49 protein-coding genes, 2 tRNA genes and 1 pseudogene (2 of these 52 running past the window's edge) are annotated in these 56,768 nt (G+C 59.9%); 25 read left to right on the top strand and 27 right to left on the bottom strand.

The genetic code is table 11. From position 1 onward, the window contains the following. Nucleotides 1-781 carry the 3' portion of an NAD-dependent epimerase/dehydratase family protein gene (locus BN1118_RS14610; RefSeq protein WP_043556823.1) on the top strand. The gene continues 212 nt to the left of window position 1, outside the view, so 781 of the gene's 993 nt are visible here — the last part of the coding sequence; its start codon lies off the left edge, out of view; its stop codon occupies nt 779-781. Between the two features lie 89 nt (nt 782-870). Here BN1118_RS14610 and BN1118_RS14605 read toward each other — a convergent pair whose 3' ends face one another. The 4 genes from BN1118_RS14605 to cydD form a co-directional block, all read right to left on the bottom strand. Next, complete coding sequence (locus tag BN1118_RS14605) at nt 871-1,257, bottom strand: DUF488 domain-containing protein (RefSeq protein WP_043137973.1); 387 nt, start codon at nt 1,255-1,257, stop codon at nt 871-873. 7 nt (nt 1,258-1,264) lie between these two features. Beyond that, on the bottom strand, nt 1,265-1,636 hold the full coding sequence (rcsF, locus tag BN1118_RS14600) for an Rcs stress response system protein RcsF (protein ID WP_042871028.1): 372 nt from the start codon (nt 1,634-1,636) through the stop codon (nt 1,265-1,267). Nucleotides 1,637-2,334: 698 nt separating this feature from the next. Beyond that, on the bottom strand, nt 2,335-4,080 hold the full coding sequence (gene cydC, locus BN1118_RS14595; protein WP_043556822.1) for a heme ABC transporter ATP-binding protein/permease CydC: 1,746 nt from the start codon (nt 4,078-4,080) through the stop codon (nt 2,335-2,337). Next, nucleotides 4,073-5,842, bottom strand: coding sequence for a heme ABC transporter permease/ATP-binding protein CydD (gene cydD / locus BN1118_RS14590; RefSeq protein WP_043556821.1), 1,770 nt, complete (start codon nt 5,840-5,842; stop codon nt 4,073-4,075). The genes cydC and cydD overlap by 8 nt, the downstream gene beginning before the upstream one ends. A 201-nt stretch (nt 5,843-6,043) precedes the next feature. Between cydD and BN1118_RS14585 the strand changes: the two genes are divergently transcribed. Together BN1118_RS14585 and BN1118_RS14580 are read left to right on the top strand one after the other, a co-directional pair. Beyond that, nucleotides 6,044-6,117 (top strand) — tRNA-Gly (locus BN1118_RS14585). A 95-nt stretch (nt 6,118-6,212) separates the two neighbouring features. Continuing rightward, nucleotides 6,213-6,287 (top strand) — tRNA-Gly (locus BN1118_RS14580). 147 nt (nt 6,288-6,434) lie between these two features. On the opposite strand, the gene arcA is transcribed toward BN1118_RS14580, so the two are convergent. Further along, nucleotides 6,435-7,154: a two-component system response regulator ArcA gene (gene arcA / locus BN1118_RS14575; protein WP_010633329.1), complete on the bottom strand. Its 720-nt coding sequence runs from the start codon at nt 7,152-7,154 to the stop codon at nt 6,435-6,437. 376 nt (nt 7,155-7,530) lie between these two features. On the opposite strand from arcA, the gene BN1118_RS14570 reads away from it, so the two are divergent. After that, complete coding sequence (locus BN1118_RS14570) at nt 7,531-7,947, top strand: DUF3293 domain-containing protein (protein WP_043556820.1); 417 nt, start codon at nt 7,531-7,533, stop codon at nt 7,945-7,947. A gap of 42 nt (nt 7,948-7,989) precedes the next feature. Beyond that, nucleotides 7,990-8,469, top strand: a complete 480-nt coding sequence (locus tag BN1118_RS14565) for a putative 4-hydroxy-4-methyl-2-oxoglutarate aldolase (protein WP_043556840.1) — start codon at nt 7,990-7,992, stop codon at nt 8,467-8,469. A gap of 4 nt (nt 8,470-8,473) precedes the next feature. Here BN1118_RS14565 and BN1118_RS14560 read toward each other — a convergent pair whose 3' ends face one another. Continuing rightward, on the bottom strand, nt 8,474-8,950 hold the full coding sequence (locus BN1118_RS14560) for a hypothetical protein (RefSeq protein WP_042871036.1): 477 nt from the start codon (nt 8,948-8,950) through the stop codon (nt 8,474-8,476). A 172-nt stretch (nt 8,951-9,122) separates the two neighbouring features. Here BN1118_RS14560 and BN1118_RS14555 point away from each other — a divergent pair, with 172 nt between their 5' ends. After that, nucleotides 9,123-9,521, top strand: a complete 399-nt coding sequence (locus tag BN1118_RS14555; RefSeq protein ID WP_042871037.1) for an META domain-containing protein — start codon at nt 9,123-9,125, stop codon at nt 9,519-9,521. A 160-nt stretch (nt 9,522-9,681) separates the two neighbouring features. On the opposite strand, the gene aceK is transcribed toward BN1118_RS14555, so the two are convergent. Then, the gene (aceK, locus tag BN1118_RS14550; RefSeq protein ID WP_043556819.1) at nt 9,682-11,409 is read right to left on the bottom strand and encodes a bifunctional isocitrate dehydrogenase kinase/phosphatase; all 1,728 of its coding nucleotides are present in this window, start codon (nt 11,407-11,409) and stop codon (nt 9,682-9,684) included. A 265-nt stretch (nt 11,410-11,674) separates the two neighbouring features. Between aceK and BN1118_RS14545 the strand changes: the two genes are divergently transcribed. From BN1118_RS14545 to BN1118_RS14515, 8 genes and pseudogenes are all read left to right on the top strand, one after another. Next, nucleotides 11,675-12,370 (top strand): tRNA/rRNA methyltransferase, encoded by a 696-nt coding sequence (locus tag BN1118_RS14545; RefSeq protein ID WP_043556818.1) that lies wholly within the window; start codon nt 11,675-11,677, stop codon nt 12,368-12,370. Between the two features lie 265 nt (nt 12,371-12,635). Then, nucleotides 12,636-15,107 carry a bifunctional aspartate kinase/homoserine dehydrogenase I gene (thrA, locus tag BN1118_RS14540; RefSeq protein ID WP_043556817.1) on the top strand — a complete coding sequence of 824 codons (2,472 nt, stop codon included), beginning with the start codon at nt 12,636-12,638 and terminating at the stop codon, nt 15,105-15,107. Between the two features lie 2 nt (nt 15,108-15,109). Further along, on the top strand, nt 15,110-16,090 hold the full coding sequence (gene thrB, locus BN1118_RS14535) for a homoserine kinase (RefSeq protein ID WP_043556816.1): 981 nt from the start codon (nt 15,110-15,112) through the stop codon (nt 16,088-16,090). Next, on the top strand, nt 16,087-17,361 hold the full coding sequence (gene thrC, locus BN1118_RS14530; protein ID WP_043556815.1) for a threonine synthase: 1,275 nt from the start codon (nt 16,087-16,089) through the stop codon (nt 17,359-17,361). The genes thrB and thrC overlap by 4 nt, the downstream gene beginning before the upstream one ends. 92 nt (nt 17,362-17,453) lie before the next feature. After that, a pseudogene (locus BN1118_RS14525) lies at nt 17,454-17,798 on the top strand (YybH family protein); the annotation flags it as partial. 74 nt (nt 17,799-17,872) lie between these two features. Then, complete coding sequence (locus BN1118_RS22150) at nt 17,873-18,079, top strand: P-loop NTPase family protein (RefSeq protein ID WP_043556814.1); 207 nt, start codon at nt 17,873-17,875, stop codon at nt 18,077-18,079. Between the two features lie 106 nt (nt 18,080-18,185). Beyond that, a complete protein-coding gene (locus BN1118_RS21820; RefSeq protein ID WP_156995007.1) occupies nt 18,186-19,052 on the top strand; it encodes a hypothetical protein in 867 nt (288 codons plus the stop codon). 336 nt (nt 19,053-19,388) lie between these two features. Then, nucleotides 19,389-20,339: a transposase gene (locus BN1118_RS14515; protein WP_043556813.1), complete on the top strand. Its 951-nt coding sequence runs from the start codon at nt 19,389-19,391 to the stop codon at nt 20,337-20,339. A 305-nt stretch (nt 20,340-20,644) separates the two neighbouring features. On the opposite strand, the gene BN1118_RS21815 is transcribed toward BN1118_RS14515, so the two are convergent. Further along, a complete protein-coding gene (locus BN1118_RS21815) occupies nt 20,645-22,897 on the bottom strand; it encodes an NACHT domain-containing protein (RefSeq protein ID WP_156995005.1) in 2,253 nt (750 codons plus the stop codon). A gap of 499 nt (nt 22,898-23,396) precedes the next feature. Between BN1118_RS21815 and BN1118_RS14510 the strand changes: the two genes are divergently transcribed. The 4 genes from BN1118_RS14510 to tsgA all read left to right on the top strand — a co-directional run bounded on the left by BN1118_RS14510 (nt 23,397) and on the right by tsgA (nt 26,833). Next, on the top strand, nt 23,397-23,777 hold the full coding sequence (locus tag BN1118_RS14510; protein ID WP_043556812.1) for a hypothetical protein: 381 nt from the start codon (nt 23,397-23,399) through the stop codon (nt 23,775-23,777). 225 nt (nt 23,778-24,002) lie between these two features. Further along, nucleotides 24,003-24,584 (top strand): DUF1349 domain-containing protein, encoded by a 582-nt coding sequence (locus tag BN1118_RS14505; RefSeq protein ID WP_043556811.1) that lies wholly within the window; start codon nt 24,003-24,005, stop codon nt 24,582-24,584. 328 nt (nt 24,585-24,912) lie between these two features. Continuing rightward, on the top strand, nt 24,913-25,614 hold the full coding sequence (gene deoD, locus BN1118_RS14500; RefSeq protein ID WP_005303072.1) for a purine-nucleoside phosphorylase: 702 nt from the start codon (nt 24,913-24,915) through the stop codon (nt 25,612-25,614). A 55-nt stretch (nt 25,615-25,669) separates the two neighbouring features. Beyond that, the gene (tsgA, locus tag BN1118_RS14495) at nt 25,670-26,833 is read left to right on the top strand and encodes an MFS transporter TsgA (protein WP_043556810.1); all 1,164 of its coding nucleotides are present in this window, start codon (nt 25,670-25,672) and stop codon (nt 26,831-26,833) included. A gap of 90 nt (nt 26,834-26,923) precedes the next feature. Here tsgA and BN1118_RS14490 read toward each other — a convergent pair whose 3' ends face one another. The 5 genes from BN1118_RS14490 to BN1118_RS14470 form a co-directional block, all read right to left on the bottom strand. Further along, on the bottom strand, nt 26,924-27,601 hold the full coding sequence (locus tag BN1118_RS14490; RefSeq protein WP_043556809.1) for a Crp/Fnr family transcriptional regulator: 678 nt from the start codon (nt 27,599-27,601) through the stop codon (nt 26,924-26,926). Nucleotides 27,602-27,666: 65 nt separating this feature from the next. Then, nucleotides 27,667-30,918 carry a response regulator gene (locus tag BN1118_RS14485; RefSeq protein WP_043556808.1) on the bottom strand — a complete coding sequence of 1,084 codons (3,252 nt, stop codon included), beginning with the start codon at nt 30,916-30,918 and terminating at the stop codon, nt 27,667-27,669. 167 nt (nt 30,919-31,085) lie between these two features. Continuing rightward, nucleotides 31,086-31,853: a DODA-type extradiol aromatic ring-opening family dioxygenase gene (locus BN1118_RS14480; protein WP_043556807.1), complete on the bottom strand. Its 768-nt coding sequence runs from the start codon at nt 31,851-31,853 to the stop codon at nt 31,086-31,088. A gap of 412 nt (nt 31,854-32,265) precedes the next feature. After that, the gene (gene bamJ / locus BN1118_RS14475) at nt 32,266-32,736 is read right to left on the bottom strand and encodes a BamJ family beta-barrel-assembly machinery protein (protein ID WP_043134355.1); all 471 of its coding nucleotides are present in this window, start codon (nt 32,734-32,736) and stop codon (nt 32,266-32,268) included. A 139-nt stretch (nt 32,737-32,875) separates the two neighbouring features. After that, entirely contained in the window at nt 32,876-34,030 is a 1,155-nt protein-coding gene (locus BN1118_RS14470) for a sodium:phosphate symporter (protein WP_043556806.1), read from the bottom strand. 284 nt (nt 34,031-34,314) lie between these two features. Between BN1118_RS14470 and BN1118_RS14465 the strand changes: the two genes are divergently transcribed. Beyond that, entirely contained in the window at nt 34,315-34,695 is a 381-nt protein-coding gene (locus tag BN1118_RS14465) for a hypothetical protein (protein ID WP_043134353.1), read from the top strand. A gap of 104 nt (nt 34,696-34,799) precedes the next feature. Here the strand turns inward: BN1118_RS14465 and BN1118_RS14460 are convergent, their stop codons facing one another. From BN1118_RS14460 to BN1118_RS14440, 4 genes are all read right to left on the bottom strand, one after another. Next, nucleotides 34,800-36,152, bottom strand: a complete 1,353-nt coding sequence (locus BN1118_RS14460) for an APC family permease (RefSeq protein WP_043134350.1) — start codon at nt 36,150-36,152, stop codon at nt 34,800-34,802. Nucleotides 36,153-36,600: 448 nt separating this feature from the next. Continuing rightward, nucleotides 36,601-37,926 carry an APC family permease gene (locus tag BN1118_RS14450; RefSeq protein ID WP_043134347.1) on the bottom strand — a complete coding sequence of 442 codons (1,326 nt, stop codon included), beginning with the start codon at nt 37,924-37,926 and terminating at the stop codon, nt 36,601-36,603. Between the two features lie 210 nt (nt 37,927-38,136). Further along, nucleotides 38,137-39,429 (bottom strand): 4-aminobutyrate--2-oxoglutarate transaminase, encoded by a 1,293-nt coding sequence (gene gabT / locus BN1118_RS14445; protein WP_043556804.1) that lies wholly within the window; start codon nt 39,427-39,429, stop codon nt 38,137-38,139. A gap of 185 nt (nt 39,430-39,614) precedes the next feature. After that, nucleotides 39,615-41,078: an NAD-dependent succinate-semialdehyde dehydrogenase gene (locus BN1118_RS14440; RefSeq protein ID WP_043556803.1), complete on the bottom strand. Its 1,464-nt coding sequence runs from the start codon at nt 41,076-41,078 to the stop codon at nt 39,615-39,617. A 324-nt stretch (nt 41,079-41,402) separates the two neighbouring features. Between BN1118_RS14440 and puuR the strand changes: the two genes are divergently transcribed. Beyond that, nucleotides 41,403-42,005, top strand: a complete 603-nt coding sequence (puuR, locus tag BN1118_RS14435) for an HTH-type transcriptional regulator PuuR (protein ID WP_043556802.1) — start codon at nt 41,403-41,405, stop codon at nt 42,003-42,005. Between the two features lie 50 nt (nt 42,006-42,055). Continuing rightward, the gene (locus tag BN1118_RS14430; RefSeq protein ID WP_043556801.1) at nt 42,056-43,333 is read left to right on the top strand and encodes an NAD(P)/FAD-dependent oxidoreductase; all 1,278 of its coding nucleotides are present in this window, start codon (nt 42,056-42,058) and stop codon (nt 43,331-43,333) included. A 111-nt stretch (nt 43,334-43,444) separates the two neighbouring features. On the opposite strand, the gene BN1118_RS14425 is transcribed toward BN1118_RS14430, so the two are convergent. Together BN1118_RS14425 and BN1118_RS14420 are read right to left on the bottom strand one after the other, a co-directional pair. Further along, nucleotides 43,445-43,693: a DUF3297 family protein gene (locus BN1118_RS14425; protein ID WP_042034019.1), complete on the bottom strand. Its 249-nt coding sequence runs from the start codon at nt 43,691-43,693 to the stop codon at nt 43,445-43,447. A 221-nt stretch (nt 43,694-43,914) separates the two neighbouring features. Continuing rightward, nucleotides 43,915-44,958, bottom strand: coding sequence for a helix-turn-helix domain-containing protein (locus BN1118_RS14420; protein ID WP_043556800.1), 1,044 nt, complete (start codon nt 44,956-44,958; stop codon nt 43,915-43,917). Nucleotides 44,959-45,145: 187 nt separating this feature from the next. Between BN1118_RS14420 and BN1118_RS14415 the strand changes: the two genes are divergently transcribed. Continuing rightward, complete coding sequence (locus BN1118_RS14415; protein WP_043556799.1) at nt 45,146-45,487, top strand: DUF805 domain-containing protein; 342 nt, start codon at nt 45,146-45,148, stop codon at nt 45,485-45,487. After that, nucleotides 45,484-45,966: a hypothetical protein gene (locus BN1118_RS14410; RefSeq protein WP_043556798.1), complete on the top strand. Its 483-nt coding sequence runs from the start codon at nt 45,484-45,486 to the stop codon at nt 45,964-45,966. The genes BN1118_RS14415 and BN1118_RS14410 overlap by 4 nt, the downstream gene beginning before the upstream one ends. 45 nt (nt 45,967-46,011) lie before the next feature. On the opposite strand, the gene BN1118_RS14405 is transcribed toward BN1118_RS14410, so the two are convergent. Then, a complete protein-coding gene (locus BN1118_RS14405) occupies nt 46,012-46,512 on the bottom strand; it encodes an SRPBCC family protein (protein ID WP_011706794.1) in 501 nt (166 codons plus the stop codon). 186 nt (nt 46,513-46,698) lie between these two features. Between BN1118_RS14405 and BN1118_RS14400 the strand changes: the two genes are divergently transcribed. Next, nucleotides 46,699-47,121: a GNAT family N-acetyltransferase gene (locus tag BN1118_RS14400; RefSeq protein ID WP_043556796.1), complete on the top strand. Its 423-nt coding sequence runs from the start codon at nt 46,699-46,701 to the stop codon at nt 47,119-47,121. 403 nt (nt 47,122-47,524) lie between these two features. Continuing rightward, a complete protein-coding gene (locus BN1118_RS14395) occupies nt 47,525-47,935 on the top strand; it encodes an H-NS family histone-like protein (RefSeq protein ID WP_043134332.1) in 411 nt (136 codons plus the stop codon). Between the two features lie 592 nt (nt 47,936-48,527). Here the strand turns inward: BN1118_RS14395 and BN1118_RS14390 are convergent. From BN1118_RS14390 to BN1118_RS14360, 7 genes are all read right to left on the bottom strand, one after another. Further along, nucleotides 48,528-49,634, bottom strand: a complete 1,107-nt coding sequence (locus BN1118_RS14390) for a 3-deoxy-7-phosphoheptulonate synthase (RefSeq protein ID WP_043556839.1) — start codon at nt 49,632-49,634, stop codon at nt 48,528-48,530. A 268-nt stretch (nt 49,635-49,902) separates the two neighbouring features. Further along, entirely contained in the window at nt 49,903-50,709 is an 807-nt protein-coding gene (locus BN1118_RS14385) for a siderophore-interacting protein (protein WP_043134329.1), read from the bottom strand. 153 nt (nt 50,710-50,862) lie between these two features. Further along, entirely contained in the window at nt 50,863-52,236 is a 1,374-nt protein-coding gene (locus tag BN1118_RS14380) for an efflux transporter outer membrane subunit (RefSeq protein WP_043556794.1), read from the bottom strand. After that, nucleotides 52,233-54,173 carry a MacB family efflux pump subunit gene (locus BN1118_RS14375; protein WP_043556792.1) on the bottom strand — a complete coding sequence of 647 codons (1,941 nt, stop codon included), beginning with the start codon at nt 54,171-54,173 and terminating at the stop codon, nt 52,233-52,235. Before BN1118_RS14375 ends, BN1118_RS14380 begins: the two co-directional genes overlap by 4 nt. Continuing rightward, the gene (locus tag BN1118_RS14370) at nt 54,170-55,333 is read right to left on the bottom strand and encodes an efflux RND transporter periplasmic adaptor subunit (RefSeq protein ID WP_042871159.1); all 1,164 of its coding nucleotides are present in this window, start codon (nt 55,331-55,333) and stop codon (nt 54,170-54,172) included. Before BN1118_RS14370 ends, BN1118_RS14375 begins: the two co-directional genes overlap by 4 nt. Before the next feature lie 260 nt (nt 55,334-55,593). Next, on the bottom strand, nt 55,594-56,034 hold the full coding sequence (locus BN1118_RS14365) for a universal stress protein (RefSeq protein ID WP_043134323.1): 441 nt from the start codon (nt 56,032-56,034) through the stop codon (nt 55,594-55,596). A 410-nt stretch (nt 56,035-56,444) separates the two neighbouring features. Further along, nucleotides 56,445-56,768: the 3' portion of a DHHA2 domain-containing protein gene (locus BN1118_RS14360; protein ID WP_043556791.1), read on the bottom strand. Its footprint extends 570 nt past the window's final position; only the last 324 of its 894 coding nucleotides appear in the window; its start codon lies beyond the right edge, outside the window; its stop codon occupies nt 56,445-56,447.

Below are 56,768 nucleotides of genomic sequence, written 5' to 3'. Positions count from 1 at the left end.
CTGCTACCGGCCCGAGCAGGCGGCCAGCCTCTCGGCAGCCCTGCTCGGGCGCTGCGAGCGGCTGATCTTCATCTCCACCATCAGCGTCTATCGCGACTTCGCCCAGCGGGGGATGGATGAGTCGGCGCCGCTGCACGAGACAGGGGCCGGGGAGACGCCCACCGACTATGGCCCCCTGAAGGTGTTGTGCGAGGCCGAATATCGGGCCCGCTGGGGCGAGCGGCTCTGCATTCTGCGCCCCGGCGTGCTGTGCGGCCCCTATGATCCGACCGGCCGTCTGGCCTGGTGGGTGAAGCGGATACAGCAAGGGGGGCCCTGGCTGCTGCCGGGGGAGGGGCAGGATCGATTGCAATACCTGGACGTACGTGACTGCGCCGAGTTCGTGCTGCGCGCCGCCGAGCAGCAGCTGGGGGGCATCTTCAACCTGCTCAAGCCCGGCATAGCGCTGGTGGACTGGGTGGATCGCATAGCAGCCCGACTCGCGCCCGCCATGGCGCCGCAACCTGAGTGGGTGCCCTGGCCCGCGCTGCTGGCAGCCGGTGTCGAGCCCTGGCAGAGCTACCCGACCCTGTTGCCCAACGAGTTGCCGGAGTATGCCGGCTATGGCCGCATCAGCGCCGAGGCAGCCATAGTGCAGGGGCTCAACTTTCGGCCGCTGGAGGAGACGGTGGCCGATCTGGCCCAGTGGCTGGCGGATAACGATCAGGCCCTGGTGGCCGGGATGACGGCCGAGCAGGAGCGGGCGCTGCAGCAAGTGTTGCGGGTGGGCAGTCTGCAATAGGGTCGGGGTGTCCCCATCCTGCCTTGATGGCCAGCATATGAAAGAGGGCGTCCTGTGGGACGCCCTCTTTCATTCACCAGCGGTGCGGGTTAGCGCAGCCTGGCGCCGCACTGGATCAGCAGCTCTTTCAGCAGGGTGCGATGACAGCGCTCGGCCTGCTCACAGTAGCAACCCACCGACAGGTTGGTGGTGTGGGAGAGGGCGGCCAGCAGCGCCAGATCGTGGCGGGCGCAGGGGCTGGCCATCTCGGCCTTGTACTGCTTGCAGAAGGCCGCCCATTGGGCCGGCGTCTCGGCAGCCTGGCCCAGCTTCATGGTCTCGCTGCTGGGGGCCAGGTTGGGGAACCAGACGTCGTACCAATCCTGACTGGCAAATTCGCTCTTGGGCACGCCACGGGGCGGACGCCGCACAGTGCCGATGCGCAGCCCCTCATCGGGGAGGCGAGGGCTGCCGAGCCGGACTATGGCCAGTGCCATTGGGTCCTTACTTCTCTTGCGCCACTTTCAGCGCCTGCCCGTAGCAGATCACCTGTTTCAGGCAGCCCGGGGTGTCGCTGAACTCGGCGCACTTGTCGAAGGTGACACCGTTGCCACCCATGTCGGCCACGCGGCGGCGCGCCAGGGTGCGGGCTTCACCTGCGTTGGGGATGGGCTGCTTGGCATCGCTCTGGCAGGATTCCCCCTCGACAGTGCCGAGGTAGAGGTAGTTGAGGTCAGCCAGCTGACCCTGCTCATAGATCTGGACGCCGCCCGGCTTGAAGTACTCGTCGAAATTTTCCTTGTCCAGGTTGCTGTTGAAAGAGAAGTCGGCGCAACCGGAGGCGATCAGGGGCATCATCAGGATAAGGCGTTTCATGTCGGTATCTTGTTGAACTGTGAGGGGGCCATTATAGGGGCCAGTCGCTGCCTGCGACCAGCCCCATTTTCAGCCATGGAGACGGGGTGTGACGGGGATCAGACAGGTTCTTGCACGCTGATACCGGCTGCGATAGTCGTCATCATGATGTGAGAAGGGCGCAGGTGCGCCCCTCTGCCGTGCTTGCGATCAGACCGGTGCCAGCCGCTGATGCAGGCTGCGATAGTCGTCATCGGCCGGCAACTCATGGTGTGAGAAGGGCGCAGGTGCGCCCTCTGCCGTGCTTGCGATCAGGCCGGTACCAGCCGCTGGTGCAGGCTGCGGTAGTCATCATCGGCCAGCAACTCGTGGTGTGAGAAGGGCGCAGGTGCGCCCCTCTGCCGTGCTTGCGCTCAGACCGGAGCCAGCCGCTGGTGCAGGCTGCGATAGTCATCATCGGCCGGCAACTCATGATGTGAGAAGGGCGCAGGTGCGCCCCTCTGCCGTGCTTGCGATCAGGCCGGTGCCAGCCGCTGATGCAGGCTGCGATAGTCGTCATCGGCCGGCAACTCATGATGTGAGAAGGGCGCAGGTGCGCCCCTCTGCCGTGCTTGCGATCAGGCCGGTGCCAGCCGCTGATGCAGGTTGCGGTAGTCATCATCAGCCGGCAACTCATGATGTGAGAAGGGCGCAGGTGCGCCCCTCTGCCGTGCTTGCGATCAGGCCGGTGCCAGCCGTTGATGCAGGCTGAGGTAGTAATCATCCGCCAGCAACTCGTGATGGGGGGCGCAGAGGCGGATCTGCCCCTCTTCCATCAGGGCAATACGGTCCATCTGCTCCAGCCCCAGCAGGCGGTGGGAGATGAGCAGCAAGGAGCGATCCGCCCCCAGTCTGAACAACAGGTCCATGATCTCCCGTTCGGTCTGGCTGTCGAGCCCCTCGGTCGGCTCATCCAGCAGCCAGAGCGGGGCATCGTGCAGCAGGGCGCGGGCGATGCCGATGCGGCGTCGCTCGCCACCTGAGAGCGGGCGGCCGCCATCCCCCAGCCAGGCATTGAGCCCGCTGTCGCTGTGGCCGTTGTCATCTTCCAGCAGATTGGCCAGGCCGACCTGGGTCAGTACCTGCACCAGTTGCTCGTCACTGGCATCGGGGGCGGCCAGCTTGAGGTTGCCTCGCAAGGTATCGGCAAACAGGTGAACCCGCTGGCTCACCACCGACAACGAGGCGCGCAGCGCCCCTTCGCTGTAGTCGGTGAGCGGCTTGCCATCGAGCAGGATCTTGCCTGCCTGCGGGCTCCACTCCCGGGTCAACAGCCCCATCAGGGTGGACTTGCCGCAACCTGTCTGGCCCAGCAGCGCCAGCTTCTCGCCCGCCTGCAGTTGCAGGGTGCAACCGCGCAGCACAGGATGCGGGTTGCCGGGATAGCCGAAATAGAGGTCGCTGATCTGCAGGGTGCCGATGCTGGCGTGTTGCTGCTCGGCTCCCCACTCGGGGGCCTTGGCCTCCTGCAGTATCTCGTTGAGACGACGGGCCGAGGTGAGGCTGGTGGAGAGGTGCTGGAAGGCACCCGCCAGCGGCAGCAAGGCCTCGAAGCTCGCCAGGGTGGCAAACACCATGAGCGCCGTGATGGGATCCGGCGCGGCACCTGCCACACCGTGGCCGGCCAGCCAGAGCATCAGAGTCAGGGTCCAGCCGCTGAGCAGCTGCACCGAGAAGTTGGCAAGGCCGCTCACTCTGGCCATGCGGGCCTGGGCGGTCAGCAGTGCCTGTTCGGCCTGTTTCAGCTCGGTCAGCGCCTTGGGGGCGGCGGCAAACATCTGCAGTTCGGCCTGACCGTCCAGATAGTCCACCATGCGGGTTCGCATGGCCGATTTCTCGGCGATCAGCCGACGACCGGGCTGGCGACCGAGGAAGTAGAACACCAGCGGCAGGGCTATCATGCCAAGCAGCAGTATGGCGCCCAGAGTCAGGGCGAGACGGCTGTCGAAGAAGGAGAGGAAGAACACCAGACCGGCGCAGCTGAGCAGGGCCGCGCCTATGGGGGTGACCAGGCGCAGATAGACGTGATCCATGGCGTCTATGTCGGCTACCAGCCGGTTGAGCAGATCCGCCTGGCGAAAGCCTGCCAGGGTGCCGGTGGAGAGCGGCGAGAGCTTTTGCCAGAACCAGACCCGCAACCGGGTCAGCACCCGGAAGGTGGCGTCGTGGCTCACCACCCGCTCGCCCCAGCGACCCGCGGTGCGGATGATGGAGAAGAAACGTACCCCGCCGGCCGGGGTCATGTAGTTGAAGGTATCGCGGCTGGCGACGGCCAGTCCCGCCACGGCGGCGGCGGAGAGGAACCAGCCGGAGAGCGACAGCAGTCCCATGCCGGCCACCAGGGTCACCAGGGCCAGCAGCAGGCCCAGCGAGAGGCTCAGCCAGTGCTGACGATAGAGGCGCAGAAACGGCAATAGATCAGTCATCGAGAGAATCCCCCGGGTGTTGGGACAAGAGGCGGGCGAACGGGCCCTGCGCCCTGCTCAGTTGCTGGAAGTTGCCTTGCTCCACCAGCTGGCCGCGCGCCAGCACCAGTATCTTGTCCATCTTGGTCAGTTGATCGAGGCGGTGGGTGATCATCAGCAGGGTCTGGCCCGCCATCGCCTGCTCCAGCGTGGTCATGATGGCGCGCTCCGAGTGGCGGTCCAGGCTGGCGGTGGGCTCATCCAGTACCATCAGCTGGGTGGATTTGAGCAGGGTACGGGCCAGGGCGAGGCGCTGGGCCTGACCGACTGAGAGGCCGCCGGCCTGATCCCCGACCGGATAGTCGAGCCCCTTCTCCATGGCAAATTCCCAGGCCTGTGCCCGTTTCAGGGCGGCTTCCAGCTCGGCATCGCTGGCTGACGGCTTGGCCAGCAGCAGGTTGTCGCGCAAGGAGGCGTGGAACAGCTGCGGGTTCTGGGAGAGCCAGCCCAGCTGCAGCCGCCACTGGCTCATGTCGAGGCTGGCCAGCTCCTGGCCGTTGACCTTGAGTTCACCACGATAGGGGGCAAAGCCGAGCAGGGCGTTGACCAGCGAGCTCTTGCCGGCGCCGCTGATACCGATGAGCGCCGTGCGTGAACCCGCCTCCAGGGTGAAGTCGATGGGGCCGACCAGCACCTTGCCTTCGGCACTCAGCACTTCAAGGTCTTTGGCTTCGACCTTGATGGGGGTGTCGGCATGGAAAGGGGCGTTGCCAGAGGCGGGCTCGCTCACGTCGGCCTCGAGGAATTCCAGCAACTGCTCGGCCGCGCCTATGGCCTGCGCCTTGGCGTGGTAGTGGGCGCCAAGCTCGCGCAGCGGGGCGTAGAACTCGGGGGCGAGGAAGAGCACGAACAGGCCGGTAAACAGGGTGACCTTGGTGCCATAGTGGCCGAAGTTCAGGTGATCTATGTAGGAGAAACCGAAGTAGACAGCCACCAGCGCCACCGAGATGGCGGCGAAGAATTCAAGCACGGCCGTGCTCAGGAAAGCGAGGCGCAGCACCTCCATGGTGCGCTCGCGAAAATCTTCCGAGGCATCGCGAATGGCATCCCCTTCCGCCTGGGTGCGCATGAAAAGCTGCAAAGTGCGCAGCCCCTTCAGGCGATCGAGGAAGTGGCCGGAGAGACGCGCCAGTGCCTGGAAGTTGCGGCGGTTGGCATCGGCGGCGCCCACCCCCACCAGGATCATGAACAGCGGAATGAGGGGCGCCGTGCCCAGCAGGATCAGACCCGCCGCCCAGTTGACCGGGAACACGGCCACCAGGATCACCACGGGAATAAAGACGGCAATGGCCATCTGCGGCAGGTAACGGGAGAAGAAATCCTGCATGTTTTCAATTTGTTCCAGCAGCAGGCTGGCCCAGCTGCCGGCCGGGCGTCGCTGGATATAGGCAGGGCCGAGCCGACCGAGACGGGTGAGCACCAGCTCGCGAATGGCCTGGCGTACCGCGCTGCCCGCCTTGAAGCTGGTCACTTCACGGCCATAGGCCAGCGCCGCCTTGGTCAGGGTCACCAGCAGCAGGGTGATGAAGAGGGGAATGGATTGTTCCGGAGTGGCTCCCTCTATGATGAAGCCATGCAACAGGGTCGCCAGCAACCAGGCCTGTGCCACCATCAGTATGCCCTGACCCAGACCAAAGCCGATGGAGAGACCGATCCAGCGTCGGCCGTGGCTCGACTGGTTGCGCAACCAGCCATAGAGATGTTTCTGAGTTTTTTTGTCCATTACCACCATCCTCGCGTCGAGTGGCGCAAGACTATCCTCGGCCCCCGGCATTGGCAACCTTGTAAATTCCCGGTGTTGAAAATGTTTGATGGAAAAAACAGCTTGCTGCTCATTAGTTGGTCGAACAGCTTGATTTATGGTAAAAAACAGCACTGCGGTGATTGCGCTCGGCGGCAAAATGCATATAGTAGAGGCCCTGACGCGGGTGTAGTTCAATGGTAGAACGGTAGCTTCCCAAGCTGCATACGTGGGTTCGATTCCCATCACCCGCTCCACATTCTGATCCCCGGTAACCAAGCCGTCTTGTTATTAGCGCACTGCTTCTCGACGTTTGTTTGATGCCTGGTATCTGCTGCGATTTTGATGCCTAGCGGGCATCGTATAATGGCTATTACCTCAGCCTTCCAAGCTGATGATGCGGGTTCGATTCCCGCTGCCCGCTCCAGCTTTCATGCAAAAAGCCCACTCCTGCGAGTGGGCTTTTTGTTTGCTGGCTCATCGGATGTTGCCAGCTGTGCTTGCCCCGAACGCCGTAAACGAAAGAGGCGCCAACGGCGCCTCTCTTACCACACTGGGATCCGACGAACAGGGATTATTCCTGTTCCAGCTCGCCACAGAAGCGGTAGCCTTCGCCATGTATGGTGGCGATGATCTCCGGGGTGTCGTTGACGCTTTCGAAGTGCTTGCGAATACGGCGTATGGTGACATCCACGGTACGGTCGTGAGGCTTGAGCTCGCGGCCTGTCATCTTCTTGAGCAGCTCGGCACGGGTCTGGATCTGGCCCGGGTTTTCGCAGAAGTGCAGCATGGCACGGAATTCGGAGCGCGGCAGCTTGAACATGTCGCCAGCCGGGCTGACCAGTGCGCGGCTGTTGATGTCCAGTGCCCAGCCGTTGAACAGGTAACGTTCAACCAGCTTCTTCTCTTCGCCACCGGCGGCCACATTCATGGTGCGGCTCAGCAGGTTGCGGGCACGAATAGTCAGTTCACGGGGGTTGAACGGCTTGGTGATGTAATCATCGGCGCCGATTTCCAGACCCAGGATCTTGTCCACTTCATTGTCACGACCGGTCAGGAACATCAGGGCTATGTTGTCATCTTCACGCAGCTCGCGTGCCAGCAGCAGGCCATTCTTGCCCGGCAGGTTGATGTCCATAATCACCAGATTGATGGTGTGGGCGGTCAGGGCTTGATGCATCTCGTCGCCATTGTTGGCTTCGAGCACTATATAGCCTTCGGCCTCGAAGATGCTTTTCAGGGTATTGCGGGTGACCAGTTCGTCTTCGACGATCAGAATGTGTGGTGTTTGCATGAGTATTCCCAGATTCTTATCAGTTAGTTATCTAAATTTTAACACTCTTTGGCGTTACCCGACCGGTCCTGAAAATTTATTACGTCATCCTGGGTATGAATGTCAGGTCGGATTATCGCGAATTTGGCATCAGCGTTGGCAAACATCCCTGTGCCACACATAGGCTCTCAACAAGTCTGATCGAGAGAAGCCTGGAAAGGTAGTCCATTACAAAAGTGGCTGCATTTTATCAGTTAACAGGCGCATAACAACACTCTTTGCCGTCAGATAGCAACTTTTTAACTCTGGTTTGATATAGGTCAAACCCTGAGTTCACAGCATGATACTTGGGGTTGCCCCCATTTTCGCCCTTATAAAATGTAATGGAATGTAACATGTGGTTGACATGAATTTGTGGGAAAACTACAGAAAAATTTGTTTTATTGCACCCTTTGCGGCGCCGCAATGGCCCGCTTACGCCATAGTGACGGGCTGGAATCCGGCCAGTCGCGAGGTGGGAATGCGTCGTAATACCCGGCGCCAGCGGGCCCTCTGGCGGGTGATCGCGGCATCTCCCCGCATGATGGCCATGGGGCCCTGCTGGGGGAGCTCGCCCGATGAAAGTTGGCGCGAATCGTCGCTGTTGCTGGCTTCCTCCCGCGCTGAGGCCATCGATCTGGCTGCCCGTTTCGGCCAGCACGCCCTCTATTGGGTGGAGCGGGGGGAGCTCTGGTTGCTGCCGGTATTGATGAAAGGCATACCTCTCCATCTGGGCAGAATTGAATCCCACTGGATTGTCAGGAACCCGGCTTGATGAAAGAATGAGCGAATTCATGTCCATGGAAGGAAGCTTATGATGCTGGATCTACTGCCCGACCTCTGCGATCAACACGGCGATGCCCTGCAAGTGGCCGAGCCGCTGTTCCATAATTTTGGTGGCAAGCCGCTGTTTTATGGTCAGGCGGTCACCCTCTCCTGCTATGAAGACAACAGCCTGGTGCGGGAGCTTGTCACGCGGCCCGGCCAGGGGCGGGTGATGGTGATCGATGGCGGTGGTTCGTTGCGCCGCGCCCTGCTCGGTGATCAGCTGGCCATCAAGGCGGCGGAGCAGGGATGGGAGGGGATCCTGATCCACGGTGCCGTGCGCGACGTGGGCACCTTGGCAACGCTGGCGCTGGGGGTCAAGGCGCTGGCGGCCTGCCCGGTCAAGACCGAGAAGCGGGGTCAGGGTGAGCTGGATGCCGTGGTGTCGTTTGCCGGAGTGACCATACATCCGGGTGACTACGTCTACGCCGACCTCAACGGCGTACTGGTGAGCGCCACCCGGCTCATCTGAGCGGTCAGAAGTTGAGGCCGACGCCTATGCTGAGGGACTGTTCCGTGCTGAAGGCGCTGACGCCGTAGTTGGCCGTGATGGCCAGCTGCGGGGTGAGCAGCAGGCTGGTATTGAGCTCCAGCAGTGTGCTGGCCTTGTTCACTTCCAGCTGCTTGAGCTGGCTGCCGATGTTCAGCGAGGGGGAGAGCTGATAGCGCACCCCCGAGCTGATATTGAAACCAGTCTGCTCGCTGTGGGTACCCACCGCCGGCCCGGCTTCCATGTAGAGGCTGACATCGTCCTGTACCGGATACTGGTAGCCGGTGTTGATGAGCCAGAGATCGAAATTGTCGCTGTGATGGGACTGGCTGCCGAGCAGCACGCCGGAATAGCTTTTTACGTAGAGCTGGCTGTTTGCCTCGCTCTTGAGGAAATCCCAGTCGGCGGCCTGGGCACCGAGGCTGAGGCATGAAGCGAGTGCGATGATGAGTGGTTTGACCATTCTTTTCCCCTCCCTGGGTCCGGAACAGGAATACAAGCATGGCACATGCCAGCTGCTAGTAAAGGCAACCCAGATCACAATAAAACAGTTTTAATCTGCCGCCGACTCATGATAAACAGGCCACCATCATCACTTTCCTTTCCCTATTTCTCTCACATCAAGAGGTGAACCCATGAACAAGAAACTGACCCTGCTGGCCGCACTGGCACTGGGAGGCTGCGCCATGGCAACTGGTTCCAATCTGGCTCAACTGCAAGCATCCACCTGGCAGCTGCAGGGGGCGAGCGGCGATACCTTCACCCTGCAGGTCGCGGGTGACAAGGTGGCGGGCAAGGGCGGCTGCAACCGCTATTTTGGCGGCATCACCCAGCAGGGTGACGGCGTATTGACGCTGGGGGCCATGGGCTCGACCCGCATGATGTGCATGGGCGATCTGGCCGGCAAGGAGATGCTCTATCTGCAGAAACTGGAGAAGGTGGCAACCTTCAAGGTCAGCGGTCAACAGCTGGTGCTGAGTGATGCCAACAAGGTGGCGCTGCTCACCTTCGATGCCATGCCGGCCGCCAAGTAACTGATATTCCTGTCAGAGGCTGTCGTAGCATGCGCAGGCAGCCGCGATCAGCAAGGGACGCCGCGGCGTCCCTTTTCAATGCCGTTTTGCGGCTTGTGCCAGCAAGCATCGCAAGATGCATCGCATCTTGAATCACCGGCAAGGCGCCGAGAGTTAATCCTCATCCCCCCCGCTGGAACTTGAAGCGCTTCTTGCGTCGATAGGGATAGACATCCTCGAACACCCCCACCTTGATGTTGCTCTGCAGCATCTTCCAGTAGTTGGCGTCGAACATCTCCTTGTGCAGCTGCATCATGATCTCCCGCACCTGGGGCTTTTGCAGCAGGAAGGTGGCGAACTCCTCGGGGAAGATGTCGTTGGGGGCCACCGAATACCAGGGCTCGGCGCTCCATTCATCTTCCGGGTAGCGCGGTGGCGGGATCTGGCGGAAGTTGCACTCCGTCATGTAGCAGATCTCGTCGTAGTCGTAGAAGACCACCCGGCCGTGGCGGGTGACGCCGAAGTTCTTGAACAGCATGTCGCCGGGGAAGATGTTGGCCGCCGCCAGCTGTTTGATGGCGTTGCCGTACTCCTCCAGAGCGAGTCGGGTCTGCTGCTCGTCCGCCTTGTCCAGATAGAGGTTGAGCGGGATCATCTTGCGCTCTGTGTAGAGGTGTTTTATCACCAGCTTGTCACTGGTGATGGTGAGCGCCGAGGGGGCCACCGTTTTCAGCTCGGCCAGCAGCTCGGGCGAGATGCGATCCAGGGGAAACTCGAAGTTGGTGAACTCCTGGGTGTCGGCCATGCGGCCCACCCTATCGTGCTGTTTTACCAGCCGGTACTTGGCCTTCACCTGCTCGTGGCTCACATCCTTGGGCGGGGTGAACTCGTCTTTTATCACCTTGAACACAACGTCATAGGAGGGGAGGGTGAACACGCTCATCACCATCCCCTTGATGCCGGGGGCTATGACGAACGGCTCTCGGCTCTGGGCCAGGTGCTGCTGATAGTGACGATAGAGCTCTGTCTTGCCGTGCTTCTGGCAGCCGATGGCGTTGTAGATCTCGTAATCGGGCTTGTGGGGCATGATCTGGCGCAGAAACACCACAAACAGCGCCGGCACAGGGGCGTAGACCATGAAGTAGGCGCGGGCGAAACCGAAGACGATGGAGGCCAGCTCCGGCTCGAAGATGACGGTATCCACATAGATGCTCTGGCCTGTGCTGAGCAGCGGCAGAATGAAGGGGAATACCTGTCCCTTCACCCGAATAAGCCCCACCAGATAGGCCCCCTTGTTGCGGTAGAACACCTCTTTGAGCAGCTCGATGGCGAAGGGCTCTTCATGCAAGATCTGCGGGCCGTTCTCGGCAAGATGGCGGTGGATGTCGACAATGTCGCGCTGCTTGTCCTCGTAGGGGAGGGTGAAGCTGTAATCCCCGAGCAGCTGGCTCAGGGTCTGGGGCAGGTGGGTAAGGTCGGTGCGATAGACCCGCAGCAGAGCGCTCAGATCCGGATGTTCCCCCCGGCTGCGAAACGGGTGGATGTAGAGGTTCTCGTCGCGAATGTTGCGATGGCGGAAGATGCGGCGATAGACGGAGTTGAAGAAGGACTCCGCCACCTCGAAGTTGTCACAGCGGGGCAGCAGATCGCTGAAGGCGCCCTTTACCCGCTTGAGCAGCTCCTGGGTGGCGTGATGCTCCCCCATCATCTGCTTGATCAGGGCCGTGGTTGCGCCCACGTGGTGATCATAGAGGCGAATGCGCTCGCGCCCGGCGAGCTGCACTCCCAGCCAGTCGCTGTTCTCGAAGCGGCTCTTGCTGCCCTGGGTTATCTCGAGAAACCGGCTGTAAAACGACTCGAAGCGTTGCAAGATAGTCTCGGCGACGGCCTGTTCCAATGGCTGCTGCATCTCTCTCTTCCTTGTGATGTGTCGGCCGGTATGGCGGCTGAGTCCGGGGCTGGTCTGTCGTCCTGTCCTTGCCCTGCAAGCGCTCAATCCCTCGCGGCATTCATGCCGAGAATGGCTAGCAGTTTGTTCACACGTCTGGCCACTATGGCAACATTCAAACGTCTGTTCAAGTGGCAATTTCGGGGGATAAACGGTAGATTGCGCCCCTGTTTTGCCGACCATTTGCAGCCTGTTCAAGCGGTCGGCCTGCCCAAGAGGAAACCCAATGAAACTCTATTTTGTGCTGGTGGCGCCTGCCCGGGCATCCAACGTCGGGGCCGCTGCCCGCGCCATGAAAACCATGGGCTTCGATGCCATGCGACTGGTGGCGAGCCGGGTACACGAAGAGGAGGAGGCTAGCTGGGTAGCCCACGGGGCGCAGGACATTTTGACCAACGCCGAGGCATTCGACACCCTGCCGGAGGCGCTTGCCGACATGGATCTGGTGATCGCCACCACGGCCCGCCAGCGTGGCCGCTATCAGCACTACCTCACCCCGGGGGAGATCCGCGAGCAGATCCGCGCCAAGCCATCGCTCGGCAAGGTCGCCATAGTGTTTGGCTGTGAGGAATCCGGCCTCTCCAACGAGCAGCTGGCCCACGCCGACCTGCTGAGCTACCTGCCGCTCAAGGTGAGCTACCCGTCGCTGAACCTGGGGCAGGCGATCATGCTGTATGCCTACGAGATGAGCCAGTTGCTGGATGAGCCGCAGGCTATAGCAGAAAATTTTGATAACGCCGGGCAGGTTCGTGTACTGAAACACAAAACAGCAGAAATACTTGGTGAACTCGGAGTTTCTCAGGATGAAAAACTGCATCAATGGGTGATGGACCGAGTGCCCATGCTGCCGCAGCGGGATTTGAATATGCTGCATCTGCTCTGCAAAGACCTGGTTCGCCGATTTGAACGCAAGGGGCAATGAGGTTTAAGTTGACAGCCCATCGCCTGCCGCGGTATTGCTAAAAGCCAGCTTCGTTCAAGAGTGTTCGTCATGCAGTCATTCACCAACGTCATCACCACCACCATTATTACCGGTACCACCACAGGTGGCACTGGGGCCGGTTGATGCGCTGACGAACAAGCACAGAAATCAAAAAAGGCCCGTACCCACCCAGTACGGGCCTTTTTGTTGAGTTGTTTTTAGACCGTTTTCAGATCAATTTGCAGGGTTCACAGGGAGATAAGCGATGAGAGTGTTGAAGTTTGGCGGGTCGTCACTGGCCGACGCAGAGCGTTTTTTACGGGTAGCCGATATCGCGGTCAATACCCACGGCCAATCCCAGGTTGCCCTGGTGCTGTCGGCACCAGCCAAGGTGACCAATCACCTGGTCGCCCTGGTGGAGCAGACCAGTCGCGGCATGGATGCCAGTTCCACCCTGTTTGAAATCAACGGTATCTTCTCCCGCCTGCTGGCGGGTTTGAAGGCGGCCTATCCGGCGCTGGATGACAAGGCACTGCAGGCCCGCCTCACCGCCGAGCTGGATCAGGTGGAGCGACTGATGCAGGGCATACGGCTGCTGGGGCTCTGCCCGGACAACGTGCAGGCCCGCATCCTGAGCCGCGGTGAGAACCTCTCCATCGCCTTCATGCACGAGTTGCTGCGAGTGCGCGGCCTCGAGCTGGATATCATAGTGCCGGAGCAACTGTTGGCCACCGACGGCGGCTACCTCGAAGCTCACGTCGACATCGAGGCCTCCCGCCTGCGCTTTGCCGCCAAGGGGCTGCGTTCCGATTGTCTCTACCTGATGCCGGGCTTCACCGGTGGCAGCGACAAGGGTGAGACCGTGCTGCTGGGCCGCAATGGGTCGGATTACTCAGCTGCCGTGCTGGCCGCCTGCGTCGATGCCGAATGCTGCGAGATCTGGACCGACGTGGAAGGTTGCTACAACTGCGACCCGCGCCTGGTGCCGGATGCCTACCTGCTGAAAACCCTCTCCTATAAAGAGGCGATGGAGCTCTCGTATTTTGGTGCCAAGGTACTGCACCCGAAAACCATCGCGCCGGTGGCCCAGTTCCACATTCCCTGCCTCATCAAGAACAGCTTCAACCCGCAAGGGCCGGGCACCCTCATCGGTGTCGAGCAGGGGGATGACGACCTGAAAGTGAAGGCCATCTCGGACTTGTCCGGCATGTGCATGTTCAACGTCTCCGGCCCCGGCATGAAGGGCATGGTCGGCATGGCCGGCCGCATCTTCTCCGCCGTCTCCCGCGCCGGGGTCAGTATAGTCCTCATCACCCAGTCATCCTCCGAGTACAGCGTCAGCTTCTGTATCCACAGTTATGACAGCGACAAGACCCGTAAGGTGCTGGAGCGCGAGTTCGAGTTGGAGTTCAAGAACCAGCTGCTGGATCCGCTCGAGATCATGAGCGATCTCGCCATCATCTCCCTGATCGGTGACGGCATGCGCACCAGCAAGGGGATGGCGGCCCGCTTCTTCACCTCCCTGGCGCAGGCCTCCATCAATATCGTCGCCATCGCACAGGGCTCGAGCGAGCGCTCCATCTCCGCCGTGGTGCGGGATCGCAAGGTGGCGGAAGCCATCAAGGCCTGCCACCAGAACTTCTTCGGCAGCCAGCAGTTCATCGATCTCTTCGTGGTCGGTGTCGGCGGCGTCGGCGCGGCCCTGGTGGATCAGATTGCCCGCCAGCAACCGGTACTGGCCGAGCAGGGCACAGGCCTGCGGGTAGTGGGCATCGCCAACAGCCGCCAGATGGCGGTCAACAAGGATGGGCTGAATCTCGCCAACTGGCGTGAACAGCTGGTGGAGGCCCGTGACAGCTTCAGTCTGGAAGCGGTGCAAAAGCTGGTGGAAGAGAGCCACCTCATCAACCCTGTGATCGTCGACTGCACCTCGAGCGAGGCCGTCGCCGTCCAGTACGCCGACTTCCTGGCCGCCGGTTTCCACGTGGTCACCCCGAACAAGAAGGCCAATACCGGCTCGCTCGATTACTACAAGGCGCTGCGCCGCACCGCCCGCCAGACTCGCCGCAAGTTCCTGTACGAGACCAACGTCGGCGCCGGCCTGCCGGTCATCGAGAACCTGCAAAACCTCATCAAGGCCGGCGACAAGCTGCGTGCCTTCGACGGCGTGCTGTCCGGGTCGCTCTCCTTTATCTTCGGCAAGCTGGATGAGGGCATGGCTTTCTCCGAGGCGACCAAGATTGCCCGTGGCAACGGCTTCACCGAGCCGGATCCGCGCGACGATCTCAACGGCATGGACGTGGCCCGCAAGCTCTTGATCCTGGCCCGCGAGGCCGGCATGGCGCTGGAGCTGTCCGATGTCGAGGTGGAGCAGGCACTGCCGCCATCTTTTGTAAAAGAGGGTGATGTGAGCGAGGATGTGGAATCCTTTATGGCCCGCCTGCCGGAGGCTGACGGCTGGTTCCGCGACCAGTTCGCGGCAGCCCAGCGTGAAGGCAAGGTGCTGCGCTATGTGGGTTCCATCGAGGGGGGCAAGTGCAAGGTCGCCATCAAGACGGTCGGTGCCGACGAGCCGCTGTTCAAGGTCAAGGACGGGGAGAACGCGCTCGCTTTCTTCTCCACCTACTACCAGCCCATCCCCCTGGTGCTGCGCGGCTATGGTGCCGGTACCGAAGTGACTGCCGCCGGCGTCTTCGCCGACGTGCTGCGCACCCAGAACTGGAAGCAGGAGTTGTAAGCATGAGTTCAGACATGTACCAGAGCGGTAGCGTGGTGGCCTATGCCCCGGCCTCCAGTGCCAACCTGAGCGTGGGATTCGATGTACTGGGGGCGGCGCTCGCCCCCGTGGATGGCTCCCTGTTGGGGGATCGCGTCCAGGTGAAGGCAGCTGACGTGGCATTTGCCCTCTCTTCCGTGGGCCGCTACGCCCACAAGCTGCCGGACGATCCGAAAAAGAACATCCTCTATGACTGCTGGGTCGCTTATGGCGAGGCGCTGGAGAAGCGCGGCATCAAACTCAAGTCGCTCGAAATGGTGCTGGAGAAGAACCTGCCGGTGGGCTCGGGTCTGGGCTCCAGCGCCTGCAGCGTGGTGGCGGCGCTGGAGGGGCTCAACGCCTTCCACGATAATCTGCTAAATGAGCACGATCTCCTGCTGTTGATGGGGGAAATGGAAGGGCGTATCTCTGGCTCGGTGCACTACGACAACGTGGCCCCCTGCTATCTCGGCGGCATGCAGCTGATCGTGGAAGAGGCGGGCGTCATCAGCCAGGGCATACCTGTGTTCGAGCAGTGGTACTGGGTGGTCTGCTACCCCGGCACAGTCGTCTCCACCGCCGCCGCCCGCGCCATACTGCCGGCCCAGTATCGCCGCCAGGACTGCCTCACCTACGGCCGCCGACTGGCCGCCTTCGTGCACGCCAGCTACAGCCAGCAGGAAGGCTTGGCGGCGAGCGTGCTCAAAGACGTGATCGCCGAGCCCTATCGCGCGGCACTGATCGAAGGCTTCAACGAGGTGCGGGCCCAGGCGGCCCAGAACGGGGCGCTGGCCACCGGCATCTCCGGCTCGGGCCCCAGCGTCTTCGTGGTGATGAAGGATCTGGCCCAGGCCGAGCGCATGAAGGATTGGATGGACGCACATTTTGTGCAGAACGAAGATGGATTTGCCCGGGTCTGCAAACTGGACATGGCCGGGGCACGGGTAACAGGAAGCGAGCTATGAATCTTTACAATATCAAGGACAAGAGTGAACAGGTCAGCTTCGCCCAGGCGGTGCGCCAGGGCTTGGGCCGCGATCAGGGGCTCTTCTTCCCCGAGGTGATTGCGCCGCTGGCCGATGTGGATGCCCTGCTGGCGCTGCCGCTGGCCGAGCGCTCCGCTCGCATCATCAGCCACCTGTTGGGGGACGAGGTGCCCGCCGCCAAGGTGAGCGAGCTGATCGACGCCGCCTTCACCTTCCCGGCGCCCCTGGTGAAGCTCAAAGATGGCACCTATGCCCTGGAGCTGTTCCACGGCCCGACCCTGGCGTTCAAGGACTTTGGTGGCCGTTTTATGGCCCAGTGTCTGGCCACCTTCCGCACCAACGACAAGATCACCATCTTGACCGCCACCTCGGGTGACACAGGCGCCGCCGTGGCCCACGCCTTCTACGGGTTGGAGGGGATAGAAGTGGTCATCCTCTACCCCAAGGGCAAGATCAGCCCCCTGCAGGAGGCGCTGTTCTGCACCCTCGGCGGCAACATCCGCACCATTGCCATCAACGGCGACTTCGATGCCTGTCAGGCGCTGGTGAAAGATGCGTTCGACGACGAGGAGTTGAAAAAGGCCATAGGTCTGAACTCCGCCAACTCCATCAATATCAGCCGCTTGCTCGCGCAAGTTTGTTACTACTTCGAAGCCGTGGCGCAGCTGCCCAAAGCGGATCGTGCCAAGGCGGTCATCAGTGTGCCGTCCGGCAACTTTGGCAACTTGACCGCAGGGCTGATTGCCAAGGCGCTGGGGCTGCCGGTGAAGCGCTTTATCGCCGCCACCAACGCCAACGACACAGTGCCGCGCTACCTCAAATCCGGTCAGTGGGAGCCGCACCAGACAGTGGCAACTTTATCGAACGCCATGGATGTCAGTCGCCCCAACAACTGGCCGCGGGTAGAAGAGCTCTGCCGCCGCGAAGGCTGGGCGCTGGAAACCCTGGGGTCTGGCATGCGTGACGACGCCCAGACCCGCGATGCGCTCAAACGCCTGCACCAGCTGGATTACCTCTGCGAGCCCCACGGCGCCATCGCCTGGGATCTGCTGAACGAGCAGCTCGGTGAAGATGAGGTGGGGGTCTTCCTCTGCACCGCCCATCCTGCCAAGTTCAAGGAGTCAGTGGACGAGATCCTGGGGCTGGATGTGCCGCTGCCGGGCCCGCTGGCCAAGCATGCCGTGCTGCCGCTCTTGTCCCACAACCTGCCGGCGGAGTTTGCTCGCCTAAGGGCCTTCCTGCTCGGTTAAGTTGATTGCCAATCCCCCGACCTCGGGGGATTTTTCTATCCGTTGTTTTCTATCCGTGACAGGGCGGGTAAGCCGCCCCATAAGGAGTGAAGATGAGTCAGCATCCCCTACGTGCTCTTATCGAAACCTGCGACGCAGCCATCTCCCGGCGCGATTTCGACGCCCTGATGGCCTTCTACGCCGAGGACGCCGCCCTGGTGGTCAAGCCCGGCATGGTGGTGCGCGGCATTCCCGCCATCCGCCGCGCCTTCACTGCCATCTCGGATTACTTTCAGGGGCAGCTCAAGGTGGAGCAGGGCGCCATGGAGGTGATCGAGGGGGCCGACAATGCGCTGGTGATCATGGAGACCCGGCTCGATTACCCGGATGGTCAGGGGGGCCTGACTGATGAAACCCGCCGCGCCACCTATGTGTTTCGCAAAGAGGCCGATGGGCAGTGACGCTGCACCATAGATAGCGCCTACGGGACCTCGTTGTTGGATGTAATCCTATAAGTTACAGCATCCTGCTGATGGCGATGGTCCAACAGCCCGAGTTGCGGTTGCTAGATGAGCTGGACAGCCACCAGGATAACGCCTCTCGCCAGTTGCTCACACAGGTGCTGGCTGATTACCCGGACACATTGCTGCTGCTCTCCCACGATCCCGAGTTTGTTACGGGAGTGGGGATTGGGCGGGAATATACCCTGGGTAGGGAAACTGGGGAATCGATAGTTTAGAAAATTAAGTGCCCGAAATTTTTCCCTAATATTCTGGATTATCCCCCCATATGGTTACGAAAAAATAGCTATTGGTTGACATACAAAGCATGGGTGAATACTATCCATGCAAAATGAAAATGATTATCATTTGCGGGGTCGTATGATTATGAATATACTTAGATTCATCCTTATTTTTTTATTTTCAATCAGTGTTCATGCTTTTCCATTGACGGAGGAACAGCGTGCAAAACTACATCATGAGATAAGGATAAGCCCTATCAAAATAGCAATAGATCCTTTGCGATGTGGTTGGGTGGGGAAACCATACTTTATTTTGAAAGCTGGTAGTAAACGCTGTAAAATTTTTAACAGGCCACAAAATGATCATGTTCAGCCTGAAGTATATACACTGGTAAATATGACATCGGAGACTATAAAATTCGCATCTATTGCTGGCGCTGCATATTTAGAACCCAATGATATGACAGTATCATATGGCCGTTTTATTTTAGATTCAGAGCGTGACCATGCAGTTTACAATATTTTTCCTAAGCTCAAGGAAAAGTTAATTTTGATTGGAGAAACATCATTTAAAGATGGTGATAGAGTAGCATATGAGGATAATAAAAACTTAACACTATCATACTTCCATGATGCTGTTAGGAGAAAAGAGTTGATGTATATAGAACCGAGTGGCATGCATCCTTCTGGGTATAGTAATGCATATGGTTATATTATTAGAGGCGCTGGCATGGTATTTGTTGCTGCTGCACAAGGAGCTTCGCTAGCAGCATTTGGGGCAATTGCAGAGTCGTATGCCTTTGGAGAAGATTTGGACATGTATAAACTATCCGTTTTAGCTACAGGAGGAGCTGCTGCCGGTGTAGTTGAAAAGTTCACAAATAACCCTAAGCTTGCCGCTGCTATTGGTGCCTCTGTTGTCGGTGGATGTGCATCTTGCCATCTAAAAAGTAATGAATGGCCAGAGTAGTATATTCTCCTATGGTCTTTCTATATTTTATGGTGGAGTGAGAATTGCTGGTTGCGCTATTTATTTTTGCTATTTACCTTGTCGTGAGCTGTATACTGAAATTTGTGTGTGTTCATCTTTTTAAAATGATGATGACAAGACAGTTGCAAGTGTATATATTTTACTTTTCAATCATTACTGGCTTTATTCTTGGGCTTCGAGTAGAGGCGTTCGTATGTTGTTTAGTGGGGGCTGGATAGTAATAGTTTCTGGGATAAATTGGGTCACCCACCTTTTTGACAGCGGCGCAGTGCTGTACTTGGCTTGAGATGAGAGGTCACTGTCGAGGGGTGAGCCATGACCATTGCCCGTTCACGTCAGATCAGCTTGCAGGATACGCCTTATTACCATGTGGTTAGTCGCTGTGTACGGCGGGCTTTTCTGTGTGGGGAAGATGTTCATTCTGGCCAGAGTTACGAGCACAGGCGCCAGTGGGTAGTCGACAAGCTGGGCCAGCTGTCGCGTCTGTTTGCCATCAGCGTCTGCGCCTATGCAGTGATGAGCAACCATTATCATCTGGTGCTCAAAGTGGAACCCGATACAGCTGCCAGCTGGAGCGAGCGGGAGGTGGCCGAGCGCTGGGCTGCCCTGTTTCAATGGCCGCTGCAGGTACGGCGCTGGTACCAGGGGGAATCCCTGATTGAGCCCGAGCTGGTTGTGGTGCAGCAGCTGATAGGGGAGTGGCGCGAGCGGCTTCACTCCATCAGCTGGTTTGTGCGGCTGCTCAATGAAACCCTGGCACGGCAGGCCAATCGGGAAGATAGCTGCAAGGGCCATTTCTGGGAAGGGCGCTTCAAAAGCCAGGCTTTGCTGACCGAGTCGGCCCTGCTCGCCTGCATGGCGTATGTGGACCTCAACCCGATACGGGCTGGATTGGCCGACCGGCCCGAGCAGAGCGATTACACCAGTATCAAACAGCGTCTCGAGAAAGATCCCGGCACCGATGTTTTGCCACCACTATTGCTGCCATTTGCCAGTAGGTGCGAACCTGACGGCCTGCCCTATGTCTTCACTGACTATCTGATGCTGGTTGACTGGACCGGCCGTGCAATTCGGACCGACAAGCGGGGTTATATTCCGGCCCACCTGGCCCCAATCTTGGCGCGGTTGGGCCTTGATGGTGCCCGATGGCTGAAACAGGTGATGCTGTTTAGGCGACAAGGGCTCAGAGTTGTGGGAGACAAGGCACATTGTCGGCAGTTCGCCCGCCACTGTGGTCAACAACGATGTCATCAGCCACCTTACTAATCCGTTAGCCCCTGTCTTCTCCCCGTTTTTGGCATATGTTCCGGTGTCAGGCATTGCCACGTTTGTACAAGTGATCTGTCAGGCAAAAACCACTCGTTTGCCCGATTGTTACTGTTTTCTTGGAGTCAGTATTCATGATTGCAGAGATAGCCCGCCGAGCAGTGGCTGGCTCAGAAAGGTGGGTGTCCTAGATATTTTTGGTGGAGATTGAAAGGGAGTATTGGTTGGAGGGATAAAGTAGCTAAATTGTGAGCCAGCCAAATCATGGCTGGCTCAGAAAGATGGGTATCCTAATTTCTTACTATTTAATCGAGTTCCTTTATTTTAAGCCACAGCTCATCGGTAGAAAGAGCCAGCTGATCCTTGATTAATTTCATTCTTGATGTATATTCCCTTTTCGGATTGTAAATGAATCCTCCGGTATCCTTGCTTTTTTCAATTAGCCCCTCTGTAAGTAATATGGATAATATTCTCTCTATTTTTTTTCTGTCGAACTCTTGGCCAAAAGCCCCTTTGTATAAGGAGTTTTCTTTTCTCCCACCACCACGTTGGAAGAATATTTTTTGAATTATAGATAAGAAAAGTTTCTGTGATGCGGGAAGATTACTTGATTTTATTCTTGATGAGTTAGATGTACTTTCTGCTTTTAGTATATTTGTATTTTTAATCCACTCAGGTAGTTTCTCCGTGCTCGCCATTCCTTTAGCTTCACTTATATCTGAGTCTATAATCGTTACATGGGATGATTGATCAACCTTGCAATCATTGAAGCAAACTTCTTCTATAATGCAGTTTCTAAATGTAACGTTGAATACTCTTCTAGCACCAAGTAATAGAATAGGAATTATTGATTCAACACTAACACCGCCGAAATCAATATCATGACTAGATAGGTTATATATAGATGATGTAAGTTCACCAATAACTTGTTGGTTTTGTTTTGTAGTTCCTCTATGGATAAATGATAGTGCATCATCACTCAAATCATATAAGTCTATCCACTGTGATAACAGTTGGCTTCCCATTTTATTTAGAGGTTGTTTCCAGTCCTCATCAAGTATTATAAATTCTTTATTTGTTATGTCATCAACTAAAGAATCTGCATATAATAATTGAACTATGTATGTATCAATGAATTGCCGGTCAGGAGACTCAGGCTCAACTCTTCCGAGAGTGCATAGTCGACTGAGCATTAAATTCCCTGCCTCATCAGGGACATTTCCTGTAGCCTTCTCATAAGCATTATTTACATCTTTTATAGTCAATCTACCTAAGTTGTAATTTCCACAGCGGGTTGTTTTTGCTAAATTACTTAGCACTAATCTGACTACATCGGGATCTATGGAGTTTTTTACAATTGTTGCTTCGCGTTGACATATCGTATCTAGGAATTGTCCCCAGAAATGCAGCTCACCATTATTACTAGATAAAACTCTAACTATCTCATTTTGGTTCATTTGGGAGAGTATTTGGAATATCAATGGCTTTTTGGGGAACCAAACGGGCGGTATATTATTTATGCCAATACTTTGTAGGTATAATGCTGCTTGAACTTCATTAAATTCACTTTCGCAATATAATATATTTGTATTACTACTTCTTGTTGAAAGGCCTAGGCATTCTAACATTTCTTTGTTGCCGTGAAAGAAATGTGGTCTACCAGTTATCAGTACTCCTGATGGGCAAATTCTAATCAAATCAGATACGCCCTTTAGAGCTTCCTTTCTCAAACTGTCTCTTTTTTCTTGGTTACTAACAAATAATTGAGATCCGACTTCATCAAAGCCATCTAACAGGATAACAATGCTACCAGAGTGTAATAATTGCATTGCTCTATCTATGGATGTTGATAAACCTAGTCGTTTCAAGTGCCCTGTAATTATCTCTTCTGCAAAGCTTGCGCCCCAATGCTCACGTAAATTTATAGCAAGAACATATTTTGATGTAAGTCTTTCACTAAGGAATGTAAACGTTTCTTTTATACACCTACTTTTCCCAGTGCCATAATCACCAAGTAGTACAATTTTTTCGCCTCGTTCTATTTTTTTTGCTAGGTCATCTATAGAAAAAGATTTATTTTTGGTCTCGTTGTAATAATTGACTGATATATATTGGTGTGTATCAGGCCTCCCAGTTGATGGATTTATTGCGCTACCAAAAGGATGTTGGTTTCTCAAACAATAGTAATCTTTATATTTGAATGCCTGGGAAATAAAGCTTTCTTTTGATAGTACTTGTATTTTATGGTCAGCGCCTATATCTAACATCCCTTGGGTAGGTTCACTATCTAATACAATATATCCTCTAACTATTACACCTTCTGCTGCAAACTTTAGTTTTGTTGAATATATTTTTATAACATCCTCTCGTACCTTGGTCAGATCATTTCTAACAGTCATTTCTATTATTATTATCTCGTCATTGCTTTTCTTAATGACCGCGTCGTAATTAACACCATGCAGTCTGTCTGCCTTGGCATCAGCATTAAATATTATCTTGGATATCGTCAATATATCTTGTTCATGTTTTTTCCAGTTAGGAATTATTTCTGCTTTCATATTAATCCTTCACATAGCTTATGGTTTAAATTATAGAGAGGTGATACAGCAATTTTTTGAACAAGGCACAGTCCGATCAAAACAGCTCCGTTGACTTGAGAGGGCTGTACCTTCGCAGCCAAACAATAGGCACCAGATGACTATCTTACGCTTCGTCAATCTCGGCTCACCAGTCAAAAATTGACGTAACTATCAGGAAGATCTGCGTTTTATGCGCCAGTTCAAAAAATGGTAGAGGTAGGACAAGGATTCCCATGGCCCTTGATTTTATTGGGGGTGGCAGGCGTCGTGAGGAAGAGGGGCTCTGACTTGTGCTGAGGGAAGCCTGTTGGGGGCGATCCCGCTCTGCCAATCGGCGCTATAGTGCGGGCAATACTGCCCTGCTCTCTGTGGCCGGGCGATCTGCGGTAACAATCAGCTGTTGTCATAACAGTTACTTGCAATCAGATCACCCTGCAAACAGGTCACCATGTCAACACATCACAATAAGGAACGTCATATGAAGCGTATTGCCATCCTGTTCGGCCTGCTCTGCGGCAGCGTGCTGCTGGCCAATCCGGCCTTTGCCAACGACGCTGCCCAGTTGCAGTGCGAGGCGCAGGCCGCAGCCAAAAAGCTTAACGGCGCCGCCAAGACCAGCTTTGTCGGCAAGTGTGTGAAAGATGCCGCTGGCGCCGCGACCGGCGAGTGCGAGAAGGCGGCCGCCGACAAGAAGCTGGCCGGTGCGGCCAAGAACAGCTTTATCCAGAAGTGCGTGAAGACGGGCGCGGCGATGGATCCGGCGGCCAAGTGCGAGAAGGCGGCGGCCGACAAGAAGCTGGCTGGCGCGGCCAAGAACAGTTTTGTCCAGAAGTGCGTAAAGGATAGCGCCGCCAAGTAAGGCGTTTTCTCATCCGGTGTGTTTGCGGGGGGCCATCAGGCCCCCCGCGCTTTTTGGGGCGCACTGATGGCGCAACGCACAAGCCTTGTATCGGGACGGCAATAGCGACACTATTGACTCCTTTTATGGATTCCGCAGAGGTGCAGCCATGACCTGTCGTGACCGGACGAGGCGTTGGCGAGCACCATTTGTGCGGGATTACGCGCGATAAGGGGGCAAAGCAGGATGATGGAAGGGACGCAATGGCGCTGGCTCAATGAACCGGCCCAGTGGCACCAGACAGACGACGGCTTGCAGGTAGTCACGGACCAGCAGACCGATTTTTGGCGCAGCACCTGGTATGGCTTCGAGCGCCACAGCGGGCATCTCTATGGCTGCGAGGTGGCGGGGGAGTTTACCTTTCAGGTCTGCGTCGAGGGGGAGTTCACCACCCTCTACGATCAGGCGGGATTGATGCTGCTGCAAGACGACGCGCACTGGCTCAAAGCGGGGATCGAATACAACGATGCCCAGCCGATGATTGGCAGCGTGCTGACCAATCCGCGCTCTGACTGGGCCACCGGCATTTTCACCGGTAATCCGCGCCGTTTCTGGCTGCGTCTGACCCGGCTGGCCGATTGCCTGCGTCTGCAATACTCCACCGATGGCAAGGTGTGGCCGCTGCTGCGCCTCGCGCCGTTCCCGCCAAGCGAACGCTGCTTTATCGGGGTGATGTGCTGCACCCCCGAGCGGCAGGGGCTGGCGGTGCGCTTCTCGGATCTGCGCCTCACGCCGCCCCTTGGCAAGGCGCTGCATGACCTGAGCTAGCTATCTGCCTATTGTTGGCGCCGTGACGGCGTTAATCTGCAGAACCAACAATGTCATCGGCCCGTTGCGCCAGTAACAGGGTCTATCCAGCGGGAGGGCAGTCGCCCTCCCGCTTTTTTATGCCGGTTGCCAAGCGGGATGGTGGGTGACTGTGATGGGCAAGCCGTAGCAAGCAACGTCGAAAAGCATGCAGCACGCAACACAGCAGACAACAAGTTGCCGGAACTGGGATCTCGATCGGGGCAACAGGACTTTTGTCCTGCAAGGGGAGGCCGGGCGGGGGCTAGGATGCGCTCATCTACAGGAGTCAAACTGGAGCACAACAATAATGACCGCTCATATCAATGCCAACCCGGGCGATTTCGCCGAGACCGTCATCATGCCGGGGGATCCGCTGCGGGCCCGCTATATCGCCGAGACCTTTCTGACCGATGCGCGCGAGGTGACCAATGTGCGCAATATGCTGGGCTACACCGGCTACTACAACGGTCAGCGCATCTCTGTGATGGGCCACGGCATGGGGATCCCCTCCATGGTGCTCTACGCCCACGAGCTGGTGAACGACTTCGGGGTGAAGCGGATCATCCGCATCGGCAGTCTGGGGGCGACCCAGCGCCACGTGCAGATGCGCGATGTGATCCTGGCGCAGGCGGCGGGCACCGACTCCCCGACCAATGCCAAGCGCAGCGCCGGTTACCAGATGGCGACTTCGGCCGATTTCGCCCTGCTGCACAAGGCGTTTACCAAGGCGCAGGAGAAGGCCATTCCGGTCAAGGTGGGCAATATCTTCACCGGCGACCTCTATTACGATCCGGACGAAAACCTCATTCCGGCGCTGGAGAAGTTCGGCGTGCTCGGCATCGACATGGAGGTGGCCGGTCTCTACGGGCTGGCCCATCAGCAGGGGATCGAGGCGCTCGCCATCCTGACTGTCTCCGACCACTGCCTGACCGGTGAAGAGACCACTGCCGAAGAGCGGCAGCTCTCCTTCAACCAGATGATCGAGCTGGCGCTGCACACAGCGCTGTAAGCGCCGCGGCCCCGACCAACCCTGCACGCACCCTGACCCCTATGAGAGATCCAATATGAACAATAAGCTCTCCCTCACTGCCATCAGCTTCCTGGCCAACTTCGTGATGGCCGGTTTCGCGACCCAGTTCGGCATGCTGATCGACCCCATAGCTGCCAAGTTTGGCGCCGATGTCAATCAGGTGGCCTCCATCTTCTCCCTGCTAAACGGCGGGGCGCTGGCGGGCACCATAGCCGCCTTCTTCCTCATCGAGAAGGTGGGCCTCAAGCGGATGACGCTGCTCTGCTATGGCCTGATCGCGCTGGCGGCGGCATCGCTCCACCTGACCGGCTCCCTCTATGTGGTGATGGCGGCCATGACGGTGATTGGCCTGTGTGGCGGGGTGGGGCTCTGCATTGCGGGAACCCTGGTGGTGAGCGTATGGAAGGAGCGGATGCAGAGCACCATGCTGGTGGTGCAGGATGCCACCTTCAACGTGGCCGGGGTGGTCTTTCCACTCATCACCACCTACACCCTGACCCACGCCATGGCGTGGAGCTGGAGCTATCTGGCGGTGGGCGTGGTGGCGCTGGCGACCATGCTGGTGGCTGTGCTGACGAACTTCAGGGCCTGCGAGGCGGGGGGCGAGAGTACCGGCAACGAGCACTCTGAGTGGAACCTCGGCATCATCAGCGGCGGGCTGGGGCTCTTTCTCGGCATGCTGGCGCTTTACACCTTCCTCACCTGGGCGCCCATGTTCGTGAAGAACAAGTTCGGCATCCCCTTCGAGGAGGCGGGCAACATCATCACTCAGTACTGGACGGCGGCCCTGCTCGGCGCCCTGGTGTCGACCGCCATAGTCACCCGCATTCCGATCCGCACCTTCCTGCTGGTGATCATCACATTGGCGATGGGGATGACGGCGCTCATCGTCACCACCGACAGCCTGAGCCAGCTGCCTTACCTCACCTATGGTTACGGCTTTGTCTGCGCGGCCCTCTACAACGCCTTTATCGCCTACGGGGTGTCGTTCGTGCGCCAGGCGTCGAGCAAGAACGTCTCCTATATCCTTATCAGTGGCAGCGCGGGGGCCATGTTCAGCCCGGCCATCAGCGCCCTGCTGGAGCAGGTGATAGGTCTGCAGGCGGTGATGTACGCCATCCCTGTCATCTATGGCGTGATCCTCGCCATGCTGGTGGCGTCGCTGCGCATGGCCCGGCCTCAGCCTTGTCTGGCCTGAGTTGGGGAGTGAATAACAAGAGGGGCGGTATCGACCGCCCCTCTTTTTATCCTGTTATTGCACCCTGTCGGCGGGCGTTGCCTGCTTTGTTTATGGTTGCTCCAGAAACGCCTTGAGCCCCGTCAGATCGCGGATCTGCAACCCTTCCTCGCCGCGCGCCACCAGCCCCTTGTCGATCAATTCCTTCACCGCCCGCCGGTAGACCCGGTCCGTGGTGCCGAAGCGCTCCGCCTCCTGATACCCCTTGCGAAAACCGCTCACCGGATTGTCATGACAGTGGCTGTGATAGAGGTCGAGGGCGATGTTGTAGCTGATGGGGTAGAGCATGCGGCAGGTGAAGATATCCACAGTGTCCTGATAGTCGATGGCAATGGCCGTGGCGAAGAAGAGCGCCACCTTGGGGTGGGCGACCAGCGCCTGCTCCAGCCGTTCACCGTCGATGCGGGCCACTTCCAGCGGCTCCTCGGCCATGATGTCGAGCTGGCAGCGGTAGCCGGTGAAGAACTCCATCTCGCCAAACAGCTGGTGGTCGCACTCCAGGGTACCGAGCTGAAAGCGGCGACCGTTCATGGCGGTGTGGCCCATGGCGATGCGGCCGCTCTTTACCAGCACCAGATCCCGCAACGGCTCCCCCTGACGCATCAGGGGCTCCCCTTCCGGGATCAGGCGCCGTTCCGTGATGCAGGAGCCGACCACCTGTTCGATCAGATCGTGGCCGGCCTGCCAGTGGGGCTGGAAGCGCCCCTTGAGAAGGGGTTTGAGTTGCATGAAGTGTGCGCGCCTGCTGAAAACAAACGACTATTACACACGCTTGCGGGCGGATACTCCAGCCCTTAAACCCGCTCGCCTGTCCGGGTCTGGGCTTCAAGCTGGTTGAGGCTGGCGAGCGCGGTGCGCAGGCGGGCAAGACCTATGGGCTTGTAGAGGCAATCATCCATGCCGGCTGCCAGACAGAGCGCCCGCTCGCGGGGCAGGGCATGGGCGGTGAAGCCCCAGATCGGCAGCTCATGGCCGCGGGCGCGGATGCGGCGAGTCAGCTCGAAACCATCCATCAGCGGCATCTGGCAGTCGGTGATGACCAGATCGAAGGGGTGGCTCTGGATGGCCCGCAGCGCCTCGACTCCGTTGCCGCGCACGCTCACCTCGTGACCCAGGTGCTTGAGCTGCTGGCGCAGCAGGATCTGGTTGGCGTGGTTGTCATCCACCACCAGGATCTGCAGTTGCGTCGCGCCACCCGGTACCGGGGAGCTGACCCCGTCGCCGTGTCGGGGCGAGGGCGGCTGCGCGGCGGCATCGTCCAGCGGGGTCAGCGGCAGGCGGATCCTGAGTTCTGTGCCTACCCCGAGCTGGCTGCTGACCTCTATCTTGCCCCCCATCATCTGGCACAGGATCCGGGCAATGTTGAGGCCAAGGCCAGTGCCCGCGTACTGATAAGGGTCGTGGGCACGATAGAAGGGGTTGAACAGCAGGGGCAGCTTGTCGGGCGCTATGCCCACCCCGCTGTCGGCTATGGTGAGCTGCAGCAGGGGGCGAGTGGCGTCCCCGCCGAGGGTGGCCCTGAGGCTCACCTCCCCCCGCTCGGTGAACTTGATGGCGTTGCCGAGCAGATTGAAGATGATCTGGCGCAGCCGCAGCGGATCGATCAGCACCCGCGGCAGGGCGTCCAGGGTGACGAGGTAATTCAGCCCCTTCTGCTCGGCCATGCCCCTGAACACCTGGGCCACGGATTGCAGCAGCGGCGCCAGCTCGCAGGGGGCGGGGGAGAGCGTCATCTGGCCCGACTCTATGCTGGAGATGTCGAGCACGTCGCCGATGAGATCCAGCAGGCCGTTGGCGGACTCGGAGGCGATGCGCAGCTGCTCGCCTGTGTGGGGCGCGAGCGCCGGATCCTGAATGGCGAGCTCCAGCATGCCGAGAATGGCGTTCATGGGGGTGCGGATCTCGTGGCTCATGGTGGCGAGAAAATCGCTCTTGGCCCGGCTGGCGTTGTCGGCCTGCTCCTTGGCGTGGCGCAGAGCCTCCTCCATGGTCTTGCGCTCCGTGATGTCGATCCAGCCGTTGATCACCCCGCTGATGGCCCCCTGGCCGTCGAAGTAGGGCACCATCCAGTGGTAGACGAACTGGCGCCGCTCCGTGTTGCTGAAGATGCGATCCGAGAGGATGGGGCTGCCGCTTCGCAGCGCCTGCTGGAAATCCTGCTCCAGCGCGGCGATGGCATCGGCATTGATGTGCCCCCGCAGCCCCTCGACGAAGGATTTGCCCAGCACCTGCTCCAGCCGGGCGTCCAGGATGGCGAGGTACTTGCTGTTGCAGAGGATCACCTTGCCGCCCGTGTCACGCACCACTATGGGGTGGGGCAGACTCTCCCCCAGCGCCTCGATGAAACGCACATGCTCCTCCAGCTGGCGACGGGAGGCCTGCTCCGCTTGCGCCAGCCGGTTGAGCATGCGGTTGCGGTAAAACAGCAGCAAGGCCAGGCCGAACAGGGCCGCAAACAGCAGGTAGAAGTAGTGGGCGTTGCGCTCCATGAAGGTGGGCGCCGGCAGTTTCCGGTTGCGCCACTCGTAGCTCATCATGGCCAGCTCGTTGGGGGAGATGGAGAGTATGGTCTTGTCTATGATGCGCATCAGCATGTCGTGGCCCGGCATGCTGGCAAAGCCCATCTTGATGGGCATGCTGTCGGCGGGCCCGGCGATGCGGATCCTGGCCAGCCGGCCGCAATCCACCGCGTTCTGGGCAAAGTAGAGCGGCACTATGGCGGCATCGAGCCGGCCACTGTCGACGGCCCGCATCGCCTCGTCCGCACTCTCCATGAAGCTCACCTGGCTGGCGGTCAGGCCCCTGGCTATGGGGTTGTAGTCAGTCGAGCCTACCCGTTTGCCCGCCAGCTCCCCCAGGGTGCCATGCAACTCATCCCCCTTGCGCGCGACTATCACGTAGATGTCGTCGGTGGAGTAGGGGATGGAGGCGTGCAGCCGGTAGCTCTCGGCCACCGGCTTGGAGATGGCGCCGATGAGATCGAGCTCGCCACTGCGCAGGGCCTCGTTGCGCGCCTGCTCCGAGCGAAACGACACGAATTCGAACGTCAGGCCGGAGCGCTTGCTCAGCTTGGCCAGCATGTCCACCGACATGCCGGTGAGCTGGTTGTCGTAATCCCGCACGCCATAGGGATAGAGATCGTCCACCAGCCACACCTTGACGGGCTTGGCCCTGGCCAGCCAGGCCAGCTCGGCGGCGTCATAGATGTCGGCCGGGTTGTCGACTATGTCGCGGATGGGCCCGTTCCATTGGCTGAAGATGAGGCTGCGGGTCACGTCGTTGACCTCTTGCAGTGTGCGGTTGAGCAGGGCCAGCAAGTGCGGGCTGCGCGCCGAGACCGCGAAGCGAAAGCCGTCCGGAGCCAGGCTGGGTTGTGCCTCGCGGCGCTGGATGAGTTTGTCGAAGCGCTCGCTATTGAGGTAGTGCATGGAGTGGATATCGCTCAGCAGCAGCTGATCCCGCCCGAAGAAGACGGCATCGAAGGCCGCCACGTTGGAGGGGTAGCTGACCAGAGTGAGCTGCGGGTAGTCGCGCTTGAACTCGGCCGGATCGACGTACCCCTGCACTGTGGCGACGCGCTGGCCCGGCAGCAGCAGGGGGCCGGATTCAGATTTCAAGGCCGAGAAGATGGGGGTATTGCTGAAGTAACGCTGGCTGAGAGCGATGCCGCTCTGCTGGCGCTTGCTCAGGCTGAGGTTGCCGAGATTGACCAGGTCGAGCTTGCCCGCCCGCAAGGCGGCCAGCGCGCTCTGCTTGTCATCGAACGCCTGCAGCACGATCGGCTTTTGCAGCGTCTTGGCCACTATGTTCAGGTAATCGGCGGAGATCCCCTCGAAGCGGCTGTCCGAGACTATCATGGCGAACGGGCGATAGTCGTGGCGCAGCACGCCGACCCGCAGCGCCTTGACCTGCCTGAGCCAGTGCTGCTCGGCCGGCACCAGGGAGGCGTAGCTGCTCTGTATGTAGTGGCGGCTGTGCAGGGTCAGCGCCTGCAGCGGCAGGGAGATCAGCAGGCCGAGGAGGAACAGGGATCTTGTAAGCTTCATCATGCTACCTGGGTTGCGACAACCATCCCTGCCTGTCAGAAAACGCCCGAAAGGGGCGATTCTACCGCAAAGTCCCGCGCCATGAGTCCCTATTTACCTGTTTGTCAGTGCTAGCACCATGAAAAATGGCGGGACAGGCCCGCCATATCTACTTGATTTGCACGGCGTCAGCCGAAGCGGTAGGAGCCCATGTAGAGGCTGCCGCCATCCCAGCTGTCGTGCAGCTTGAGGGGCTTGTCCTGACCGGCGGCGCCGAGCGCCACGAACAGCGGGCGCAGGTGATCGTCGTGGGGGTGGGATTCCACCGCCCCCGGCGCGCGCGCCCGGTAATCCTCCAGCGCGGGCCTGTCACCCTCGCTCATGGTCTGCTCCAGCCAGTTGACGAAGGCGCTTGCCCAGCCGGGGACGGGCGAGTTTTCCGGCCCGAGTGCCCGCAGGTTGTGGGTGATGGCGCCGGAGGCCAGTATGCCAATCCCCTGCTCGCGCAGGCTCTGCAGCGCCTCGCCCAGTTGCCACAGCTGGCTCGGGCTGAAACTGGCCGGGATGGAGATCTGCACCAGCGGGATCTCGCTGGCCGGATCCATCAGGGAGAGCGGCGACCAGACGCCGTGATCCAGTTCGCGCCGGACCGGCGTGGCCGGCAAGCCCGCCAGCATCAGCTGATCGCCCACCGCCTCCTGCAGCCACTGCGGGCTCTGCGCCGGCCAGCGAATATGGTAGAGCGGCTCCGGAAAACCGTAGAAGTCATACATGAGCGCCGGGTTGGGCTCGACGTTGATCTGCAGCTCGGTGCGGCTGAACCAGTGGGCCGAGATCACCACCAGCCCCTTGATGTCGCCAAGAGACAGGCTTTTCAGGAAGTGGGTCGCCGGCTGGTCGCGCAGAACCAGATCCGGGGCACCGTGAGAGATGAACCATACAGGGGCGATAGACATGACAAGACTCCATATAAGCTGTGTCGGTACGCGCGGCGCACCAGAAACCCGGGTCAGGGCGCGGCGCCACTGACGATGAGCTCATTATCTGCCCAGGATTGATGGTTAACAATCCAGTGCCATGTATAAGCACTGTTCACTATAGGTTGATAGTTGTGGCGAAAATCAGGGGGATTGCTCCCATAAACGACAAGGCCAGCGCATGGCGCTGGCCTTGTCTGATTATCACGGCATCAGGTATTGCTGAATGCCCGGCAGTTCAACATCGAAAATCAGCGCGGGCGCTCAGTGGGATCTTGCCGATGGCACGGTCGCCATAGGCCTGCTTATTGAATGCCCAGCAATTCCACATCGAAGATCAGCACGGGCGCTCAGTGGGATCTTGCCAGCGGCGCGATTGGCATAAGCCTGCTTATTGAATACCCAGCAGCTCAACGTCAAAGATCAGCACGGATCCCGGTGGTATCTTGCCGGCGGCACGGTCGCCATAGGCCAGATTGGCGGGGATGTAGAAGCGGGTCTTCTCCCCTTCCACCATCAGCTGTACCCCTTCGGTCCAGCCGGCGATCACCTGATTGAGGCCAAACTCGATGGGCTCGCCACGGGCGACCGAGCTGTCGAACACTGTGCCGTCCAGCAGCTTGCCCTCGTAGTGCACCTTCACCTTGCTGGTGGCGGTGGGATGAACCGTGCCGCTGCCCGGAGTCAGCACCTCGTACTGCAGGCCGGAGGCCGTGGTGGTCACCAGGGGTTTGTCCTTGTTGCCGGCGAGGAACTCGGCGCCTTTGCGCACATTGTCTTGCGCCAGCTTTTTGTTGTTGCTGCTCGAGTAGAAGTAGTAGGCGACACCGGCAACCAGCAGCGCGATCAGAATGAATTTCATCAGTTTTTCCTTAAATGCAATGAAGGCGGCATCTTATCCCAGTCGGGGAGGGAGGGCGAGCCGGGACGCAGAAGGATGTGACGCAGCAGACAGACGACGAGGGGGCCAGGAACCGGCCCCCTCGCCTGATGAGGGCGGATTACTTCGCCGCCACCATCATCAGGGCGGGCAGGGCGAAGAAGAGGCCCGCCACGTAACCGAGCGCCAGCAGCTTGTTCTCGCTGCCCACCCGGGCCAGCCCCTCGGCGGCCCGGATGGGCAACTCGCGCAAGAAGGGAACCCCGTAGATGAGCGCCACGGCGAACAGGTTGAACAGCACGTGCACCAGGGCTATGGTCAGCGCCAGCTTGGCCCCGGCGCCGCTGATGGCGGTGGCCGCCAGCAGGGCCGTGATGGTGGTGCCGATATTGGCGCCCAGGGTGAAGGGGTAGAGCTGACGGGTGCTGAACAGGCCGCTCCCCGCCAGCGGTATCATCAGGCTGGTGGTGGTGGAGGAGGACTGCACCATGACGGTGACCAGGGTGCCGGAGGCGATGCCGGTCAGCGGACCACGGCCCAGCGCCTTGTGCAGCAGGTCACGGGCACGCCCCACCAGCACTCGTTGCAGTACCTTGCCGAGCCAGGTGACGCAACCGAGGATCAGCAGTATGCCAATGACGATGGTGGCGATGGCCGGGCCTTTGCCCGGCAGGAAGGCGACCAGGCCGTCGATGAAGGTGAGGGCGGGGGAGATGAGGGGCTTCATGAAATCCATCCCCTGCATCGACATGTCGGCGGAGCCAACCAGCAGGTTGGCCAGCGCCTCGGCGCTCTTTTGCAGCAGGCCGAACATCAGCTCCAGCGGCAGGAAGATGAACACCGCCAGCAGGTTGAAGAAGTCGTGGACTGTGGCGGCGGCGAAGGCGCGGCGAAACTCGGCCCTGTCCCGGATATGGCCCATGGAGACTATGGTGTTGGTGATGGTGGTGCCGAGGTTCGCCCCCATCACCATGGGGATGGCCATGCCGATGGGCAGGCCGCCCGCCACCAGACCGACGATCACCGAGGTGACCGTGCTGGACGATTGCACCAGGGCGGTGGCCAGTATGCCGAGCAGCAGGGCGACGAAGGGGTTGCTCGCGAAGGCGAAGATCTGGGCCGCGCCCTCGGCGCCGCCGGAGAAGCCCTTGAAGCCGTGGGAGACGGCGCCAACGGCCACCAGGATCAGGTAGATCAGGGTGATCACAGCGAGCCAGTTGAACAGTGGGCCGGTACGACGGGTCTGCTGTTGTGCGAAAGATGGGGTGCTGTGCATGAAGCCTCTTGGGACAGTCTGCGTGAAAATGGACGGGCGCATTAGACCAAGGCTCCATGACAGAAATATGACAAAGTGACACTTTTATGATGGTTTGATGACATGGCGGCAGGGGGCCGTTCGTGGGGTAACGAGGGGCGCGCCGCCGTCCATGGCGGACAACCGGTGTCGGAGCCGGAGCCGATTTCGGCCCGTTTGGCGGCGCGCGGGACCAGGTGCTTGCACCTGAGAGTCAGGGTTATATGCTGGCCTCCTTTCCTTCCCTCAACGAGAGTGATGTTGTTATGCGAGCATGGGTACTGTGTCTTTCCCTGGGTCTGCTGTCTGCCGGTGCGCAGGCCAGCGTGTTCAAGTCCGAGTGCAACCTCGACAAGGCCGTCAAGAACGAGGCGCTCAATGCGACCCTGGGGGTCAAGGGCAACTGCGATACCGACAAGCTGGTGCGCCAGCAGAAAGAGAAAGCCAAGGCGGAAGTGAAGAAGAATACCACTGACGTGCTGGACAAGAAGACCGCCGGCCTCAAAGAGGGCAAGAGCGATGTGAAGGCGACCCAGCACAAGGTCAACCAGGCCGGGCAGCAGCTCAAGCAGACCCAGCAGGATGTGAAGGCGGTAGCCAAGGATCCGCTCAAGGCGGCCGCCACCGCCGTGATCAACCAGGGCTGAGCCGCAGGCCCGCTGCGGGCATGGCAAGCCGGCGCAGGCTGGGTGCAAAACAAGAAGGGGAGCCATGGCTCCCCTTCTGCTTTCTTGCTGTGTGGCACGGTCCCTTATTGGGAGTCGGCAGTCTCTTCGTACTGACGGAAGGGAATGCGGAACACGGCGAGGCGCAGGAACAGGTAGGTGACCCCGAGACCCGCCCAGATCAGGCCCAGCTCCAGCGAGCTCTGCTCCAGGTTGATCCAGAGTGCCCCTATGGTAGCGGCGCCCAGCAGCGGCAGCAGCAGGTAGAGCAGGTGATCCTTGATGCTCTTGTTGCGCTTCTCGCGTACCCAGAACTGGCCTATGACCGACAGGTTGACGAAGGTGAAGGCCACCAGGGCACCGAAGTTCACCAGCGCCAGCGCGGTATCCAGATCGAACGACACGGCGGAGAGGGCCAGACCGCCCACCATCAGCACGTTGATGGCCGGAGTGCGGTATTTCGGGTGGATATAGCCAAACACCCGCTCCGGGATCATGCGATCGCGCCCCATCACGTAGAGGATGCGGGACACGCCTGCGTGCGCCGCCATGCCGGAGGCCAGCACGGCGACCGTGGTGCACACCAGCACCACGCTCTGGAAGAAGGCGCCGCCGACGTAGAGGGCGATCTCGGGCAGCACGGCATCAGGCTCCTTGAAGCGGGCCAGATCCGGGAAGTAGAGCTGCAGGCAGTAGGAGACCACCACGAAGATGACGCCGCCGATGAGCGCGGTCAGCACTATGGCGCGCGGTATCACCTTGCCGGCGTTCGGGGTCTCTTCACTGAGCGAGCTCAGACCGTCGAAGCCGAGGAAGGAGAAGCAGAGGATGGTGGCGCCGGTAAACAGCGGCACCACGCTGGCGGATTCGAAGTGGAACGGCCGGCTGCTCATCAGGGTTGCCGCGCCTTCGCCGTGATAGATGCCCCAGCCCATCAGACCGATGAAGAGGGTGATGATGGCCAGCTGGATCACCACTATCAGGCCATTGAAGTTGGCCACCAGGTTGATGCCGCGCAGGTTGAGGAAGGTCATCACAGTCACCAGACCGAAGATGAAGATCCAGGGATCGACACCCGGGAACATGGCGGTCAGGTAGATCTTGGCCAAGAGGATGTTGATCATCGGCATGAACATGTAGTCGAGCAGGGAAGACCAGCCCACCATGAAACCGACGTAGGGGTTGAACACCTTCTGGGCATAGGTATAGGCAGAGCCCGCAGAGGGGAACTTGCGCACCAGATGGCCATAGCTGAACGCGGTCAGCAGTATGCCGCCCAGCGCCAGCAGATAGGCGGTGGCGACCCGGCCCTCGGTGATGTCACCGACGATGGCGAAGGTATCGAACACGGCCATGGGGGTCAGATAGGCGAGGCCCATCACCACCACCTGCCACATGCTGAGGGTTTTCTTCAGACGAACGGGTTGCTGCTGGCTCATTCAGGCTTCCTCCTGGCACGGACGGCAGGAAGTGGAATGGCTTGAGGCCATGGGACCGGGTTCTCGCGTACTCACAACATCGGTATGCAAACCACAGACGTTGGTCGCGCGGCGACCAAAGCAGGTTCCGGTGGCGACCGGAGACAAAGCAAACAAGAGCCCCATGTTTTTCCTCATTGCGGCATTAGGTTCATCTGAACCTTGATATCATTTCCGGAATGGTTCCGGCCTCGAGTGGTATTGATTTTTTTTCAAAATGAAAATAACCGATGTGGGATCACATCGGTTATGAAAGCGGCGGGATTTTGCCCCAGATGGGGGGGGAAGACAAGCCACTAAGGCCATTCCAGGCAAGAGAATTATCAATGACCTGGTTTATATCAATAAATGGCGTCCGGTCCCAGGTGGGGGAGATGGACGCCAGCCCAGATGTGGCAGGGGTTGCGGCTCAATAGGTCGGCAAGGATACGCGCCAGAAGGTGGTGCGCAAAAACAGATAAATTCCCCCTATGGCAGCCCAGATAAGGCCGAGGATAAGGGAGGTTTGTTCCAGATTGAACCAGAGAACCGCGACAGTCCCTGCCCCGCACAGGGGCAGCACCAGATATTGCAGGTGATCCCTGAGGGTCTTGTTGCGCCCCTGACGCACGTAATAGCAGGCGATCACCGACAGATTGACCACGGTAAAGGCCACCAGGGCGCCGAAGTTGATCAGGGCCAGGGCGATTTCCAGATCGAAGCTGATGGCCGACAGCGCCAGCAGGCCCACCAGCAATATGTTGAACACCGGGGTCTGCCACTTGGGGTGTATGTAGCCGAAGGTGCGCTGGGGCAGCACCTTGTCCCGCCCCATCACGTAGAGGATGCGGGATACCCCGGCGTGGGAGGAGAGCCCGGATGCCAGCACGGCCACGCAGGCACACACCAGCACCACGCTCTGGAACAGCTTGCCGCCCACGTAGAGGGCTATCTCGGGCAGCACGGCATCCGGCTCCTTGAAGCGGGAGGCATCCGGGAAGTAGAGCTGCAGGGCATAGGCCACCACCACGAAGATGAGGCCCCCCAGCAGCGCGGTCAGGAAGATGGCCTTGGGGATCACCTTGCCCGCCTCCGGCGTTTCTTCGCACAGGGCGCTCAGACTGTCAAAACCCAGGAAGGAGAAACAGAGGATGGTGGCGCCGGTCAGCAGTGGCAGCACCTCGGCGTTGGCGCTGTAGACGGGTTGCAGGCTGACTGCACCGACCCCTTCACCCTGGGCTATGCCATAGCCAATCAGGGCCAGGAACACCACTATGATGGCGATCTGGATCAGTATGATGATGCCGTTGAGGTTGGCCACCAGATCGATGCCGCGCAGGTTGATGAGGGTCATCAGGGCCGTCATGGCGCAGATGAAGATCCAGGGCTCGACGCCGGGGAAGAGGGCGCTTAGATAGATCTTGGCCAGCAGCATGTTGATCATCGGCAGGAAGACATAGTCCAGCAGGGACGACCAGCCCACCATGAAGCCGACCACGGGGGAGAACTCCTTCTGGGCATAGGTGTAGGCCGAGCCCGCCGAGGGGTAGTGACGCACCATCTGGCTGTAGCTGGTGGCGGTAAAGAGCACGCCGACCAGGGCCAGCAGGTAGGCGGTGGTGACATGACCGTGGGTGATGTCGGTGACGATGCCGAAGGTATCGAACACTACCATGGGGGTCATGTAGGCCAATCCCATCACCACCACTTGCCACAGGGTGAGGGTTTGCTTCAATCGAGCCGGGCGTGGAGCCATTGGCCTATCTCCTTGAATTCGGTGCAGGTTTCCCGCGCAGCGGGCAGGCGCAGGATCCGTGACAGGGGGGCCTCGGCCTTGGAGGGAGCCAAGCGCTCCTGTCATCATTTTTTGGGGCGGCGATGATACCGTATGAGCAGGCCGTCCGCGATGGGCGGCCTGCGGTTATCTGACGGTATTTTTCGCACCGACTGGCAAAACGGCGCGGATCTAGCCTTGACTGGCGGCCGTGAGAGCCTGTTCCAGCAGACCCAGCCCTTCCTCGATCAAGGCCGGGGAGGCGGTGAGGGGGGCCAGGAAGCGGATGACGTTGGCCCGCACGCCGCAGGAGAGCAGCACCAGCCCGCGCTTGCCCGCCTCGGCCACCAGCCGCTTGGTGAGATCCGGATCGGGTTGGCCGGCATCGCGTCCCTTGACCAGCTCCATGGCCACCATGGCGCCGGGGCCGCGGATGTCGCCGATGCAGTCGAAGCGTTCCGCCAGCTGGTGCAGGCGGGCCTTGATCTGCTCACCCTGGGTCAGGGCTTGCTGGTTGAGCCGCTCCTCCTCGATCACCTCCAGCACCGCCAGGGCGGCGGCGCAGGCGATGGGCGAGCCCGCATAGGTGCCCCCCAGACCGCCCGGCTTGGCGGCGTTCATGATGGCCGCCTTGCCCACCACGGCAGACAGCGGGAAGCCGCCGGCCAGGCTCTTGGCGAGCGTAATGATGTCCGGCTCTATGCCGCTGTACTCGGTGGCAAAGGTCTTGCCGGTACGACAGAAACCGCTCTGGATCTCGTCGCAGATGAGCACTATGCCGTGCTGATCGCACAGCTTGCGCAGGCTTTGCATGAAGCTTGGGGAGGCGGCATAGAAGCCACCCTCACCCTGCACGGGTTCGAGAATGATGGCCGCGACCCGGGCCGGCTCTATGTCCGAGCTGAAGCAGAGATCCAGCGCCGCCAGGGCGTCGGCCTCGCTCACCCCCAGGTAGTCGCTCGGGAAGGGCAGGTGATAGACCTCCCCCGGGAAGGGGCCGAAGCCGGTCTTGTAGGGCACTACCTTGCCGGTCAACGCCATGCCCATCATGGTGCGGCCGTGAAAGCCCCCCTTGAAGGCGATGGTGCCGCTGCGACCCGTGTGGGCGCGGGCTATCTTGATGGCGTTTTCCACCGCCTCGGCGCCGGTGGAGAGAAACAGGGTACGCTTGGGGGTGGATCCTGGCACCAGGGCGTTGAGCTTCTCGGCAAGCTCTATATAGCCGGGGTAGGGGGTGACCTGGAAGCAGGTGTGGCTGAACTTCTCGAGCTGCGCGCGCACCGCCGCCACCACTTTCGGGTGGTTGTGGCCTGTGTTGAGCACGGCGATGCCGGAGGCAAAGTCGATGTAGCGGTTGCCCTCCACATCCCACAGCTCGGCGTTCTTCGCCCGCTCGATAAACACCGGCAGCAGGGTGCCGACGCCGTTGACCACGGCGGCTTCACGGCGGGCTTGCCAGGCCTGGTTGTTGTTTGCATGACTCATGTTTTCCTCCATGAGGGGCCAGGGGCCCCTGTCTCAATGATGGCGAGCCTCCCCGGCGGAGAGCACTCACTTCGTCCTTGTCTTGCTGTCTGTCTGCGCTGGCACTATCCCGCCCTGCAGGGCGGGCCCGGTTTGCTCTCCCCCTCAAGAAGGGGGAGACCAGGAGGGCCGGTATAAAACCGCCCCTAGCGAATGCCGCCAAAGCAGAGGTATTTGGTTTCGAGGTACTCCTCCAGCCCCTCGGCCGCGCCTTCGCGACCCAGGCCCGACTCCTTGATGCCACCAAAGGGAGCCAGTTCGGTGGAGATGATCCCCTCGTTGATGCCCACCATGCCGTATTCCAGCTGCTCGGCCACCCGCCACACCCGGGCTATGTCGCGGCCATAGAAGTAGGCGGCGAGACCATAGGGGGTGTCGTTGGCGATGGCGATGGCCTCGGCTTCGGTCTCGAAACGCACCAGCGGGGCGACCGGGCCGAAGATCTCCTCCTGCAAAATGGGGTTGCGCTTGTCGACCTTGCCCAAAATGGTGGGCTGGTAGAAGAGCGGGCCGGCGGGATGGGCTTCGCCCCCCAGCAGCAGCTCGGCCCCGGCGGCGGTGGCCTGCCTGACCAGCTCGGCCACCTTGTTGGCGGCGGCCGGGTTGATCAGCGGGCCAATCTGGGTGCCCTCGCTCATGCCGTCCCCCACCTTGAAGGCCTTGACCGCGGCGGTGAGCTTCTCGGCGAAGGCGTCGTAGACACCGGCCTGCACCAGGATGCGGTTGGCGCAGACGCAGGTCTGGCCGGCGTTGCGGTACTTGGAGGCGAGCGCCCCGGTGATGGCGGCATCGAGATCGGCGTCGTCAAATACTATGAAGGGGGCGTTGCCACCCAGCTCCAGCGACAGCTTCTTCATGGTGTCGGCACACTGGCGCATCAACAGCTTGCCGATGCGGGTGGAGCCGGTAAAGGAGAGCTTGCGCACCGTCTTGTTGTTGCACAGCTCGTTGCCCACGGCGGCCGCCTGATGGCTGGTCACTATGTTGATGACCCCGGCAGGGATGCCCGCCTGCTCCGCCAGTGCCGCAAGCGCCAGCGCACACAGCGGTGTCTCGGCGGCAGGCTTGATGACTATGGTGCAACCGGCGGCCAGCGCCGGGCCCGCCTTGCGGGTGATCATGGCGATGGGGAAGTTCCAGGGGGTGATGGCGGCGACCACGCCCACCGGCTGCTTGATGGTGGCCAGACGCCGGTCGCTGGAGAAACCCGGAATGGTGCGGCCATAGGCGCGCTTGCCCTCTTCCGCGAACCACTGGATGAAGCTGGCGCCATAGGCCACTTCCCCCTTGGCCTCGGCCAGCGGCTTGCCCTGCTCGCAGGTCATGATGCGGGCCAGCTCATCCTGGTTGGCCAGGATGAGCTCGAACCAGGCGTAGAGTTTGTTGCTGCGCTCCTTGGCGGTGAGCGCCGCCCAGGCCGGTTGGGCCGCATGGGCGGCCTCGATGGCGCGGCGGGTGTCCGCCTCGTCCATGTCGGGCACCTGGGTGATGACCTGACCGGTGGCCGGGTTGTGTACCTCGAAGCGCTGCCCGCCATGGGCCTCGCACCAGTGGCCACCTATATAGGCAAGGGATTTGATCAAGGAGAGAGCAGGTTGTGATGCTGACATGAGAAGCCTCGATTGTGGGTCAGGGTGGTCACGTCATCCCGTGCTGCCACCGTATAGAATAATAAGCACAGGAAGACCATAAATTGAGCCGAAATGTTTTTCAAGTGTTAAATATATTTGAGTAAACTGGGCTGTACATGCTAGAAATGGAGCTGTCAGGGCGATTTTACCGGTTTTCGCGGTGTTGGGTGTGCAAAATAATGAACGGCATGCGCCGTGCAGGATAACGAACACACCCGACAGATTGACCCGTTATTTTAACCGGGTGCGCCATCGAACAGATCGGCCGCCACACATGTTCGCAGGCACACAAGGAGGTGGGCGATGCAGCAACCACAAGGAAAAGAGGCAAGGTGGCAGACCATGACGGATAACCCGTTGATGGGCAAGAGCATGGGGGAGCGCCTCGCCGCCACCCGCCGTCGTCTCGGGCTCTCCCAGCGGCGAGTCGCCGAGCTGAGCGGGCTGACCCATGGCGCCATCTGCATGATAGAGCAGGACAAGGTGAGCCCGTCGGTGGCCTCCCTGCAAAAATTGCTCAACGTCTATGAGCTGCCGCTGTCGCGCTTCTTCGCCGAGGAGGAGGGACGCACGCCGAGCGTGGTGATCAAGGCCGATCAGCTGATCGAGCTGGGCAGTCAGGGGGTTTCCATGAAGCTGGTGCACAACGGCAACAACCGTCGCCAGCTCGGCTTCATGCTGGAGACCTATGCCCCCGGCACTGACACCGGCGGTCAGGTCAAGCATCTGGGGGAGGAGGTCGGAACCGTGCTGGAAGGGGCCGTGACCCTGACGGTAGCCGGCCAGGCCTATCAACTCAGTGCCGGGGACAGCTACGTGATCGACACGGGCGAGCCCCACAGCTTCAGCAATCCGTCGGGGCAGGTCTGCCGCATCGTCAGCGCCCATACCCCGGCCAACTTCTAGTGTTGAGACTATGTCTCGTTTGGGAAAAGAACCGGTAAGGAAACAGGATCATGACCGAGCATGTAAACAGTTACTACGCAGCCAGTGCCAACAAACACGCGCCCTATCCGACCCTGACCGAGCAGCTTGAGTGCGATGTCTGCGTCATAGGCGCGGGCTACACCGGCCTCTCCAGCGCGCTGCATCTGGTGGAAAAGGGCTATTCGGTGGTGGTGCTGGAGGCGGCCCGGGTGGGCTTTGGCGCCAGCGGTCGCAACGGCGGCCAGATAGTCAACTCCTACAGCCGCGACATCGACACCATAGAAGCGAACTGCCCGCCGGATCAGGCCAGGCTGCTCGGCTCCATGTTGTTTGAGGGGGGCCAGATCATTCGCGATCGCATCCAGCGCTACAACATCCAGTGCGACCTGCAGGAGGGCGGGGTCTTTGCCGCCGAGACGGATCGCCAGCTGCATGAGCTCAAGGCCCAGCAGGCCCGTTGGCAGAAGTGGGGCAACGACAAGCTGGAGCTGCTGGACGGGGACGGGATCCGCGAGGTGGTAGCGAGTGATCGCTACGTCGGTGGCCTGCTCGACAAGAGCGGTGGTCATATCCACCCCCTCAATCTGGCGCTGGGGGAGGCGGAAGCCATCCGCATGCAGGGCGGCAGGATCTTCGAGCAATCCGCCGTCACCAGCATCACCCCGGGCCAGCCCGCTCTGGTCAAGACCGCCAAGGGGGCGGTGAAGGCGCGCTTCGTGGTGGTGGCCGGCAACGCCTATCTCGGTAACCTGGTGCCCGAGCTTGCCGGCAAGAGCATGCCCTGCGGCACTCAGGTGGTCGCCACCGAGGTGCTGGGGGAGGAGCGGGCCCGTTCGCTCCTGCCGCAAAACTACTGCCTGGAAGATTGCAACTACCTGCTCGACTATTACCGCACCTCGGGCGATCACCGGCTGATCTACGGCGGCGGCGTTGTCTATGGCGCGCGGGATCCGGCGGATATCGAGCGGCTGATCATCCCCAAGATGCTGAAAACCTTCCCGCAGCTGGCGGACGTCAAGGTGGAGTACACCTGGACCGGCAACTTCCTGCTGACCCTGTCGCGCCTGCCGCAGTTTGGCCGCATCGGTCCCAACATCTATTACATGCAGGGTTACAGCGGCCACGGCGTCACCTGTACCCATCTGGCGGGCAAGCTGCTCTCTGAGGTATTGAGCGGTCAGGCGGAGCGCTTCGATGCCTTCGCCAAGCTGCCGCACTACCCCTTCCCCGGCGGCCGCCTGTTCCGCATTCCCTTCACCGCCGCCGGCGCCGCCTGGTATACCCTGCGCGACCGCTTGGGGGTGTAAGCGCCGCCGATTCTGCCGCAAGCTATGGGTGTGGGCAGAAGCCAGAAACGACAAGGCCACCGGACGGTGGCCTTGTTTTTTTACCCTGTTGGCGACAGGCGCCTGACTCACTTAGAGATAAAAGGCCTCAACGGTGCCTTTCAGGGTGATCAGAATGGGCTGACCGCGACGATCCAGCGCCTTGGGGGAGGGGATTTTTACCCAGCCTTCGCTGATGCAATACTCTTCGACGTTGGTGCGCTCTTTGCCATTGAGTCGAATACCAATCTGGTGTTCGAAACAGGCGGCGACATGGTGCGGGCTGCGCGGGTTGCCTGCAAGGCGATCCGGCAGGGCCGGCTTGGTGTTGGTATCGCTCATCAATATGACCTGAAATGGATAAAAAGTGCGTCATTGTAGAGAATGCAGCCATGGCATTCAAGGTGGCACAAAACGTGTGCAACCATCCCCTCTTCCATGCTGGATGAAGCTGATCCCATATATTCATGGACGATGAGGTCGATCTCTTCTGTTACCGCCAAGTCGCAGGCAGGCCGGCTTTTGGCGACTGTTTCATGCCTGCGATCATGCTTCGCTGCGTATCACCTGAGCCGTGCTTCGCTCTGTTTTCTGAAGGCGCTGGGGGTCAGGCCGGCGATGCGGGAAAACTCGCGATTAAAGTTGGATTTGGTCTGAAAGCCTGCATTCATCAATATGTGGGTAATGGTCTCATCCGTGGTGAGCAACGCCTGTTTTGCATGCTCGATGCGATATTCATTGACCACTCTGGAGATGCTCTTCTGGTGTACCTGGTTGACCGCCATCGAGATTTGCTTGGCGGGAATACCCAGTTTGCGTGACAGCGCTGCCAGGGTCAGATCCGGGTCAAGGTAGCTGGCTTTTTCTCGCATCAATCTATCCACTCTTGCCACGATCTCGTCGGCCCGCTCTTGTGTCAATAATGACTCCGAGCTTGGTGCCCTGGGAATCTCCGGTATTTGCGGCTGGGCAATATCTTCGACAGCGGGGGTATTTACGCTCACCATGATGACGGCAATTGCCAGCACGGGCAGCAGCACCAGGTGAGCGAGCGTCAAAATATAAAGGGAATATCCGCCCTGATTAACCGCAAAGTCGAGTGAGATAGCCGCATCTATCATGGCAGAGAACAACAGCATCCAGCCCGCCACCTGCTCTGCCCTTTTCACGGCTTCCCAATGGCTGAACGAGACATGGATAAGCAGCGGCTCTTTGGCGGAGTAGCGTACCAGCGCGATGCCATAAAACAGATAAATGGCCGTAATGATCCCATCCAGTGGCAAGGCGAGAAAGGGGTGAGTGCAGAGACTGACGGCAACCAATATAGGTCCCGCAACATGGTGATAAGCGACCCTGTGGGTGTCGGTGGCTGCATGGGTAAAAATGAGCCAGGCGGCCACAGGGATCAGTGAGGCAAGTAGTGGCTGGGCCATGCTGAAGAGCGCAATATCGAATGTCCAGCGCAGCCCAACCAGCCCGGTGGTAGCCGCACAGAGCGCCAAAAACAGGCAAGCCGCTTTTGCTTGGTCGGCCAATCGCACATACAGGATCACCGCCAGCAAGACCAGCAGCAAAGAGACAACAAAGGGTAAGGGAATTGCGAGCATAACCGATCCGGATCCCAGTCATGGTGGTGAAAAGATAACGTCATGCCAGCATAACGATTTGCATCCAGGTAAAGAAGAATGTCGCGGACCAAGTCGGGTTTTAGCACGTCCTAAAACCGGTTTCAGGACGTCTACCGCTGCGTTAGCCCCCAGGATGGGTGACCAAATAACGCTGGAGATAGCCTGAATGTGCTCTTTTTATTTACTCGCGTGGCGCCGCTATGCTGATTTTTCCGGTCGCTCCTCCAGAAAGGAGTTCTGGATGTTCATGCTGGTTCATGTGCTGGTTACCCTGATGTGCATCGCATTGGATGTGGGCACCAATGGTCTGAGCGGCTTGGAGGTTGGTTATAGTGTGGTGAGCACCATCCCCATGGTCGCTATCATAGTCCGCCGGCTGCACGATATTGATCGCTCGGGATGGTGGGGATGGATCTTTTTTGTCCCTGGCGTGGGTCCCTTTGTGTTGATCTATTTGCTTGCTCGGCAAGCTTGTTCAGGCCGCCTATCCGTGAGGGAGGCATCATGAAACATTGCCTCTTGTTGCTCATGCTGATAAGTCCGGTCGCACTCGCTGACGCCGTCAATATTCACCCATTCCCCAAGGGGGCGCAGGGTATATTGTCGGTAGAGCGTCTGACCCAGGGGAAACTGTTGTGGCTGCAGGGCCGGGTTGGTGAGGGAAGCTATACCCGTGTTGATGGCGAAGGGCGTCACTGTACCATCAAGGTGCCGGTTGCAGTGGGTCGTGTTGCAAATACCGGGTTGGGGATAGACGCTGTGGAGGGACTGTCAATCATTGTGATGAATAAGCAGTTAAGCGAAGCCTTAATCAAGGGGGAGCGCATTAATAGCAACGAATGGCAGTTTGTTGCGCTGGCGGAACGTCGCGCCGCAGATGGCTACATAGTAAAAGGCATAGCGGCAGATGAAGGATTCGTGCTCAATTCAAAACGGCGCTGGATTTCCTGGCTATTGGATGAGGCGCCCATGCAGCATTGTCAGTAACCGCATTGAAAAACACCGCCTGTGGGCGGTGTTTGTCTATGGGCCTTATTGGGCCAGGGATTTTAGTTGCTGCTTGTCCGGCGGGTTATTCCAGTCGATGGGGCCGTGGGTGAAGCGGTACTGCAGGCGCGGCAGGCTGGTCTCCAGCCACTCTTCCCGAAAATAGGCATAGCCCTGATCCCAGTCAGGATCGTTCGCCCAGCCGGTTTGCAGGAAGTAGAGCCGGGTGCCCTGACCTTCCGGCACGAACCGCAGGCTGACCTGGGTCTTTTGCAGGCGAATATGGGGCAGGGAGGGCGGGAAATTCCAGCTGAAGCTGAGCAGGTCGTGGGGCATGACGGCCATCACCCGGCAGCCTTCGCTGCCACGTTCACCCAGTGGGGCATCGGGTCTGAAATAGATTTCGAACGGACCATTCGGTTCAGGCACCATCAGACATTCCGGCGCCAGGAAGCTGCGCAGGCCGCTCTCGGTTGTCCAGGCGCGCCAGACATCGTCGATATGGGCCGGAACAAAGATGTTACCTTCTATCTGCTTGTTATCCATAAATCAGCGAGCCTCAAACCATCCATACATGGGACTCAGGCAGTATAGCCCCACGGGCGATAAAATGGACAGAGGTGTGTCACATCCGTGCCATCCACCGGCCAGTCATACTGGCTTGGCAATTTGACATGATGTGGCGATCCATCGACAGTGGTGCCAGGTGATCATAGTGACGAGGAAGGCTTGATGATCAGAGTCATGCGAGAGACAGACACTCCCTACTTGGCGCAGTTGTTTCTGAAAGGGCGGCGTCAGACCTTTCACTGGGTCGATCCTTCCCACTTTCGGCTGGAGGATTTCGACGAGCAGACCCGGGGCGAGCAGATCTGGGTGGCCGAACAGGGCGGTGCCCCCTGCGGGTTTGTCTCCATCTGGGGGGATGAGAGCTTCGTGCATCATCTCTATGTGTCGGCCGACTGGCATGGTCAGGGGCTGGGGCGAGCCCTGCTTGCCCAGGGATTGGCGGCGTTCCAGAAACCGGCCTCGCTCAAGGTGGCGACCCATAATACGGCTGCCCTGGCCTTCTACCATCGCCTGGGCTGGCAGAACACGGAGGAGACGGGTCACTGCGAGATCACCGGCCCTTGGCGTCGACTCAGCCTCGAATAGTGCTCGTCAGCGGCAGGTAAAAATGAGGATGACGAATGTCAGGGGCCATGGGCCCCTGACGACAATATATAGCGTCAATCGTCTACCTTGAGTCTCGTGTGGGTGGCATGGGTTTTAACAGCCGTGGCCAATTGTAAAAATAGCTGACATAAGTGTGATGAGAAATATACCTGGGCGGTCCATGCCTATTTGCCAGGCCGGTATGGGGGAATTGTGCCGAGCGTGATCAGCTGGCCTTGCGCAATGACCAATGGGTGAATAAAGTTGCTGACATATTCAGCCAATAGTTTTTTGTTAAGAAAGTGACAGCAGCTATAAAATCATTATGTTGTTATCAGACAGGCATGCTATTCTCAAGCTGTGTTATCCCTGTGACAAACAAAAATAATTCTGTGAGGAAGTAATGAACGAGTTTCTGAAAGTTCTGCTGAACATTCGCAGCCTGCGCGCTGCCATCCGTGAATTGCCGTTTGAACAGCTGCAAGAAGCAAAAGAAAAGTTTGAGCTGGTATATAACGAGCGTGCCGAGTCTGTTGAACAAGAGCGTGCCGAACAGGAAGAGCGTCAGCGCAAGCTGAGCGAGTTCACTGAAATGCTGCAGCAAGCCGGTATCGACCCGCGCGAGCTGATCAACAGCGCCGCTGCTCCGGCCGCCGCTGCTGGCGCGACCAAGAGCAAGCGTGCTCCGCGTCCTGCCAAGTACAAGTACCAGGAAGACGGCCAGGAGAAGACCTGGACCGGCCAGGGCCGTATGCCGAAAGCCATTGCCGAGCAAGTTGCGCTGGGCAAGGATCTGAATGATTTCCTGATCTGATCCATTGGATCTGTCATGAATGATGCCGCCCGCGAGGCGGCATTATTATTTGTGCTCACCGAAACTCTCTCCTGTCAATTCCCCACTCATTTTGTACCGCCCCGTTTGTCGTCGTATGACGCATCGGTTCAGTCCATGTGTTTGCCTCCTTTATTGGCCGATTAATTGTGATCCGTCTGCATCTGGGTGGTGATGTTGCGCTCTATTTTATTGCAGCGCGCTTGTCGACCACTCGTGAGAGTCAATCTGCTGGACTCATATAGCCCGGTGCATATTCTTCTCTGTCATTCCCCAGAAAATTAGGGGGCATTAAGCTGCCCGCAAGCAAGCCGCGCTTCTTTTTTACTCATTGGGGTTGTCTGTGCCATTAAGCCAGCTGTTTTGCAGTTTTATCTGGCGCAGCATAATGGGGCGCCGCTATACCGTTGTTTATCATGGTGGGGGATATTTTCTTTATCCGCTGCGGACTCGGATATCCAGAATGTTCAACCTGAACGGATCACCCGGGTCGTGCGGACGTGGCGAGGGGGCTGCATTGCAAGGGGGGAGAGACGGGGGTAATCAGGCTCCCACAGGGGGAGCCTTCCCGGGTTCAACTGGCCAGCTGGGTATTCCAGAGCGCCTTGCCAGGCTGGACCTTGACGCTGTGCTGGCGGCGGGCCTCCACGGCATCGGCCAGCATGGCGAGCAGGGTCTGGGTATCGTCCCAGCACAGGCAGGCGTCGGTGACCGACTGGCCGTAGGCGAGCTGGTTCAAGGGCGCAGGCTTCTGGCTGCCCCCTTGCAGGAAGCTTTCGACCATGACGGCGGCGATGGCGTCGCTGCCTTCTCCCAGTTGACGACAGAGCTCCCCCGCCACCCGGATCTGGTTCTTGTGCAACTTCTGGCTGTTGCCGTGGCTGCAGTCCACCATCAGGCGGTGGCTGAGCCCCTGCCGCGTCAGTCGTTCGGCGGCATCCTCCACGTCGCTCTGGTGGTAATTGGGGCGCGTACCGCCGCGCAATATGATGTGGCCGGCCGGGTTGCCTTCGCTCTTGATCACCACAATGCCGCCCTGACTGCCAGGCGCGGTGAACAGGTGGGAGGCTTCACTGGCCTGGATGGCATCGATGGCCACCCGGATATTGCCGTCCGTGCCGTTCTTGAAGCCGACGGGGCAGGGCAGGGCCGAGGCCAGCTGCCGGTGCACCTGGGACTCGGTGGTACGGGCGCCTATCGCCCCCCAGCTGATGAGATCGGCCAGATAGAGGAAGCTGGTGGTATCGAGAAACTCGGTGGCGGTGGCCAGCCCCAGCCGGTTGATGTCGAGCAGCAGCTGGCGCGCCAGCCGCAGGCCATGGCCTATGTCGTTGCTGCCGTCCAGATGGGGGTCGAACACCAGTCCCTTCCAGCCGACCGTGGTGCGGGGCTTCTCGAAGTAGGTGCGCATCACTATCTGCAACCTGTCTTGATAGGCGTCGGCAAGCCGTGCCAGCCGCTGGGCGTAATCGAGGGCGGCGAGCGGATCATGGATGGAGCAGGGGCCTATCACCACCAGCAGACGATCGTCCTCTCCGGTCAGGATCTGGCGAACCTGCTGGCGATGGTGCGCGATCAGCGCCGTGGTCGGGGCGGGACAGGGATGAAGTGCCAACAGGTCGGCAGGAGTGGGGAGAGCCTCCACCGCGAAGGCGCGCATTACCGAGTTCAAAACTGCCATCTGGATTACCTTGCTGTGCAAACGGGAGTGAATGACGTGCGCGCCACGCCCGACCCCTGAGGTCATGGCGAGGGTGCTGCAATGGGGCATCATCACTGTTTATTGTTGAGAGTGATTATCATTATCTTGTTGTCTGCCTCAAATGCAAGCACAACCGAGCGGATCACCAGAATGGGGGGAGAGGGGTAAAAACGGGGGCGGGCAGATAGCCATCAAGCCCATGACCGGCAGGCCATGAGCTTGATAATGGGAGGGAAAATGTGGGGGATCAGCTGTCCATCACGTCGTGACGGGCGTGGTGATAGGCCTCTTCATCCTTGCCTTGACGCCAGTAGGGCACGGCGTAGACGCGCGTGCGATCCACCTCCAGGGTGCGCCTGACGTGACGGCGCAAGGGCACCACCAGCCCCTCTTCGCCGCCGAACCAGAAGTAGCTCGCCTGCTCCTGCATCGGCAGGGCGGTGAAATACGCCACCAGCGGTTCTGTCTGTTCGGGGGTGCCGATAAACCAGCGCAGGCTGACGCCGGCCGGCAGCGACAGATCCTGCACATCTTCCTGATAGGGCACCAGCAGGGCGATATGGCCCTGGGCGTCGGCGGGCATCACCTCCGCCATGGCGCTGATGGCGGGCAGGGAAGTGAGATCCCCCGCCATGTAGTAGTGCCGGGCGGGTTGCAGCATGGGATCCGGGCCGCCCGGGCCCGAGATGGCCAGCAGATCGCCGGGTTGTGCCTCCAGGGCAAAGCGGCTGGCGGGGCCGGCATCGCCGTGCAGCGCGAAGTCGATGTCCAGCTCCAGCGCCTCGCGGCGAAACGCCCGTATGGTGAAGGTGCGCATGATGGGGCGCTGGCTCGGGTCTTCCCAGCGCGGCCCTTGCGGGGTGGGCGTGGGCAGTACGGCATGGGCCTGGCCCGGCTGGGGCAGCATGATCTTGATATGGGCGCCGCCGCAGGTGAAGGGGTAGTCAGCGAGTTCCGGGCTGGTCAGGCAGACTCGGCGCAGGTGCGGGCTCACATCCCGGATGTGTTTGACCGTGAGCAGACGAGGACGATTGACCGGGGCGGGCTGAGACATATGGATACTCCTGACTGATAATGGCGCCCATTTTTCATTAAATGAAAACTATTATCAATTGCTTTGTGTGGCAGTCCATCAGGAAGGGGGCATGAAAAGGAGAGAAAAACGCCGCCTCTCATGGCATGAGTGGCGGCGTCGCCAGGCCTTGGGTTAGCTGCGATCGCTCCCCCCCAGCGCCTTGTAGATCCTGGCCATGGTGTTGAGCTGCTCCTTCTGCTGACCGAGTAGGGCGAGCTCGGCATCCCACAGCCGGTTCTGCTCATCCAGCCAGGCCTGCACCCCGGTGGCACCGGCCTGGAAACGGGCCTTGGCCAGCCGCTCGGCCTCTTTGGCAAACGCCAGCTGCTCGGCCAGATAGCTCAGGCGCTGCTCACCATGATGGCGGGCGGCCAGGCCATCTTCCACCTCCACCAGGGCTGTGTAGAGCTGCTTGCGAAACTCGGCCTCGGCGATCTGGTAGTCAAGCTCTGAACCAGCGATGGCGAGCCGGGTCTTGTTGTATTCGAGGAAGGGCAGCGCCAGGGTGGCGCCTAGGGTGCCTACCGGGTTTTGCAGCACCTGGGTCAGGGTATCCGAGCTGGTGCTGGCGCCGCCGGTGAGGCTCAAGCTGGGGTAGAAACCTGTGCGGATCTCGTCCCCTTTCGCCAGTGTCTTGCGCAGCCGCAGCTCGGAGGCGCGCACGTCGGGGCGCCGCGCCAGCACATCCGCCGGTATGCCGACTGCCAGCGACGGCGCGGGCGTCGTCGTCAGTGCGCTCGGGGCAAATGGCAGCGGACCACTGCTGCGACCGAGCAAGAGGCGCAGGGCGTTGCGGGCCTGTTCCTGCTGCATCAAGAGCGAGCTGAGTTCCGCCTGCTTGCCCGTCTTCTGCTGGCTGGCCTGCACCAAATCGAGCCGGGTGACGGCGCCGGCCTGGTACTTGGCCTGGGTCAGCTGTTCGGCGCGGGTGTAGTTTGCCAGTTGCCGCTCGCCCAGACTGACAGCCGAGCCGAGATAGGCCAGTTGCCAGTACTGCTCCAGCGCCTTGCCGATCAGCATCAGACGGGTGGCTGCCAGATCCTGGGCGGAAGCCTGGGCTTCCCAGCTCGCCTGATCCCGCGCTGAGGCGAGCCGGCCCCACAGATCCACCTCGTAGCTGAGGGTCAGGGTAGGACCCATGCTGCTGCTGGCCTTGCCACTTTTCAGATCCTTGGTGCCATTGCCCCCGAGACTGGCATTGACCGAGGGGGTCAGGTTGGTATCGGCATAATCTGCGCCCAGCAGTGCGCTTCTGAGCCTCAGCCCGGCGACCTGCATGTCCGGGTTGGCGGCCAGCACGGCCTCCACCAGCTGATCCAGCGCCGGATCATGGAACCCTTGCCACCAGAGGCCGGCTTGCTGCCGGGTGAGACCGTCGTCCGGCTGCTGCCAGCTCGGGGCCAGCGCCAGATCTTGTCTGTGATAGCTGCTCTGCTGGCTGCAGGCGCTCACGCCTGCGGCAAGGGCGAGGCAGAGCCCCAGTCTGGATAAGTTGTGCATCGTCATTCCCTCGCCAGCGCCTCGACCGGATCGAGCCGGGCGGCATTGCGGGCGGGCAGGTAACCAAACAGGATCCCGATGAGCGAGGAGCAGCCAAACGCCATCAGGATGGAAAAGAGCGAGAACTGCATCTGTATGCTCTCCACGAACAGGGAGAAGAGCAGGCCGATGAGCAGGGAGACGCCGACCCCGAGCAGGCCGCCGAGCAGGCTCACCATCACCGCCTCGATCAGAAACTGCTGCAGTATGTCGGACTGGCGGGCGCCGACCGCGATGCGGATCCCGATTTCGCGGGTGCGCTCCACCACCGAGACCAGCATGATGTTCATCACCCCGACCCCGCCGACGATGAGGGAGATCACCGCGATGGCGGAGACCAGCAGCGTCATGGTGGCCGTGGTCTTCTCCACCGATTTTATGATGCTGTCGCTGCTGAAGGTGAAGAAGTCCTTCACCCCGTGGCGCTGGGTCAGCAGCTCGATGGCGGCCTGTTCGGCCAGCGCCGGCTGCACCCCGTCCTTGACCCGTATGGTGAGCTGGCTGAAGTGGTTCTGGGAGATGAGGCGACTCATCACGGCGCTGTAGGGCAGCCAGACATTGACCGACTGGCTGCTGCGGCCAAACCCCGTCTCCTCTTCCACCACGCCTATGATGCGCACCGGCAGGGTGCCGACCAGCACCACCTGGCCGACGGGATCTTCCTCGCCGAGCAGACTCTTTATAGTTTTGCCATCCACCACGGCCACCGCGGCCCGGTTCTGGATGTCGCGCTCGTCAAACAGGCGGCCACTGGTGAGCTTCATCCCCTTGACCCGGAAGAAGTCGCTGCCGACCCCCACTATGCTGCCACTGCTGGTTTTGTTGCGATAACGCAGCTGGCCGGGCGAGGCGATCTGGGGACTGGCCCCTTCCAGATAAGGCTGGCCGAGCAGGGCATCGAGATCCCGCTTGTTGAGGGTCTGGATGCTGGCAGCCTTCTCGTCCCCCCAATCCTTGCCGGGGAAGATGTCGATGGTGTTAGTGCCCATGGCGTTGATCTGATCGATCACCTTGGCGCGGGTGCCCTGACCGAGTGCGACCACACTCACCACGGCGGCTATGCCTATGATGATGCCTAGCATGGTGAGGAAGGTGCGCATGCGGTGTGCCAGCATGGCGTGCAGCGCCATGCGCCCCGCCTCGCGATAGCGATCCCAGTCGTTGCCACCGGCTCTGGCGGCGGGTGGTGCAGACGTGAGGGGGGCTGTGGCCGTGGCCGGTTTGCCGCTGTCTTCCAGCACCCGGCCATCGCGCAGCGTGATGATGCGATCCGCGTGGCTGGCCACCGCCATGTCGTGGGTCACCAGTATGATGGTGTGGCCTTGGGCGTGCAGCTCCTTGAGGATGGCCATCACCTCCTTGCCGCTTTGGCTGTCGAGGGCGCCTGTGGGCTCATCGGCGAGGATCACCTCGCCGCCGTTGGCCAGCGCCCGGGCGATACTGACCCGCTGCTGCTGGCCGCCGGAGAGTTGGCCCGGGGTGTGATGGCTGCGATCGCTCAGGCCCAGCCGTGCCAGCAGGGCTTGGGAGCGCGCCTGCCGTTCGGGACGGGAGGCTCCGGCATAGACGGCCGGGATCTCCACGTTGGCGGCGGCATTGAGGTGTGGCAGCAGGTGGTAGCGCTGAAAGATGAAGCCAAAGTGGTGGCAGCGCAACCGGGCCAGGGAGAGGGCATCCAGAGTGGCAGTATCCTGCCCCCGAAATAGATACCGGCCCGCGCTTGGACGATCGAGGCAGCCGAGCAGGTTCATCAGGGTGGATTTGCCTGAGCCGGAGGCGCCGACGATGGCGATCATTTCCCCCGCCTCTATGGTCAGATCCATCGGATGCAGGACTGTGACCTCCTGCTCTCCGCTCTGATAGCATCGCTCTATGCCCTGGAGCTGGATCAGCGGCTCGCTCACAGCATGATCTCCATGTCATCGTTGCTGACCGGCTTGCCCTGGTTCAGGGTGACCTTCTCCTGCTCGCTCAGGCCGCTGACCACTTCCACCTTGATGTCATCCTTCATGCCGGTCTTGATGCGGCGCGTCTCTTTCTGATCGTCATCCTTGAGCAGAGTGACCTCGTACTCGTTCTCCCCCAGCTTCTTGCCAAGGGCCGTCTGTGGAATGGTCAGCACCTGCTTGCGCTCGCCGAGCACTATGGTGACTTGGGTGGTCATGGCGACCCGCAGGGTGTGATCCGGGTTGGGTACGTCGAACAGGGCGTAGTAGTAGACGGCGGCATTGCTGGTGGCCGTGGTGCTGGTGGCCTGCTCGTTGATGTTGGTGGGGGCCAGCTCGACCGTGCGCAGGGTACCGTGATAGCGAGTGTCCGCATCTCCCATCAGGGTGAAGTAGACCGGCATGCCGGCCTTGACTCGAGTGACATCCGCCTCCGAGATCTGCGCCTTCACCGTCATTGTCTCCAGGTTGGCGAGCTTGAGCAGGGTCGGCACCGTCTGGCTGGCGGCCAGGGTCTGGCCCTGGCGGGTCACTATGCTGACGACTGTGCCATCCATGGGGGCCAGGATGCGGTTATAGCCCAGCTCCGTCTTGGTGCGATCCACCTTGATCAGCGCATTCTCGATCTCGGCCTGGGCGCTCTGCAACTCGGCCCGGGTGACCGCCAGCTGGGCTTCGGCGCTCTCCAGATCGGCGCGGGAGCTGGCTTCCTGCTTGAACATCTGCTGCTGGCGACGCCAGGCCAGCTCGTTTTGCTTGAGCTGTGCCTGCTTGATCTTGAGCTGGGCGCGGCGGCTGGCGAGATCTGCCTCGGCGGTCTTGAGGTTGTTCTGGGCGATCAGCGGGTCTATCTCGGCCAGCAGGTCCCCCTGCTTGACGCGCTGTCCGGCCTCGACCGCCAGATAGGTCACCTGACCCGAGACCTGGGCACCCACATCCACCTGCTCTATGGCCTGCAGTACGCCGCTGGCCAGCACAGTCTGCTCCACATCCTGACGAGTCACTGGCGCGCTCAGCACCGGCTCGGGGGCCTTGTTCGGCCAGGCCAGCCAGGAGATGGCAGCCAGCGGGAGCAGGATGAGCAGGGCGAATTTTCGCTGCTTGGGGGTTATGTTCATTTATCACCTGAAAGAAACGTGCGAAGGCGTGCAAGGGCAATATCCTGCAGCAAACGAGGCTTAAAAAACAGCGATGAATATGTAAGGAAACATGTAGATAGCCTTGTCATTACCGGCCTTGCCTGCCGTCAGGGCAGTGGCTGGGTGGCGGCCTGGATGGACAGGGTGGCGAGGTGCGAGAGCGTGCGGCGAGAGGGAATAACGCGAGGCGATGCCGTGTTGGCAAGCGGCGCCCACCCGTGGGGTGGGCGCCAGGCAGATCAGCCGACGGCCTTGAGCTGTTCGGCGTAGGGTTCGTGGCAGATCTGGATATCGATCGGCAGCTTGTAGATGAGCAGGCGGGCCAGTGACCCTTCCATCCAGTGGTGGCGGCTGCCCACCAGCAACAGATCCGCCGGGTGCGCGTCCAGCCAGCGCTTCAGATCGGGCACCACGTCATCGACCACCAGACACTGGTAATCCACCGGGTGCTGCAGTGTGGTGATGAGCTCGCTGATGATGGCCTTGGCATCCAGGGTGCCCTGGGCACTGCGTTCCTCCTCGGACAGTGACAGGCTCTTGCGGCGCATCTTGCTGCTGTGGGTCAGGTGCAGCAGGGTCAATTCACCGCCCATTCCCTGTACCAACCGGCTTGCTTTGGCCAGTGTCTCCTGCTCGTAATCCTTGCCTTCCAGCAACAGCACAATATGGGTTGAGGTCATAAGCAGTTCTCCTTGGCATGGCGCGGGGCACCGGGGACAAATTGTCTGTCCCCTACCACTGTGTTCCCGCTATGTGTCGCATAGAACGAACCGGTTTCGCGCGTCTGGCGTCACTCTTTGTCGGTGATGCATCGCAAAACCATGTTCATTCACATCATCATAACAGACTGAGTTGAATGGAAAATGAAGGGAACCCTGCTTTTTGACGGTTCATCGGTCTGTTGGCAGTGAAAAATCTGACAGGGCAGCATGTTTGCGCTGTGGATGGGCGTCAAAAACCAGGATCCTGTGGTTTGGCATCGATGAGAGTGCGGGTGGGAGCCGTTTGGGGTGTGCGGGAGGCGGTGGCAAGAGTGGGCGACGAAGGGTGGAGAGGGAACCAGCCCTGGCCGGCTCCCTCTCCTCTGAACTCAAGCCGGGTCTGAGGAGAGATACTGGGTCAGCCAGGGCAGCCCCTCTTTCTTGCGGCTGACGGCGCCAGCCAGATGGGTCGGCTGCTCGGGCAGTATGCCGTTACTGGCGAAGTAGAGCAGGCTACCGCCCTTGGCCAGATCGGTCAGCATCAGCACATAGGCATCCAGCTCATTTTGTTCCAGCCGGTCTTGCATGGCCTGCACCAGCTCGGCCTGGCGGGTGTGGATCTGCGCCGGATCCATCACGCAGATCTGGCTGACATAGAGCTTGTAACCGGCGATCTGGTACGCCTTCTCATCGGCGACGAGCAGTTCTGACAT

It is taken from the genome of Aeromonas bestiarum (assembly GCF_000819745.1).
GTDB classification, from domain to species: domain Bacteria; phylum Pseudomonadota; class Gammaproteobacteria; order Enterobacterales; family Aeromonadaceae; genus Aeromonas; species Aeromonas bestiarum.
Note: the sequence above shows the minus strand (reverse complement) of the source record. Positions and strands in the feature narration are given on the sequence as shown.

What these genes read in the sequence shown, in the direction of transcription:
- BN1118_RS14605 (WP_043137973.1), bottom strand. Translation starts at nt 1,257, where the DNA reads ATGGCACTGGCCATAGTCCGGCTCGGCAGCCCTCGCCTCCCCGATGAG.
- rcsF (WP_042871028.1), bottom strand. Translation starts at nt 1,636, where the DNA reads ATGAAACGCCTTATCCTGATGATGCCCCTGATCGCCTCCGGTTGCGCC.
- cydC (WP_043556822.1), bottom strand. Translation starts at nt 4,080, where the DNA reads ATGACTGATCTATTGCCGTTTCTGCGCCTCTATCGTCAGCACTGGCTG.
- cydD (WP_043556821.1), bottom strand. Translation starts at nt 5,842, where the DNA reads ATGGACAAAAAAACTCAGAAACATCTCTATGGCTGGTTGCGCAACCAG.
- arcA (WP_010633329.1), bottom strand. Translation starts at nt 7,154, where the DNA reads ATGCAAACACCACACATTCTGATCGTCGAAGACGAACTGGTCACCCGC.
- BN1118_RS14565 (WP_043556840.1), top strand. Translation starts at nt 7,990, where the DNA reads ATGCTGGATCTACTGCCCGACCTCTGCGATCAACACGGCGATGCCCTG.
- BN1118_RS14560 (WP_042871036.1), bottom strand. Translation starts at nt 8,950, where the DNA reads ATGGTCAAACCACTCATCATCGCACTCGCTTCATGCCTCAGCCTCGGT.
- BN1118_RS14555 (WP_042871037.1), top strand. Translation starts at nt 9,123, where the DNA reads ATGAACAAGAAACTGACCCTGCTGGCCGCACTGGCACTGGGAGGCTGC.
- aceK (WP_043556819.1), bottom strand. Translation starts at nt 11,409, where the DNA reads ATGCAGCAGCCATTGGAACAGGCCGTCGCCGAGACTATCTTGCAACGC.
- BN1118_RS14545 (WP_043556818.1), top strand. Translation starts at nt 11,675, where the DNA reads ATGAAACTCTATTTTGTGCTGGTGGCGCCTGCCCGGGCATCCAACGTC.
- thrA (WP_043556817.1), top strand. Translation starts at nt 12,636, where the DNA reads ATGAGAGTGTTGAAGTTTGGCGGGTCGTCACTGGCCGACGCAGAGCGT.
- thrB (WP_043556816.1), top strand. Translation starts at nt 15,110, where the DNA reads ATGAGTTCAGACATGTACCAGAGCGGTAGCGTGGTGGCCTATGCCCCG.
- thrC (WP_043556815.1), top strand. Translation starts at nt 16,087, where the DNA reads ATGAATCTTTACAATATCAAGGACAAGAGTGAACAGGTCAGCTTCGCC.
- BN1118_RS22150 (WP_043556814.1), top strand. Translation starts at nt 17,873, where the DNA reads ATGGCGATGGTCCAACAGCCCGAGTTGCGGTTGCTAGATGAGCTGGAC.
- BN1118_RS21820 (WP_156995007.1), top strand. Translation starts at nt 18,186, where the DNA reads ATGCAAAATGAAAATGATTATCATTTGCGGGGTCGTATGATTATGAAT.
- BN1118_RS14515 (WP_043556813.1), top strand. Translation starts at nt 19,389, where the DNA reads ATGACCATTGCCCGTTCACGTCAGATCAGCTTGCAGGATACGCCTTAT.
- BN1118_RS21815 (WP_156995005.1), bottom strand. Translation starts at nt 22,897, where the DNA reads ATGAAAGCAGAAATAATTCCTAACTGGAAAAAACATGAACAAGATATA.
- BN1118_RS14510 (WP_043556812.1), top strand. Translation starts at nt 23,397, where the DNA reads ATGAAGCGTATTGCCATCCTGTTCGGCCTGCTCTGCGGCAGCGTGCTG.
- BN1118_RS14505 (WP_043556811.1), top strand. Translation starts at nt 24,003, where the DNA reads ATGATGGAAGGGACGCAATGGCGCTGGCTCAATGAACCGGCCCAGTGG.
- deoD (WP_005303072.1), top strand. Translation starts at nt 24,913, where the DNA reads ATGACCGCTCATATCAATGCCAACCCGGGCGATTTCGCCGAGACCGTC.
- tsgA (WP_043556810.1), top strand. Translation starts at nt 25,670, where the DNA reads ATGAACAATAAGCTCTCCCTCACTGCCATCAGCTTCCTGGCCAACTTC.
- BN1118_RS14490 (WP_043556809.1), bottom strand. Translation starts at nt 27,601, where the DNA reads ATGCAACTCAAACCCCTTCTCAAGGGGCGCTTCCAGCCCCACTGGCAG.
- BN1118_RS14485 (WP_043556808.1), bottom strand. Translation starts at nt 30,918, where the DNA reads ATGAAGCTTACAAGATCCCTGTTCCTCCTCGGCCTGCTGATCTCCCTG.
- BN1118_RS14480 (WP_043556807.1), bottom strand. Translation starts at nt 31,853, where the DNA reads ATGTCTATCGCCCCTGTATGGTTCATCTCTCACGGTGCCCCGGATCTG.
- bamJ (WP_043134355.1), bottom strand. Translation starts at nt 32,736, where the DNA reads ATGAAATTCATTCTGATCGCGCTGCTGGTTGCCGGTGTCGCCTACTAC.
- BN1118_RS14470 (WP_043556806.1), bottom strand. Translation starts at nt 34,030, where the DNA reads ATGCACAGCACCCCATCTTTCGCACAACAGCAGACCCGTCGTACCGGC.
- BN1118_RS14465 (WP_043134353.1), top strand. Translation starts at nt 34,315, where the DNA reads ATGCGAGCATGGGTACTGTGTCTTTCCCTGGGTCTGCTGTCTGCCGGT.
- BN1118_RS14460 (WP_043134350.1), bottom strand. Translation starts at nt 36,152, where the DNA reads ATGAGCCAGCAGCAACCCGTTCGTCTGAAGAAAACCCTCAGCATGTGG.
- BN1118_RS14450 (WP_043134347.1), bottom strand. Translation starts at nt 37,926, where the DNA reads ATGGCTCCACGCCCGGCTCGATTGAAGCAAACCCTCACCCTGTGGCAA.
- gabT (WP_043556804.1), bottom strand. Translation starts at nt 39,429, where the DNA reads ATGAGTCATGCAAACAACAACCAGGCCTGGCAAGCCCGCCGTGAAGCC.
- BN1118_RS14440 (WP_043556803.1), bottom strand. Translation starts at nt 41,078, where the DNA reads ATGTCAGCATCACAACCTGCTCTCTCCTTGATCAAATCCCTTGCCTAT.
- puuR (WP_043556802.1), top strand. Translation starts at nt 41,403, where the DNA reads ATGCAGCAACCACAAGGAAAAGAGGCAAGGTGGCAGACCATGACGGAT.
- BN1118_RS14430 (WP_043556801.1), top strand. Translation starts at nt 42,056, where the DNA reads ATGACCGAGCATGTAAACAGTTACTACGCAGCCAGTGCCAACAAACAC.
- BN1118_RS14425 (WP_042034019.1), bottom strand. Translation starts at nt 43,693, where the DNA reads ATGAGCGATACCAACACCAAGCCGGCCCTGCCGGATCGCCTTGCAGGC.
- BN1118_RS14420 (WP_043556800.1), bottom strand. Translation starts at nt 44,958, where the DNA reads ATGCTCGCAATTCCCTTACCCTTTGTTGTCTCTTTGCTGCTGGTCTTG.
- BN1118_RS14415 (WP_043556799.1), top strand. Translation starts at nt 45,146, where the DNA reads ATGTGCTCTTTTTATTTACTCGCGTGGCGCCGCTATGCTGATTTTTCC.
- BN1118_RS14410 (WP_043556798.1), top strand. Translation starts at nt 45,484, where the DNA reads ATGAAACATTGCCTCTTGTTGCTCATGCTGATAAGTCCGGTCGCACTC.
- BN1118_RS14405 (WP_011706794.1), bottom strand. Translation starts at nt 46,512, where the DNA reads ATGGATAACAAGCAGATAGAAGGTAACATCTTTGTTCCGGCCCATATC.
- BN1118_RS14400 (WP_043556796.1), top strand. Translation starts at nt 46,699, where the DNA reads ATGATCAGAGTCATGCGAGAGACAGACACTCCCTACTTGGCGCAGTTG.
- BN1118_RS14395 (WP_043134332.1), top strand. Translation starts at nt 47,525, where the DNA reads ATGAACGAGTTTCTGAAAGTTCTGCTGAACATTCGCAGCCTGCGCGCT.
- BN1118_RS14390 (WP_043556839.1), bottom strand. Translation starts at nt 49,634, where the DNA reads ATGGCAGTTTTGAACTCGGTAATGCGCGCCTTCGCGGTGGAGGCTCTC.
- BN1118_RS14385 (WP_043134329.1), bottom strand. Translation starts at nt 50,709, where the DNA reads ATGTCTCAGCCCGCCCCGGTCAATCGTCCTCGTCTGCTCACGGTCAAA.
- BN1118_RS14380 (WP_043556794.1), bottom strand. Translation starts at nt 52,236, where the DNA reads ATGACGATGCACAACTTATCCAGACTGGGGCTCTGCCTCGCCCTTGCC.
- BN1118_RS14370 (WP_042871159.1), bottom strand. Translation starts at nt 55,333, where the DNA reads ATGAACATAACCCCCAAGCAGCGAAAATTCGCCCTGCTCATCCTGCTC.
- BN1118_RS14365 (WP_043134323.1), bottom strand. Translation starts at nt 56,034, where the DNA reads ATGACCTCAACCCATATTGTGCTGTTGCTGGAAGGCAAGGATTACGAG.